Origin of the sequence: uncultured Butyricimonas sp., assembly GCF_959596855.1 — a bacterium.
Lineage (GTDB): Bacteria > Bacteroidota > Bacteroidia > Bacteroidales > Marinifilaceae > Butyricimonas > Butyricimonas muris.
Genome location: NZ_CAUFYA010000010.1, coordinates 1 through 57,671 on the forward strand (window position 1 = coordinate 1; position 57,671 = coordinate 57,671).

The following is a 57,671-nucleotide window of genomic DNA, read 5'->3' on the forward strand; positions in this document are numbered from 1 at the left end:
GTGTTTCATGAATCACGACTCTCGTCGTTCTTCGATTCACGCTCGCTACGTTGTTCATTCAATATCTTAAAGAACTCTTATTCTATCGTCTCACAATCGCCCCTTTTTTGAAGCGAAAGCGGGTGCAAAGATAAAACCTTTTTCTCTCCACTTCCAAATCTTTTTCAAAGTTTTTTTCAACTTTTTTTTTCGAAGTGTTCCAACCTCCCTTTTTTCAGCACCTTTTTGTCTGCCCTCTCTCTTGAAAGCGGGTGCAAAGATAAGCGAACGTGTCTCCATTATCCAAATTTTTTCACCATTATTTTTCAACTTTTTCACAAACAACTAGAAGGCAGCACGTTGAAAAGAATATACCCAAGGAACCCCCGGGGGATACTCGATGAGATAAGGGTGTAATAAGGGATCAAAGACGTTTCACCTTCGATACAAAGACGTTTCAAAGACGTTCACGGGCGTCTTTGAAACGACCATGTTAGGAACGTGACAGGTTAATGATCGAGATGATTAACGGAACTACACCGGATATCCCCCGTGAAAAAGTCATTTATTCACGACAAATCCCGTGAAATCATTATGCAGGAAGCTATTTAACTCCTGTGGAGTTATTCGGACTTTAAAATGCCCGTCTTTAACGAATGTAATATTTCCCGTTTCCTCGCTGACCACCACGATATGGGCATCCGTGGCGGCACTCATCCCGATAGCGGCACGATGACGCAGCCCCAAGCTACCCGGGATATTATTATTATCAGACACAGGAAGAATACATCTCGCGGCAAGTATTTTATTATCGGCAATGATTACAGCCCCGTCATGCAACGGGGAGTTTTTAAAGAAGATGTTTTCAAGCAATTCCTCCGTCACGATAGAACGAAGCAATACCCCTGTCTGGGCATAATTAAATAACTCCGAATTTTGGGATAACACGATCAATGCTCCGGTTTTGGTCTTCGCGAAATAGTCACAAGCCCGTACAATAGCCTCCGCCACCTCGTCCTTGATCGAAGGTTTGGAAAAGAGTCTTTCGAAATTAAATATATTCTGCAAATTATACTTACTACCTATCAAAAGCAGGAAACGCCGTACTTCTTGCTGAAACACGATAAGCAAGGCGATCACTCCCATCCCGATGAATTGTCCCAAAATATCGGACATTAATTCCATGTTCAAGGCCTTTACCAGTAACCAAGCCACGTAAAATGTAAAAATTCCGGCAAATATATTTATAGCGACAGTACCTTTCACCAGTTTATACACCTGATAAAATATAAAAGCGACCAGTAATATATCGGCTATGTCAGATAAACTCAGATGAAAAAACATATCTATATTCTTAAAAAGTCAATTTCATCGGCAAATTTAACCAAAATACGAAAGAAACCATCACTCGAGTTCATAAAGTTTCTCCTGTTCTCACTTTTTCATCCGACAGACAACAACAAGGACGGCAGCAATCACGATAAACAAGCCGATATAATTCACGTAAGTTAATTCTTCTTTGAAATAAATCACCCCCACGACTATCGCCGTAATCGGTTCCAAAGTCCCAAGCACTGAACTGGGAACAGAGCCGATCAGCTTCACAGCGGCAACAAGCAGACGGGCAGACACGATCGTGCTGAATATTGCCAACTGTGCCATGTCCAACAAAAAACGAGGGCGTGTCACGAACTCAAGCTTCCCCTGCGGAAGAGCCACCGCCACGTAAAAAATAGCCGTGAATAATAACACGTAGCAAGTCAACACGTCCGGATTAATTGCCTTGAGCACGGGACGGTTCAACGCCGTGATGTAACAACCGTATGTTACCGTGGACATAAGGACGAAAAATAATCCCCACCACTTCACCTCTCCCGGCGCCCACGATAAAAGATAGACTCCGCATATCGCCAACACGATACCCGCTCTCACCTCGAGAGAAAGTCGCTCCTTGTAAAAGATCATCATAAGGATAGCCACTACCACGGGATAAAAGAAATGTATCGCTGTCGCCACTCCCGTGGGCATATAATGATAAGACCACATCAGAAAAAATGCCGTTATCCCGTAACCTCCGACTCCCGCCAGAATAACCTCTTTTATCTCTGCGCGGGACAATCTCATGTTCACACGCCGGAGAAGTAAATAAATAGCATAGATTATACCCGCTATCCCGTAGCGATACACCAATATAGTTTCATTGTTCACCCCGTCGATTATCGCCTGATTGGCGTACAACGGAATTAAACCGAAAGTAGCCGCGGATAATGCCGCAAATATGATCCCTTTTATCTTATCCATCTCCTGTTTTTCAAAAAGCGGCACGAAGGTAGCATTTTTTTCTATATATTCGCGAGACAATTAATAACACACGAAAATATGAATAGTATGAAGTACATATTAACACTTATGCTCCTTGCCCTCTCCGGCATATACGCATCCGCGCAGACAGACGGAAAAGCGAAAACGATTCTCGACAAGACAGTAGAACACATCAAGTCATACCCCGCAGTGGAAGTCGTTTTCGACCTCTCGATGATCAATAAAGAGGAAGATATCAAAGAAACGCATCACGGGAAGGCGTACATGAAGGACAAAATGTACCGGATTGATGTCATGGACGTGATCAATTATTTTGACGGAGAAGTGATCTACACTTATATGCCGGAACAGGAAGAAGTAAACATCAAAAACCCCGATGATAACGAGGAAGAAATGTTGAATCCCTCTATCCTTTTCGACATTCACAACCAGAAATTCAACCAGAAACTCGTCGAAGAGAAAGACGGAACAGCCTATATCGAATTAACCCCGAAAAAGGAACACAAACAGATTACCAAAATAGGCGTATGGATCAACACCAAAACGAATATGGTGGAAAAGGTTACCTCCTTCGGGAAAGACGGCAACGATGTAATCATCACGATAAAGAGCTTGAAAAAGCCGGACATGGAGCTTGACGTGAAATTCTTCCGCTTTGACAAAGACGCTCACCCGGAAGTGGAAGTAATTGATTTACGATAAGGTTTCGCCCGCGGCGAAAGTTGCAGGCTACAAGTTGCATTTGCCTTCGGCAAGTTAAAGGTTTACAATATTCACAAAAGAAAGGGAGAGGCTGTTCGCACGGCTTCTCCCTTTTTCAACACACTATATAATACACGAAAAACTATTCCTCGGGTTCAGCGTACATGCTCAAATACTCAACCGTCTTCGATTCGGAGGGACGGCTCATGTTCGCTTCAAGAATCCTTCCTTCCGGGTCAATCAAGATGAAATGAGGAATCCCTTTCACGCGGAAAGCACTCGTGAACGCTTCATCACCTCCCGTGTGAAGTTGTATCCCACCTAATTTCTCGCCCTTCACGGTTTCTTCCCATTTCGCTTTGTCTTTATCTGTCGAGATACTCACGAAACGAACTTTCGTTCCCTTGAATGCCTCTTCCAGTTTTTGCAAATGAGGGATTTCTTCCCGGCATGGACCACACCAGGTAGCCCAAATATCGATATACACGAGATTGCCTTTCAAATCTGACAATTTAACTTCTTTCCCGTTAATATCCAAGTACTTGAAATCCGGGGCTTTATTTCCTTTCGTGATAGAGGTACCTTCCTCGTATATCTTGGCAAAGGTTTGCTTGATCAGCGGGTCGGTCACCGTTTCCTCGAATATCTTTTTCACGCCGTCGGCTTTGGAGATCCCTTCTCTGTCGATATAATCTATGGCAAATGAACCCACTAAATATTCTTTAATTTTCGGGTCCTTGATATTCTGCAAAACATAATTCAATTCATTCATCACGATCTCTTCATCCGGAGTGTTCACCAGATCAACGCCGCGATTGGAAAGAACTTCTATAACCCCTTGCATGTAATTTGTATAACCACTCAATTGCAGTAACCATTCCTGCTCCTCCATCATGGATTTCATCTTGTTATAAAACTCGTCCGAAGGATTACCACTCCGGGCATATTGCCACATGATTCCGTTCACGTCATAGCGGATGCGGTATTTCTCTTTCTCGACGAAAGTTTTATCAAATCCCTTGCTTTCCAACGCCTTGTAGTTGTCTTCCATGTATTGATCCAGTTTCGCGAGAAATTCATCCTCGGGCAAACCGAAATCTCCCATCTTGGGAATATCCAACTCGTTCCCGTTAATAAAATTATTCTTCACCCCCCCCTCGCCGTCAAAGGACACCATCAACCCGGACGGGGTCATGTCCCAAGTTACAGACAAGTTTTTCCCCGGTTCAAGGTAAACCGGTACATTTTTCCATTTATACTGGAAAACGGCATATTGCGGTTCGTCAACCGTTAAGATAACACTCCCTTTCCCTTCCGCATTCAACTGTAACACGGTATCCATTTTAGATAAATAAAATCCTGCTCCCTCGTAAGTCTTGTCTTTCACCACCACATCGACCGCAACTTCCTTCTTCGTCTGACAAGCACCAAACACGAATGCAATTAATAACGCGATAAATAATTTTCTCATAATTGAATTTTTAAATGAATACAATATAACTCATTCTACATATAAATATTCTGACTTTTCCTATCTCGAAAAAGTCCAAGTAATAATATCACTTCATCTCCAAAAAACTTTGAAGAGTTTTCTCCGTGTTCGGGTCAGAGGGCATCGTCATATGCGCATCCACGATTCGCCCTTCTTTATCGAGCAGGATAAAACGAGGGATACCGCTTACCACGTAAGCCTTCGCGAACGCCAGATCACCGTTCATGTGTAATTGGATACCCGATACGTTTTCTTCTTTCATGGCTTTGCGCCAAGCTTCCGCGTCATTATCACACGAGATGCTGACAAAAGTGATCGGCTTCCCCTCGAATTTCTTCTCCAATGCTTTCAAATAGGGAATTTCCCGCCGACAAGGACCACACCATGATGCCCAAAGATCAATATACACGAACTTGCCCCGCAACGATTCCAATGATACAAAATCTCCCTTCGCGTCCGCGAAATTAAATTCCGGTGAAGGATCTCCCGGTTTCAATCTACTCCAAGTTGCACATACCTGATCGAAATCCTCCAGTAACTTCTTGTCTTTCACGTATTGTTTGTAATACGTTACCAACTCTTCCTTCTCTCCCGCGCCGTGGTCAGACACGTAGTCAAAAATATAATGATGTATCAAATCACTCAACAATGTCGAATCCTTGTAATTATCAATAATATACTTCACTTCCCGCTCGAGCAGTTTATCCGGCGTCATATCGGATACGCCTTTACCCGCCATAATTTCCACGGCTTTCTGCACGAAACGGCGATAAGCCTTCAACCCGACCAAATTCGTATTTTCTTTAGCCAATTCCCGCATGGTCGCGTAATAAACTTCCGAAGGCTCGAAATTCTCGTCACCCGCCATCCACCGGTGATTCATGCGATACGTGTTCCACGAACCGTACACGTAATAACGTAAACGTTCTTTCTCCGTTTTCACGAAATCTTCCGGTAATGATTTACCCTCTAAGTTCTTGATATTCCTTGCCAACACCTTTTCCGATTCCTTCTTCAACTCCTCTTCATCTTTCGAGAAACTGGAAGATTCCAAAGGTACTATGGCAGAAGACAAATACTCGTTGATCTCCTTACAATTACCGGAAAAAGTTCTTTTCCAGTTGGTAGCATTCCCGGAAAACTCCATAATAACCGGTTCTCCCCCTGCCAGATAAAGCGGGTAATATTTACGCCCGTAAGTAATTCCTGAATATTGAGGGGCGATACGCGGAACTTTTATTTCGACAATCCCGTTTGCCGGCACATCGAAAGCCTGCTCCCGCTCGTTAATTGTAACGAGCAACTTCTCTCCTTCTTGAGGCTCGGAAATCGTACACTTGAAAACCAAGTCTTTCAACTCCACCTTTTTCGGGGTATCGCCACATCCCCAAACGGCCGCCGCAAACAACAGGAAAAACAAATATATTCTCATAACGATTCGTTTTGGTTTTTACTATAATCTACTGTTTCCATCGGGCTTGACGGATAGCGCGACCCGGCTTCTTTCAACAACGCATCTATCTTTTCCGCCTTGTGATACGGGGCTTCAAACGGATCCGTTCCGTTATATCTCACGTTCCCCTCCGCGTCAAGAATCACGATATGAGGAATACTTGTCACTCCATAATCCATATTCATCACGTTCTGTTCGGTAAAAGCCACCCGCCACGTGATCTCCATATCTTTCATTAACGCCTGCATCAACTCTATCTCGTAATCGGGTTTTCCTTCCGTCTTGATTGTCTTGCCGTGTTTCATATCCACGTGATAGCCCATGATAGAAGTCACCCCGATAATTTCCACCGGATATTTCGCGTACCTCTTTTCCAATTCCCGCATATTCGGGAATATACTCACGCAGGGAGCACATTTGGTAGCCCAGAAATCCAACACGACCACTTTTCCTTTCAAATCATCGAGGCTCTTTTCTTTTCCCCCGCTAATCCAGATAATATCCAGCCCCGGGGCTTTGTTACCCACTAAAGTACCCGTGGCATAAGGACCTTGCAGATACTGAATCGCTTCTTCCACCCGTGCACGCCTTCTCCCCTTGGCATAACGTTCATTATCTAACAGGGTTGTATGTTGCTTCAACACTTTTTGCCGAATCCCGTCTTTTTCCCCGGCAGAGAGTTTTTCCGCCGTGAAAGCAGTATTAAACACACCCATCGAAGCGAAAACAGACTCGTCCGACAGTGTCAAATCCAGTAAGGATTTTATATGATCAAATATCCCCAGTTCTACCCAAGTATCAGCTTTCAATCGGGTAGCACCGTTTATCACGTCTGTCATGGCTTCATTATTACTCAACAAGAAATCCGCCATCAAGGGATGTGTCACGACAGCCTTGTAAGCCGTTCTTTCCATTTCCTTACCTTCGCTATAATTATCAGCCGAAGGCAGATATCTCCAACGATAAAAAGTATATTCAGCACCTTCCCTGCCCTCCAATTTTGCTTTTTGTTCCAACAAAGGAGCCAACCAATCCCTTAAATATCTATTTAAAGGAATCCCTCCCTCTTGGAAGACAAAATGAATCTGTTTCGGTGCAATCTTATTTATATCAAATTCTTTTACACTCTTCTCGACAACCTCCTGAAAGGCTTTGCTTTTACCAGCTTCTTCCTGCCGATCTGCCACGGCAAACGCCGCATTCCTGCATAGATCTTTCAATTGCTCGTTTGTCGGCGCTTTCGGGCCGCAAGCCACGCAAAAGAGAAGAAGAGATAAATAGTATAAATTTTTCATATAGTAAATTATTATATATCACGAAAGCATACCAAAAGTCTATTCAACTCCCTCGGTCAGCAATGCAAAGCGAGGGAGTTGTTAAAGTAAAAAGACTTTTGACTCGCTTCCGTGAAAAAATCTAATCGTTAAAAATGTATTTCATCGTCATTTCCTGTCCGTCTTGAACCCATTCCACGACTTGACGACCATCCATAATCGATGTAACGTCATAATCAATAAGAACAGAACCTCCTTCACTTAACGTATCAAATAAATAGCGATTATAGAAATAATTGAAATCAATTCCGCCAATCGTTCCCGGCACTACAGCAGGCAAACCGGCTATAAACAGAGAATTAGGTTGTAAATCCTTTCCTGTGGCAAATCCGTAAGTCTTACCTGACAAATCAGCATCCTGATAATCAACTCGAACAAGAGTTCCGTTCTTCTCCAGATAGGTCGGGGTGTATTCCATCCCGTCGATCTTATAACTCTTTATATTTCCACTTTCGTAAATTACATCAGTAATATAATCTCTCGTATCATTATTTTCATCAGTATAAACTACTTTTACCAATTCTCCGTCTTCATTATAGCTATAATCATACACAGCATCAACACTCAGTTCATCGAATGACCCCATTCCTGAATCAACTCTACGAATTGTCATTTTCGTGATTTTGTTTCCGTCATATTCAAAATCGGCCGTCGTACCGTTATCCATTGCCGGATAGATCGATATCCGATACAATTTATCCGTACCGGGTAGATCGCCAGGCTTCGTGTCATTAAAGGATATCTCAGAAGCCATCATTCCCTGCCAAGCCGGATTTGGATCATATTGTGCGGCATACAGATCACCCCATGTCTTTGCCGCTATACGTTTCACAGTTATCTCTTTGGCAAATTCTTGCTCCTTTTCGTCAATTACCACAACTTTCACCGTGTTATCATCCATCTCCAAGCCTTCAACAAGCACGTTAAAGTCATATTTTGACTGTTCTGCTTCAAAAGTTAAGTCAAAAGAACTTGACAACTTAGTATCTACATACACTTGAATCTCTTTCAACGGTATCATTCCGCGTACCACAGTTACCTTCAAGTTACAATCCTCAAATTGAGTCGTAATCGTCCCTTCTGCCGCAAACCGCACATCCAGTTCCGAAAACTTCTTCACCGTCAACGTGATTTTCTTGTTCACGATCTGTCCGGCTTGATCCTCTATTTTCAAGGTCAACATCACTACCGTGTTGTCCGTGTACGGGGTAAGGTCGAAATCATAGGTATAAGTATGATTGTTCGGGTTAGAGAAAGAAGTTTGTTCATTGATCGTTTTGTTCGTCGCATTATCAATCAATGACACCTTAGCCAAACCTTCTTCAGAGGTGATCGGCAAGCTAATCCTGTAAACATCTGCCGTATCCCTTTTAATCTCGAGACTCACGTCGTTACCATCAATAACGGGAGGCATCCCGGGATCATCATCCGAACAAGCAACACAACCGGCTACAGCCAAGATTGACAACAAATAATTTTTCCACTTTTTCATAATTCATTCATTTTAAGTTGGTACTTCAATTAAGTTACACGATTCTATTCTTTATAAAAAATCCTCTGCCAGCGGGTTTATCTTGACAATGTCAACCCCCATAGCTTTTAAACTTCTAGCAACATACTGCATTTTAGTCCGCATGACGGATTGCTCCCATACCGTTTCTTTTGTTTCTTCATCCATCTTCACCAGATGTTCCACGAACGTGCTCAAATCCTCCATCTGGAGCGGGTAATAATACTGTTCTTTATCCGTGATCGGGAAGAAACCGCGGCTCATGTAATATTCATCCGGCAGTATCTCGTTCTTTTCCCGCTCGACTCTCGTCCCGTACAATTTAGCCGCGGGGTCAAAAAACAAGTCTTCCACGAAGATATTCCGTTGCACGTTCACGATATACCCGCCTAAAAACATATAATGTATCTGCCGCACGAACTCGTCCCGCCTTTCCGCGGACATGGCTGCCAGTGTAACTCGGCCGAGTCTGGCTACCGTGAAACTGTTCATGTTCACCACGGCGTCGTGCAAACCGGTTTTTCCCCCGTCCGGATTTGAAATTCCCAAAACGCCGCCGTATACCTTACTACAAATTAAAAACTTGCGAGGTAACATATTCAACTTCACCGTATCCCGGTAGCAATTAAAAAAATGTTCCTCCAGAAAAGCCACGGCACCCGGTACATCTTCTTTTTCCAGATAAGTCAATTTCGCTTCCCGCCAAGAACTCGCTTGCTCGAACTGGTAGGCAAAGTCCCGCAACTGGTCGAACTGGTACAATATATACGTTCCGTATTTTTCCTTGAAAGCCATTATATCGGTGTTCGACTTATCGATTAACGCTTCCAACCGATCCTCGTCCTTCAACGAAGGCGTAACATCCTCGTCATCGCTACATGACCAGAACGTACACAATATCCCGATCAATAAACACAAGCTATATCTTTTCATCATCTTTTTCAATTATCCGTTTAATAGTCCTCTTTTATCGGCAGTTTCTCCATGCGCCCGTTCTGCTCCATCGCCCCGTTACGATCCATCTCCGCTTGGGGAATCGGGTACACGTAATTGGGATCGTTGGGTGTCAGCATATAAATTTCCGTACCCGTGATTCCCCCGGTACTATTCACCAGCGTGAACTTGTGGTCAATCTGTTTGGCAAACAACTTCGTCCGTTTCAAGTCATACCAGCGATGTCCCTCGTAACACAGTTCCCGGCGGCGTTCGTTAAAGATAAACCGTTTCAGCTCCAGCCCCTTGGAAGGTATCGAGATCTCGCTCATGTCCTTCACCCGGTTCTCGACCAACTTCTTCACGTCCTCGTAAGCCTCGGCATCCATATCCTTCGCGGCATACGCCTCTGCACGGTTCAAGTACGCCTCGGACACTCGGAAATTAAAACCTCCCAAATCCGTGAATCCCCCCAGCCATTTCGCAGGAATCCCCATCCCCATGACCGTCTTGACGTATTGGTCGGCACGCAAATCGCCCTGCAAGAATGTAGCCATCATATCGGAAGACACGCCGTAAGTAACATTCGTGGAACCGTAAATATGCGGCGTTGCCAAATCGCCCGACCCGACTAGAGAACTCGGATCTCCGTAAACATGTAATATCTCGGGATTCGTCGTGTTCACGAAAGTACCTTGGTGTTCTTTTAGATTCCACAACATTCCACCCGTCGTGTTGATAACCTGTGTGGTATAGTCTATACAATTGTCCCAATCGCATTTATAGAGGTACACCCTTGACAATAACAACTTCGCGGTCATGGCGTTCGGGTGCCACAAGGACTTCTTCAACCCGCTTTTCTCGAACTCCTGTATAGCAGTTTTCAAATCCGATTCGATCAGATTATAAATCTCGGCAACAGAGGCACGCGTGTATGTTTCCTCGACTCCCGTGCCCAAGCGTTTCGGCACTCCAAGTTCAGATGCGGCAGTGGCAGCATCGTAATGCTTGGCATACAAGTTCACCAGCTCGAAATAAGAACGAGCCCGAACGAAATACGCCTCACCCCGAACGAAAGCTTTCTCGTTATCTTCCCCTATCGCCTTACCAATATTCTCCATCACATAATTAGTGAACAGCACCAGACGATACAATATTTCCCAAGATTGATTTACGGTCGATTTATCCCCGTTCCCATCCATCTCGACATCCCTCTGCCAGGTGTACAGGCTCTTGTACAAATTCTTTTCGTTCGTCGAGGTCTTCCGGTTCTCCTCGATATCGTCAGTCATGAACTCCGTCGTGTAATTCGTCATGTTCTGGATAAAAGCCTCCCGGTGCAAGGTCTGCAAGAAATGCTCTACGGTACGCGGGATAACCTGATCTTTATCTTCTTCCTTCAGGAAATCACTACAAGCGGAAGCCAAAAGAATACCCATCAATAAATATATATATACCCTTTTCATAAACTCTTTTTATCGGTTAGAAATTCACGTTCACACTTAGATTATACGTCGGTAAAGTCGGCATACCGATAGATTGCACTTGATCCGGGTCTTGTCCTTTCAGTTTCTTGTCGAACACGATCACCCCGATATTCTGTACTTGAAAATCCACGCGCAAACCATTGATACCCGCTTTTTTCATCCAATCACCCTTCAAACTGTACCCCAAGGAAATCGCCCGTACGCGGATATGGTCGCCTTTAGCTACCCGTAAATCCGAGTAATCATACATGTACCACCCTGCGTTCGTTTGCGGTCCCGCAGCACTCCGGAACGGAACATCTACCATCGTGTACATATAAGCCTCCGCCTCGCTCGGGTAAGTATCCGCTCCCGGGATACTCAAGGTCGCATTCGAGAGAGCCGGAATATTCGTGGTCGCTTCATCGCCGGAAGTTCTCCAACGCTTCGCCATCACTTTATTCATGTTATCCTCCGGGTAAGGCAGGATATTACCGTTGTCCTTGTAAAGCCTCAACATACGCACCTTGTAACCGAATTTATAAGAGAATTCAGCCCGCAAGGAAAGACGCTTATACATAAATTCCGTGGAGAAACTACCGAAAGCCGTCGGCGTACGCGTACCGGAATAAGTGAATATATGGCTCAAGAACTCTTCTTTCGTCATGTTAGACGAATTACCCGTCAAGTTCTTGAAACGCGGTAACCCATACTCGTCCAGACCGTCGAACTGGTACGAATAAAACCCGTCCACCGACACCCCTTTCTTCACCACCGAACCACTCACGTAATTACTATACGTGTTGACACTTCCCTCGATCACTTCCGCTCCCCGCATCACGGTATTCTTCGTGTGGGAGAAGGACAAAGTAGTCCGCCATTTAAAATTCTCCGTGTCAATATTTCTCGTGGAAATATTGAAATCAATTCCCTTGTTCGTCGCCGAGCCGTCATTGATCTTCAAGGAAGTCATCCCGTTCACGAGGGAAACCGGACGCTCCGTGATCAAGTCTACCGATTTGCTATAATAATATTCCAAAGCACCACTAATACGTCCGCGCAGGAACGACCAATCCAAGCCGATATTTACCGTCGACGTCTTCTCCCACTTCAAGTTGGCGTTCGGGAAAGATCGTACCAGTGCACCCAACTCTCCCGAAGCCGTTTGTTTCCTCGGAGTATGGATAACCAAGTAAGGACTTTCGTTCGGCACGTTACCGCGATAACCGTATGACCCGCGAAGAGCCAGCGTCTCGATCCACGAACAATTCATGAAAGATTCGTCATTGATGTTCCAACGACCGGAAACTGACCACACAGGATTGAACTTCTCGTTCTTGTATTGCCCGAAACGGTTGGAACCGTCGTTACGGATATTGAAGTTCAAGGAATACAAATTCTTAAACGTGTAAGTCATCGTCGCGTAAAAGGACAAGGCATTTTCCCTACGGTCGGTGATCGTAGGGAACACGCCGCCACTCTGCAAGAACCAGTATTTCAGAGCTTGCGTGTACTCGTAGTCCACCCCGTTCTGCACCACGGGAAAATGACTGAACGTTTTTCCCTGTTCGTTCATATATCCCGGGAACTGCCCGCTTGCCGTTCCCTTGTAGATCGTGGACTTCGCTTCCTGTCCGAAATCCACGTTAAAATGATGTATCTCCTTTATCGTGAAATTATAATTCAACTGGTTACGCACCGTCCAATCGTACTGGTTCATCGAACTATTGGAATACACGCCGCCATCCATGATATTCTTCGGTGGCACGTCACCCGCGGGTCTCTCGCCGTAATCCCACCCGCGCAAATCAGCCACGTAAAAACTCTTCTCTCCCATCCATTCCTCCGTGAGGTTTGTCGTCGTCGTCAATCCCACCGTTCCCATGTAGCGCAGATTAGGCAGAATCTCCCAATTCAAGGAAGCCGTCAGGTTCAAACTCTTGTTCACGATATTGTTACCGCCATTAGCGAACTCGTTCAGTATATTATACCCGGCGTACACATTCGTGTTTGCCGTACGATTCACGTTCACATTCCTGTCCACGTAATACAGAGACCCGTCAGCATTTCGCACCGGGATCGTCCGGTTCGTGTAGTATGCCTCGTCGAAAGCGGAATAATCACCGGGATTGTAATCCGCATCCTGCAACGAACCGCTCAAACGTATATCCAACAGAATATTATCCCGCAGACGAGTCGATAAATTCATGCGGGCGGTTAACCGCTGCAAGTCAGTCCCCCGTTCGGTACCTTTATTACTGGAATAGCCAAAAGAGAAATAATACCGGGTATTCTCGTTACCGCCGGAAAGACTGATATCATGCGACTGGCTGAAAGAGTTACGGAACAATGCCCCGAACCAATCCGTGTTGCGTCCTTCCATCTCGGAAACCCCTTGTTGGAACTCGGCGAAAGATATTTTCTTGTCCCAGTAGTCCATCATCAACCCCTCGTATCCCATGCGCTGGGGCGTGTACTCGAAATACAATCCCCTGTCCATGATCTCGCGGGAAACCTCCACGCGTTCCTTCGAGTTCATCAACTCGAAATCGTCATAGGTCGGGCGTCGCATGAAGCCTGCGTTAAAATTATAGCTCAAAGAAGTCTTACCGACCTTTCCCGTCTTCGTCGTCACCACGATCACGCCGTTCGCCGCACGGGTACCGTAAATAGCCGTGGCAGAAGCATCTTTCAACACGTCGATACGCTCGATATCCTGCGGGTTCAAACCCGTGATAGCGTTACCGATCAGATTAATATTATCCCAGCTATTAATCTCGTCGGCGGAGAGGGGCACCGGATTCTCGTAAATAATCCCGTCGATTACCCACAACGGCTCGCGTGTTCCCGTGAACGTGCTGCTTCCCCGCAAACGCATCTTGGTGGCGGCTCCCGGGGTGGTACTCAACGTCATCGCGAGTAACCCGGGAACCTTTCCTTCCAACATCTGGTCTACTGTCAACGCACCCCTGAAATCCAGATCTTTGTCCGTCAGGGAAGAAATCGAACTTGTCAACTTCCGTTTGTCGATTGTCTGGTAGCCGGTCACCACAACTTCGTCCATGCTAACACAATCGTCGTCCAGCACGACATCCAGTCTTTTCTGTCCGTTCCAAACCACTTCCTTGGTTCTCATCCCGATAAAGGAGAACAACAAGGATTGTTTCTTAGGATCCAACGCTATCGTGTACTCCCCGTTCACGTTCGTTGCCACGCCGATAGCCGTTCCCTTGATCAACACGGTAACACCCGGCAACAGTTCGCCTTTGCAATCCTTCACCACACCTTTCACCTCTACTTTCCGAACCACGGAATCCCGCGCGGTCGTCTTCACCGGGGCGGGTTTTATCACCACCATATCGTCGATAATCTCGTACGTGTAAGGCAATCCCAGTAACACTCTATCCAAGGCTTTCGCCAAGGTGGAATTGTTGATATCCACGCTTACCCGGACCGCTTTGTCCAATTCCTCCTCGTTGAACACGAACAGGTAACCTGTTTGCTGCTTCAACGATTTAAATACCTCTCTCAACAATACATTCTCGCATTTCAGACTCACGTTCTGGGAAGCCACTTCTCCAAAAGCACTAATAGACAGGAGAATTGTCAAAACAATTGTTAGTTTCATAATCAAAAAAGAGTTACCATCTCGAGTTTGTCGCAGGAGACAGCGAATAATTCGCCTTTTTTCCATAATTTTGCAAATCAATTTTACGTTATTCCAACTTGACTTTTATCAGTTAAGAGGAACGAGTTACACGTGAGCGGGGGATGCTGGTACCATTCTCCGCTTTTTATCACCCGTCCTCACTTTATTACTTCGATTGTACCTGTATCACGTTATCCTTTATCCTGAACATCACGTTCGTCGTCTTTTCCAGTATATCGAGGGATTGGTACAGGGGGATATATTTCTTTATTCCCCCCGTGAAACGCCGATCCCCGGTCCCCACGTCATCGAACTCGAAAATAACACCATACCAGCGGGATAATTGTTTCCCGATCTCCCGCAAGGACATATTTTCGAACTCGAACACACCTTTCAACCACGATGAATAAAGCGCAGCATCCACCTTACGCACCTCTATATTATTCACGCTCTTGTTGTATACCGCCTGTTCTCCCGGCTGAAGACAGACTTTACACGTTCCGTCGGCAACCTCCACCTTCCCTTTCGCCAGTGTCGTAACGACTCTCTCTTCCGGGTAAGCGCATAAATTAAATTCCGTACCCAATACCTTCACCCGGGCTCCACCCGTGTGCACGATAAAGGGATGCTCCGCGTCTTTACTCACGACAAAATAGGCTTCGCCCTCCACGTACACCTCTCGTGTTTCCCCCGAGAAATAGGTCGGAAAACGGAACTTCGTGTCGGAATTCAACCACACCCGCGTACCGTCAGCCAAGGTTAGATCAAATTCCCCGCCAACCGGTACTTCCACGGTATGCAACACGCTTTTGGCAACTTTCTCGTTTACATGATAAACGAGTGCGCTCGCGGTATCCTTGGTAATCTCCGTACCGTCCTTCTCCACCAATCCCAACGCCTCTTCGTTTTTCAGGTTTACACTCTTCCCGTCAGCCATGTGCAGTATCACGGAAGCATTCCCGGGAATAACTTCCGCGACCGGAATCACCATCGTTCTTTGTTTTACAGGCAGGAATAACCACGTCCCGATCATAACGGCAAGCAATACCGAAGCCGCCGCCATAACCCGAATCATTCTTACCCGGTCACGTCGTTTCAATTTACGTTCCAACACTTTCCATGAACGTTCCCGATCCATCCTATCCATAAAACCGATCCCGTGTGCTTCCCTGTACACCCGAAGGCTGTCCTCGAAAATAGCCTTATTTTCCGACGTCTGCCCAATCCACGCCTCCAGCCTCTTGAAATCTTCCCGGCTGATAGAACCTTCCGTGTAGTCAGCTATCCATTGATGTATGTTTTCCTGCATATCTATCCTTCGTTTCTTACATACTGCACTTTTAACGAATATGGGTGAAAGGAAAACAAAGTTTTTTCGTAAAAAAAATCTCAACGGCTATTAATCATTCTGAATCAAACATTTAACGGGATACAAAATTTATACTCCGAACACTTTTTCTTGTTAGAATATCTTCATCATGAACGAATATTCTATACTTAATATTATTTCTCGCCAAGAATGTGTTTCGCCCTATATGACAAGGTATTACGCCTTGGTTGCAAGCACTGTTATTCTATTGCCATTCTATTGTCATTCTATTAAAATAGAATAACAATAGGATTATAAAAGTTTTATTCATTAATTACAATTAACGAAGATAGAGAGAAGAATAGGTGTAATGAAGCAGAGGCATAGGGAAAAGCTCAGGACACCACCAATTTTCTCAGCCGCAGTAAAATCAACAGGATAATCGTATCGAGGTTATCGCGCAATTGTTTCAACGCTCTCGCGTAATGCGTTTTGACGGTATTGACAGAAACACCCAGTTTATCGGCAACCTCTTTGTAACTCAAGCCTTCCAACACGATAGCGATGAATACTTCCCGGCATTTCTCCGGCAATCGCTGTATTTCTTTTCGTAATTTCTCCCGACGGGCGTTAATATCTTCTTCACGTTCGACAGATACCTCGTCAAGCAATACATCCGAGTAATTCCCGATTTCCTCGAAAATCAGACGCCCCGATTGACGTATCATATATAACGCTTCTTTTTGTACTGCCCCGAACAAATACGACTTCAAGGAACCCTCGAACACGGTTCCTCTTTTCTTCTCCCAGAAGTTTACCAACACCTCCTGCACCACATCTTCCGCGTCCTCGAAAGAATGCACGAAACGCAAAGCGAACAAGCACAATACTTGATAATAATTATCAAATATCATCTTCACGCATTCCGCGTTTTTTTCTTTCAAGTAACGAATTATCTTTTCCTCCTGATGTATCATTAGCCGTATCCCCTAAATCCAGTACGCATGCCTTTTCACTACTTTGTCGTACACTTCGCTTTATAGGTTACTTTCGTTTCCATGGCGTCCATGATAACCGCTTTCACCGTTGAATTCAGTTCCCCGTCGGTGATCGTTCCCGTGGCAGTTACGCGCATCGGCATACTATTATAATTATAGGTAAAAGAAATGTTCAACTTGTACACCGTTTTGCCGTCTTTCACTTCCGGTTTCACGGACACTCCCGCGGAACGATAGCTGAACTTCTGTCCCGTGGGAAGCACGAAGTCCGTCACCTCGACGATCACGCTATCGCGGTGTATCCGTTTCAATTCCAATTTCAACGGCAATTCCCGCTGCATGATCTCGATGTATGCCTTCCCGTCGTACGTTCCGGCAACGGCTGCCCCGTGATCTTTTTTGTCCTTGGCTCCCGCTGATACAACACCTGCCATCCCGGCGGTAACAAACAAAACGAGAATAAGTTGTCCTATAAATTTCATAATCCTGATGGTTTTTCGTCTAAAAGTTTCTATTTTTAGCGCTCGAAAATACAAAAATAAATCCATAGTTCATGAACAAGAACATTTTCTTTACTATCTTGTTGGTTGTTTTCATGTCGGTGCCCGTTTTATTTACTTCCTGCAATAGCTGTTCCGACCGCCGTACCGGTGATATCGATAAGCTACCCGGGGTGTACCGCGGTGAAGCAACCATCGTGCTACCCGACCACGTGAAAGCGATGGTACCCCCTGAAGCCAAAGGCATGATACCGGAAGGCCCCATTCCCTGCGGTATCGAGATACAGGCGGACACGAACGAAACGCTCGCCCTCAAGCTGGTAGACTTCACTATGCCCGTGCGCGGCATCACGGTAGACGCGGCAACGGCAACCATTACCTCTACCAACGGCATCTTTAGCTTAAAGGGAAATGGCAACGTCAGCGTCGGTTCTCGCAAAATGTCCTACACGCATGAAGGAACTATCAAGAACGATAGTCTTGCCCTAGATATTACAGTTTCTATCATCCCCTTCGTCGTGGAGCCTAAAATAGTATTCAAGGGGAAAATAACCAGATTGCCGATCCCGTGATTCCCTACATATCCGGATAAGATTTATCCATAATTGACCACCGGATATGCAAGGAAATTATACAAGAAAGTGAATAAAAAGATTGACAAAAACTGACATAACCTTCTCTTTTTAGTTGTTATATGGCAAATATACATTTTTTATACTTATACAGGCACGAGACCTGTTATTTTCTCGTTCGGTGAAAACTTCACTTCAAAAGGAAACACGGAAAAAATAGTCTATGATGAAGCCTCCCGCGAGCCAAGGCTCTATTTTAGATTGAATGATTAAATATATATAATAATAAGGTCTTCAATCTAAACTCTAAACCTCTTTTTGGAGGTAGTTCTGGAAACATTGTAAATCATTTTCAATTCTCCATTTTCAATTTTCAATTATTTCGTAACTTCGTGCCCGAAATTCGAGTAATAACAAATATAATATAACATGAGAAAAACATTATCTATGGCTGCAATTATTTTACTTGTGGCATCTTGCGGAAAGACGAACGATAACCCGCTGTTGGCGGACTTCGCCACACCCCACCAGACGCCCCCTTTTGACAAGATCAAAGCGGAGCATTACGAACCCGCTTTTGACGCTGCCATCGAGGAAGCACAACGGGATATCGACCGCATCGCCAACTCGAAAGAAGCGCCGACATTCGAAAATACCATCGTGGCACTGGACGGTGCCGGCAAGCGGTTGGGTGACGTGGCAGGTATATTTTTCAACCTGAACGCCTGCCTGACGGACAGCGTGATGCAGGATATCGCACAGAACGTATCGCCCAAACTCACCGCTCACGGCAACGCCATATACATGAACCCCGCTCTTTTCGCCCGCGTGAAACAAGTACACGAACAGAAAGAGAAGTTAAATCTTAACACGGAACAAACGACCTTGCTGGAGAACACGTGGAAAGCGTTTATCGACGGTGGCGCAAATCTCGAAGGCGATGCCAAAGAACGGTTCAAGGAAATATCCGTGGAACTGTCGAAACTAAGCCTCACGTTCGATAAAAACGAACTGGCGGAAACCAATGATTTCGAGTTGCACGTGACCGACGCGAAAGACCTCGCGGGACTTCCCGACGGAGTGAAGGAAATGGCAGCCATGACCGCCAAACAGCGCGGCAAAGAAGGCTGGATATTTACCCTCCATTACCCGAGCATGGGACCTTTCATGAAATACGCCGACAATCGCAACCTGCGCGAGAAGATGTACCGTGCCAACGCCTCCCGTGCATACCGCAACAACGAGCATAACAACGAGGAAGTGGTAAAACGTATCGCGGCGCTACGACTGGAAAAAGCGAAATTACTGGGATACCCGACCTATGCCGACTATGCCCTCACCGACCGGATGGCAAATACCCCGTCTATCGTGAATAACTTTATCGATCAATTGCACGAGGCATCGCACCGCCACGCGCTGCAAGATAAAGCGGAAGTGGAAGCTTACGCCCGCGCCAAGGGGTTGAAAGGTGAATTGCAACGTTGGGATTGGGCATACTATTCCAATAAATTGATGCAAGATAAATACGCTCTCGATGACGAGATGTTGCGCCCCTATTTCAAACTGGAAAACGTGCAACGGGGTGTATTCGACCTCGCTACCCGTCTTTACGGTATTACGTTCAAGGAAGTGACTAATATTCCGCGCTACCACCCCGAGGTGAAGACTTACGAGGTTTACGATAATGACGGCTCGTTCCTCGCCGTGCTTTACACGGACTTTTTCCCGCGAGCAAGCAAGGGCGGCGGTGCATGGATGACCGCTTTCCGCGGGCAAAAGACGGTGGACGGCAAAGACCAGCGTCCCCTCGTGTCACTCGTGATGAACTTCACGCAACCCACTGACACGCTGCCGTCACTCTTGACCTTCAACGAGGTAACCACTTTCCTCCACGAGTTCGGACATGCCTTACACGGCATCTTCGGCAAATGTACTTACGGTTCGACTTCCATGGACGGGGTATCCCGTGACTTCGTGGAACTGCCCTCGCAATTCATGGAAAACTACGCGCTTGAAAAAGAGTGGCTGGACACGTGGGCAACCCACTACCAGACCGGGGAAACCATCCCGCAGGAATATATCGACAAGATCAAACGTTCGTCCAATTTCCAGTCGGGATACGCCAGCGAACGCCAGTTGAGTTTCGGTATGGTGGATATGGCATGGCACACGATCACCGCTCCTGTTACCGAGCCTCTCGTTGACTTCGAGCAACGTGCCATGGGACGCACGGAGATTATGCCTATCGTAAAAGGTACCGCATTCTGTCCCGCCTTCGGCCATATCTTTGCCGGTGGATACGCTGCCGGTTACTACGGTTACAAATGGGCAGAGGTACTTGATGCCGACGCGTTCGCGCATTTCAAACAACACGGTATTTTCGACCGTGCCACTGCCGAATCGTTCCGCCGTGAAGTACTGGAAAAAGGTGCTTCAGAGAACCCGATGACACTCTACAAGCGTTTCCGCGGTCAAGAACCGACGGTTGATGCTTTGCTGGAACGTAGCGGACTGAATTAAGTTAAAAAATAAAAACTAAAAGCTAAAAGTATATTCCTATTCTCAACTTTTAGCTTTTAGTTTTTACCTTTCCTCCTCTACCCGCAATAATAATATTTCTCTACCAATTCCTCCACGGAGATATCCTCGTTTTTGAGTTGTTCACGGAGCTCAGCATCGTTGAATTTTCGAAGCGAGGCGATCAGACCGTCAATCAGAGCGGGAGCGAACACTCCATATTCCTCGTAAACGGTGCGCTGTTGTTCAAGACAGAGTGCCGACTCGTGACAAGAAGTAGGTAAATGGCTCAACCTATCGGCTATCGCCTTGTTGGCATCGTCGAAAATATTCACGTCCACGTAACGCTCACGGGCATATTGCAAAGCATTTTTCATCTCGAAACCGTGGCGGGCGGCAACGGCGAGTCCGGCAATCAAAAGATAAACGTCTGCCGAACCGTCTGGACAACGAAATTCCACCGTTTGTTTGTTACTGTAATCATGTTCTTCCACGCGTTCCAGCGGGTTGGCATCACGCATCATGTGTGTCGCCCCGCTAGTCCAACCGAGCGGTACGCGCACGAGCACGGAACGATTGCGATCTCCCCAGCAGATATTCGTGGGCGCCTCTTGATGAGGCACTAGCCGAAGATACGATGTCGGGTTCGTGTTCCCGAAAGCGGTCAACGAAGGTGCGAGATCAAGATACCCGGCAATCGCCTTCAAGGCATTGTCCGTCAACTTACCGTTTTCTACCATGGCATTTTTGCCGTCCTTGCTCAAACGGGTGTGGATGTGCAAACCGCTACCGGCTTTACCCACGGTAATTTTCGGGGCAAATGTCAAGTCTACCCCGTACTCGTGTGCCAGCGTGCGGAGTATCCATTTGGCAATCATCAACTGATCGGCGGCGTCTTCCATACGGGTAGGCAGGAACTCGATCTCGTTCTGTTCGTACGACTGGCAGTCAAGCGTGAAATTACCCACCTCGGAATGCCCATACTTGATCAATCCCCCGGTAGAAGCGATGTACTTCATTGCCAACTCGCGCAACTCCTGACCTTTGCAGAAAGGCATCGACTCGTGATACCCGCGCTGGTCGGGTATATCGAAATAACTCTCTACCTCGGTTACCACGTAGTATTCCAACTCTCCCATCACCTCGTATTCCATACCCGTTACCTGCCGTAACGCCTCGTGAGCCTTGCGCATGGTGTACTCGGGCGACATTTCGAGAGGTTTGCCGTCCTTCGTGTAAAAACTGCAAAGAATATCTACCGCCGGGATCTGGCTGAAAGGGTTGAGGAACGCAGTGCGATAGCGGGGCAACACGTAAAGGTCGCTCGAACCCGCCTCTATATAAGGGAAAAGACTCGATCCGTCCACTCGTTCGCCACAAGTAAGGATATTATCAAGATGCTCGATACTGTTAATAATAAAGTTTAATGTCTTCAATCGTCCGTCCGCCCCGGGGTAGCGGAAGTTTATCATCTCTATATCATTCTCTCTCACGTAACGAATGATGTCCTCCTTGGTAAAATTCTTCGGTTCTTTTTGTAGATACCGCGCCAGAACGTGCGGGTTCAACGAGTAATCAGGGTTCATAAATATATAATTTAGAAATTAAAATTCAGAATAAAAAATGAAAAGAGCGGTCGCAGGATCACGACAACTTTACCCGGGAAGTAACGTCAGAAAAAGTAATCAGGGTTCATGTACTCTCTTCTAGTTTACAATTCTTGTTCGTTCCAAATATACGAAAAAGTTTATAAAGTTCATAAGATTTACAAGCTTATGTCATGTTATAAACTTTATTAACCTTATGAACTTTATAAACATTATAAACTCATTTATCCAGTTCATTCAACGCGAAGGCATACGCCCCGAAAGCGATTGCCTTGCTTGTACCCAATCTCGTTATCACCACGGCAGCACGTTTCACGGGATCGTAATCCACCGTTTCCGTCGTACCCGGAATGATAATCTGCCGGGTAGTCGGGGCAAGGAATGCCTCACGATCCGCCGGGTCATCCAAGAAGAAAGCCTTCATTTCCATGCGATCGACCGGGGAGCCATCATACATGCACAAGCTTCCGTTCAACTCCCGCATGACGGCAGGCATCAGATACTTATGAGCCGCAATAATACCGCCACCGATCACGACAATACCGTCAATCACGGCGTTCATCGAGGCGATAGCTTCCCCGAGCACTTCCCCGGAACGGGCGAAAGCCTCACGTGCCGCCTCCGCATCCCCGTCAAGCGTACCCTCGGCAATATCAAATATATCTTTCGGTGTCAAATCACGTGTGTCGCCCGACAAACGAGCGTATCCCCGCCGAATAGCCCGTATAGAGATACCCTCTTCCACACCGTAACGGGGTTCCCGCTTGTCACGCAGTACCCATACCTCGGCGGCAGCACCATTATCCCCGAGAAACAGTTCCCGATCCCGCACGACACCACCCCCGAACCCGGTTCCCAGCGTGATGCCGATCAGATTCTTGTACACCTTGTTTTTGCCCGCTTCCTGCAATATCCGGTTCACCTCCGGCAAGGCTCCCGCCAACGCCTCCCCGTAAGCGAAAAGATCACCGTCATTATTAATAAACACGGGTATACCGAACTCCCGTTCCAAAAAGGCTTTTAACGCCACTCCCCCTTGAAATGCCGGCAAATTTTTCAAATCACCGATAATCCCGTTCACGTAATCCGCCGGACCGGGAAAAGCAAAACTGATTGCCACGGGAGCTTCCGGCAACTTCTCCTTGATTGCGGAGAACCCCGTGACCATCGTCGCGAGGCATTTATCCAAATCCCCCCCGTTGGAAGGCAACGTGAGCGGCGTCACGATTTCCGCATTGGACTGTATGGCAGAGAACACGAAATTCGTACCCCCGGCATCCAACGTCATCACTATTCTTTTATCAAACTGGTACATAACTTTCTATATTTATGATTTAAGACTGACGATTTATGACTACAACATGAGAATCGAAAATCATAAATCATCAATCAAAAATTATTTAGTTTTTATCCCGAACGAGCAGTAAAGCAGGTAGCAGAGGCAACCGAGGATCACGAAAAGCGACCCAGCCTGACTACCGAGCAGGTCGGTAAGATATCCCATAAGCGGCGGCACCACGGCACCCCCGAAGATTCCGGTAACCATAAGACCCGATATTTCGTTCGCTTTCTCCGGACGTGCTTGAATAGCCATGGAGAACACGAGCGAGAATATACTGGAACAAGTGAAACCTATCAAGGCGATCAAAGCGAGGATAGCGTATTGTCCGCTGACAAAGAATAACACGAGCAATCCGGCAATAGCCACGAGGATATTCACCCGGAAATACTTGTTACCCGCCACGCGTGCCAACAAGAACGTACCGATAAACGCACCGATAGTACGGAATGCGAAATAAGTGCTCGGCCCCACCGCGGACTCGATCTCGGTAAAACCGCATCGTTCCATCAATAACTTGGGTGCAACCATATTCGTACCCACATCGACACCTACCACGAACACGATTCCGAGGAATAGCAGGAAAATCGTCCTGTCCTTCAACAACCCGAACGTCGCACCCCATGAAGACGCTTGTTCCGGAGCCTCTTCCCGGATATGCACCGCCATAAGCCAGAACGTCGACAAGAGTGTCAATCCCGCGAATATCGGGAACAGGTACTGCCAATTCCCCAGCACGGAAGCGGCAAAAGCCGCGATAAAAGGTCCGCAGAACGAGGAAACCGCTTTAAGAACTTGTCCTGCCGTGAGCGAACTGGCAAGCACGTTACCTTTCACGACATTTGTCAAAAGCGGGTTCAACGACACTTGCAGGATTGTGTTACCGATTCCCAAAAGGGCAAACGCCACGAAACAGGTAATCATGTTGTAATCGACGAAAGGAATCAACATTCCCACGATAGTAATAAACATACTCACCAGCACGGTTCGTTTCCGCCCGATACGGTTCATCAGTATTGCCGCGGGGACAGCCAGCAACAAAAACCACAGGAACACCATAGAGGGAAGAAAATTCGCCACCGTTTCACTCAATTGAAAATCTCTCTTTACAAAACCGACGGAAATTCCCACCACGTCACAAAATCCCATGATGAAGAACCCGAATAACACAGGCAATAAAGCCTTTACACTAACAGACTTTTCTTTCATAATATATAAATTAACACATACAAAATTCCACAAAAGAGGCGTCTAATGTACGGAATTCAATTGAAAGTTGAAACAAGAGAACCTCGAAAAGAGATAACGTTTTCTCGTTTTCAATTTTCAATTAATTTCGTCATGATATAAGCGGGGCCGAAATACTCGGACTCCTCCCTTTCCCGGGCGACATATCCCATCTTCTCGTAAAAACCGACCGCCGTAAGACTTGCCGACAAATGCAGCACGTGAATATTCCGCTCCAAGGCGACCTCTTCCGCATGTCGCATCAACCGTTCGCCAATCCCCTGCCCGTGAGCATCCGGCGTCACGTAAAGGGCACATACCTCATCCCCCTCCAACCCAACAGTACCCGACACGACACCATTCACCTCCGCCACGAACATGACACGTCCGGCGGTCAACTCCCGCAGGTACGCCGGAGAAAACAAACGACACATGTAATCAATCACCGCTCCGTCATAATCCCGGCTATTCACCTCCACGAGATTTTTCCTAATCAAACGGGACACCGCTTCCGCGTCCTTTACATCAAAAGTGCGTATATTTATCTGCATCATTTCCGGTTCATCACGTTCATAATCTGTGTACCCAATCCAACGCGATACCCTCTTGACATGAAAGCCACCTCCCCCTTGTCATTCACGAGAACTACCAACGGAAGATTGCCCGTGTCAGGGAGTTGCAATCCTTCTGCCAGACGCTGGAGCAACTTCCCGTCGCAGTCATACCCCCAGCGTATCACCGCGGGGAACGGACGGAAATCGGAAGGACGGAATTTTTGCAAGTTATCCTTATCTTTAAACACGACATAGAGCGGGACACCCAACCGTTCCAACTCGTCCTTTATACTGCCCATGTCACGCAACAGATGATTGGTCGGTTCCTTATCGGCTTCCACCACCGCGATAGCCGTGTAGCCTTGCCGAGGCAAAGATATGTCCCCCGGTGACATTGCCCCCTCCGGCGTGAACGCCAAGGGCAACGCAACGTGTCCCGCCAATTCCACCCGTTCCATCACGGGAAGAATCCGCAACTCGACATCAGTCTGTTCACCCGCTTCCACGCGAAAGGTTGTCAATCCCGCCATCACCGCCCCGTCATTCCGTCTATTACCGGTAGAGAGCGTGTAATAACCCGCTTCCAGTTCCACGGGAGCGGCGAATATCTTACTGTAAGAAGCACCTGCCCCCATATCGACATCGGCATTACTTCCCAAGTCAATCACGCGTACCCCGCCGTTCTCGAGCTTCCCGATCGTGAAGTTCAAGAAATATTTCGGGTCCCCGACCGGGGCTCCGGAGTAATGGAGCATAAATTTCCCTTTCGGCATGGCTTGGTCCGAGGCAAAATTCACCGTGTACCACATATCGTCCAAACAACATTCCGCCTTACCGGAAACTGCTCCCAATCTAGCCGGAATCCCCACCGTACGGCAAAGCGCCACGAAGAAAATATCCCGGGAAAGCCCATCAGTCACTCCCGCCCTCAAAACCCCGACAGGCGGGGTAGCCACCTTGGCGGGATAGTTCACGATTCGCGTTCGCTCGATATATCGCAACAACCGTTCCGCCATAGCACGCCGCCCGAGAGTATCCTCGCCCGAGAGTACCCCTTCACGTGCCAACACCGCCCGAATCGGTTGCCGGAAAGCCGTTATCAATTCATTCTGAACCTGCGGATTCAACACGTAGTCCCGGAAAAGGGCATCCTCCTCGAAATCCCTCGTCCCTTCCAAATGGTCGAGCCACACGTCAGCGGGGGTATCCTGCAAATCTTTCTCCGCCACGACATCCAGCAGCGCCATCGCCCGTTCCTTATCCCCCGACAAGCGGAACAAGCGTTCTATCTCCCGGTAATTGCCTCGCGCAACATTTATATACCGGGCAAAACGAGCGGTGTCGACGCCCAATTCCGTCGCCACGCAATGCGCCTCTCCGGGTGTCATAAAAGTGGCAACATAGGCATCCCGAATAGAATCCTCGCGCACGAAACGACAATCATTTTCGGCTCTCTCCCCCGCCGAAGTCAATGCCTCGATATCCCGCTGCACGGGCGGAACCAACTCAAATTCAGTGGAGAAGAGTTCTCCCTCCCGCTTATCCAACGTCACCACGAGCGTGTCCCGTTCGTTCACGGGGAACCGCACCACCCCGAAGCGAGCGTCCCGACTTGCCCAAACCACGACATTCCCCTCTCCCAACGTCAGGTGCGTTTCTCCCCGCGCATCGGAATGGAGCGTCACCACTGGATAGAACTCCCCGTAATTAAATATCTTGTATTCCACTTTAGCGTTTTCCACGGGATTCCCCGCCGTGTCTTTCACCTGCACCACGGTTCTCACCGCACGGGTGTAACGGGAAGTCACGTTTACAGCCGAACTGTTCTCGTTCGTTGACACGATCTCCTCGTCCCCCTCGTATTTCCCGAACACTTCCGCCTCCACGTACATCGCTCGCTGCACGGGCAAGGTAAACCACGCGATATTCAGCCTCGGTTCCGGCTCGCATGCCCCCAAGTACTTCCATTCCCCGTCTATCCAAACCTCTATCCACGCGTGATTATCATCGCAATGCGCCCAACGGGGCGTGTATATCTGCCGCGCGGGAATCCCCACTGCACGCAATGCCGCCAGAGCGAACACGGACTCTTCCCCGCACCGCCCGTAAGCCCGCTGCCTCGTGGCAAGAGGCGAAGACGTGCGCGCATTCGTCGGTCGATAAATCACGTTCTCGTGACACCAGTGATTCACCTCCAACGCCGCCCGCTCCATGTTCCCGCAAGCGGCAACCCGTTCTTTTAATTCATTGAAAAACACCGCTCTCGCCGTGTCAAGATTCTCTTTGCCTCCCCGCACCGGAAGCACGAAATGCCGGAAAATATGTTCCGGTATCTTTTCTCCCCACGGCATCTCTTCACGTGCCCGGAATGCCAGACGCACGTTGTCAAGCAAGAACTCCCCGCCCGACAAGGAAATATCAACGAGCGGCGAATAAGCGTAGAGGAAAGTCAACGCCTCCCGCTCCGCGAGAGTCATTTCGGTATTAAACACGTCGAACAATACCGTGTCAGCCTCCCCGAACACGGCTTTTTTCTGTTGAAAATCAACCTCTACCATTTCACGGTAGACGGCATCGGTTATAAAATGTTCTTCCCTCTCACAAGCGCACACCAGCAACGTGAACAGACAAACGACAACAAATTGTTTCATGGTATCTTAGTTTTATTCCCCCAAAGATAAAAAAAGTTTAGAGAGTTTAAAATTTAGAGTTTCATTTCCTTTTGATAATAACATAAAGAGGTGTGTCAAAACACACCTCCATTCAAGTCATACCCTATTCAAGCTGACAAGGTAAAGACCTTTATTTATCTATATCCAGTACCACCTCGTAAGTAGAATTCGGTTTGAAATCCGGGTTATAAATAATCAGGAAATTCTCGTCCACGACAGCCTTCCAGTCCTGTCCGGCAGCCAGACGAGGATTGTTCAAACGCACGGGGAAGAAATAGTTGAAGGGTAAATCCAACACGTGTTCCTGTTTGAACTTATCCCCCTTCATGCGTTCCAGACTGAAATTCTCGTTTGTCTTGATCGTGATAATACATTTCTTTCCTTTCACTTTGGAAGTTACCGTGAAATCCGTTTCTCCCGGAACTTCCTGCAGGCGTACCTCCCACTTCGGATCGCCGTAATATGCCAACACGTCGCGGTCATGCCAGAAACCGATCTGATCTTTCGTGGGTTGTCCTTTTATTGCCTCCGCAATCTTCTGTCCCGCAATCTGAAATTCATTTCCGTCAAAGTTATAGTTTTCCTTAATTAAAGAAGGATACCACTCGTTTTGCTGGTACAGGAAATCCTGCTGGTTCATGTATATTGCCTCAGCCAAAGTATAGCGTCCCGGATTGGTAACCCAATATTTCAGACCACCCCAACCGTTACGACCGTGCCAAGTAGTTACCACGTAGCCGATCATGGTAGCGGCGTTACCGCTATTCATCCAAGCGATAGCCATACTCTCCTTCGTGTTATTCACGTTTCCTATCAAACAGTTACCCACGGCAAAATACACTTTACGCTTCCCGCTCTCCTTTAAATCCCAAGTTGTACGGGTATAATGATCGCTGGCGTAAAGCTTTCCGTTCTTCGCCAGAATATTGCCTAAAGAGAAAGGCATCTCCAAATTCCTTTCGGTGGCATGAGCCGCAGTCACAACCAAATCCGGGTTGTACTCGCCATACAAGTCCGTGAATTTCTTCAAAACAGTCTTCGGGTCTATCTGGGCGGTCTGCACTTTCGCGTCTCTACCTTTCTTCTCGCCCCAAAGCCCGCGGCTATGATCGTCAACCCAAGCGTAATTATCAAACCATTTCGCGCTATTCAACTCCATGATCGTGGCAACGGCATCTTTCACCAACAAAGGTTCCGTGCTGTTGTTCACCATTTTCATCGCCGCATCTGCGTCATAGCCCGTGATAACACCCCACAAGAAATCGGCAAAAATATCATTGTCGACTTCCCGGCTCACGTGGTGCATATCTATCACGTAATCACGTCCCAAGTTCTCCGGTTTCTCCACGATAGCCACGTAACGGGGACGCACCCGTTGAAGATCGGCCAGATTCTCACGGGGAGCTTTCTCGTAAAAAAAGACCTCCGCTTTATGCTTGTTTTTCAAAGCATCCACTACCTGCATCCAAGCTGCATCATTCTGCACGTCTTTGGATGCCAACACAACATACTCGTTTCGGGTATTACCGCCGCCCTTTTTCTTCTGGGCAAATGACGGCATCACCGAAATCATCAAACACAACAAAATTGATAATCGGTAAATTTGTTTCATCTCGCAATAAATAATATATAAAACACAAAATAATTAATTTCCAAATATAAACATCTATCCCCCTCCTTGCTCCGCGGGATAGGTTAAATTTACGTTAAAATCGATACACGATTCCTATTTTACTCTCTCCCATGTAATCTTAGACGTGCGCTTTCCGTCGGGTGCCACTGCCCGTACTCCCAGCCAAAGTCCTTTGCCACCGGGCAAAACAGGCACGCCACACACGTACGCCGCCCACGAAGTAGTCGTCGCCACCAAACGAGCCTTGCCACGCAGCGATTCCCTCACGTACACCTCATAATACCATGTGTCCACCGCCTCGTTCATCACGGGCATATCCTTCTCACGGTTCACAAGGGGCATTACATCCCATACCAGTTTAAAATCCAGAGAATCATTGTATTCCCGAATAACCTTCGTTGCCAAAATATCCGGACGTACAGGATTATACTTGACCCGCGGGTCGGTTAAAGACAATTCTCCGATAAAAGCCTCGTAGTCTTCCGGCGTATTCTCGACCACCAACCCGATACAAGCGATTCTTTCCCCCGCCTGTATCCCGAAATCTCCTAACTTACATCTTATAGTCTGCCATTGCCCCGGCTTCACTTCTTGCCTTACCGGAATTTCAATAAACTCCGCCTCCGTCCCTACCCTCGAAAGAATCACCTTCAAGTAACTATCGTCACTTCCCTCCACTTTACAAGTAAAAGCCAATTCTACATGCCCGTCAACCGATATATCCGTCTTGAACAAACGAACTTTGGAATACCCCGTCGCCCCGTGCAATTTCAAGCACGAGCCCCCGAACCAAGCATCCTCGAACACGAAATCACATCGCACGGCATCCCCCGGGACACGCTCGTCCCGTCCCGTTACCCACCAACGCCAAGAAGGCATCCAATCCTGCATCCCGATGTTGTACCAAGCCAATGTATTGACCGTCTTCCCTTCCTTGTTAAAGAAAAACCCGTTCCCCAAGTTAAAACGAGTCACGAAAGGGAGTTCCCGTATCGCACTTCGTGCCGGAAAGAAAGTCGATATCCCGTGGAAACGTTGCATATCCTTCTCGTTCACCGTCGTAATCGTATTGGTCACGACAGGCGCATTCACCGGATTTCTTGTCCCACCCGTGAAAAAGTATTCCAGTTTACGCAAATAAGTCTGTTGCACGGTAAGCGAATCTTCCCCGTACTCGCGGGAAGCGTTATGAATATTATTCCGCTCATGTTCTCCCCACAGGCAGACGGACACGGGTTTGTCTTTCAACACTTCCCATCCCTTTCCTTCACGAGATTCAAAATCATAACTGGAAAGCCCCCGTCCTCTCAGGTAGAACCCGGCGTACACGTCATACGAACTTCTCCCGTAGGCAACGGCATTGCGGGCTGATTCACCCATTGGGTCCTTGTTACCTCCCCAATTATCAATATTATAATTCAGCATAAACATATTCGACACCACACGATTCCCTTTCTGGAACCAATCCCGGTTACGGTTCTGCAAAGCGTTTTGCCCGAAACTCAAACGTCCGTTATTATCATTGCTATCATACCAATCTATATGAAAACCCTTCAATCCCTGCACTTTCGCCTGCACGTGCAATTCTGCGAAGAAATCCTGAACCTCCGAAGCGATATCGGCACTCCACGCTCCTTCCGGGTTGATACCGATACCGTCAATCCCGTAATACTTCAAAAACAGAATCAACCTCTCCGCGTATCTGAAACGCCCGTATTCATCTTTCTCCGTCAATTTAACGAAAAGATCGTACACCCGGTCACCCGGCTTCCGAACCGATTCCCCCCAGTTGATAAACAACACGCATCCCGTGCGCACCCCGTTTTTATGTGCCGCATCATTGAATACCCCCGGAACCCGGAACCAACCGTCCCCCCAATTCCCGTGTATATCCACGTATTGCCACATACTGAAATTATCCGCCTCAAATTGATTGCGGGGAAAAGACTTCCATTGCTTTTTCCCGTCACCCATGGGTGTCCACCAGCACAACTGCCGTTCTGTGTTCAATTCCTGATGCACCTGCGTCTTCACGTTCTCGAAACGCTCCTTCAGTTTCACACGTGAAATGAAAAAATTATCATCCTCACTAACAGGCATTCCCGGTTTCCACACTTCCAGAAACTCCACGAAGTTCATCCCGTTCGACGGATTCCACCGGATATCCTCCGAACGCTGACCATAAGTACTCACGAATAGCCAGATAAACAAAATACTACAAACTACTTTCCTCATACAAATAATAATACACGTTACACAAGATTTCAAAAGTAGCGAAATAATTTAATGATTGAATAAAATTTGCAACAAAATCAAAACGTCTATTAGTTTTGAGTTCCCGTTAAAATATTATTACTCCCTAATTCAGTTATTTCAAGGTTATTAATCATGTATATTACAGGAATCATCTATGATGTAAATATTATTCAATTTTAATTTAAATCCTATTTTTTACCCTTTAAAATAGGAGTTGAATGGGAGTTGAATAGGAGTTGAATAGGAGATGATACCAATAAACTACAATTAATATACATCATTAATTACAATTATTTAACTTATCTCTACTGAAAGTCATGAGAAAAAAGGTTCAAATAGTGCAAAAAAAAGAGACCGCATTAAAAATCATTCATGCGGCCCCTTAAAAATATATCTACTATTTACTTCTTTTCAATAGTGACATCCACTTCCGTTCCATCTTGTCGTAAAACCGTGATAACAGCTTTCTCGTTCTTAATTTTCACTATCGAAGATTGCAAGGCATCGGCGACATTTACCTCCCCGACGGGTTCCCCGTCTATCTTCAAAACACGTTCTCCCGGAGAAATCTTTTCCACCAGCTCTCCCCAAACGCAAGCAATCACGACGTGACCATTCGCCACGGTGAAATCCACGTTCCATCTTTTCTTGTACAAATCTTGAGGTGCCGATTCAAAAGGCTCAAAATAAAAAGCGCTCGAGGCGTAATCAATCGTCACCGTACCGTAGTCCAATAATTGTGAACCCAAACGGGAACACGGTGCATCCATCGATTCCGTGACAATATTCCGGAAACGTCCCGTGCTGACACGCAACTCAAATAAACGAATCAAATTATGTTCACCGGCAGAGGCAGCCCCCGCCATACCGATACCACTACTACCGTATCCCTTGGATTGCAAAGCGGCGGCATTTTCCCGAAGAGCTTCCGACGCCGTGGCGGAGATCATTTCATAAAAAGCTCCCGAACCGCTATCGAACATAACCGTTTCCATCACCCCCGCTCCCACGTTCAATTCTATAAATGGTATCTGCCCTTGCACGTGGAGCAACGGCAAACGATTCCTCAAATTAATACGGAAAGGGGAAATGTTATCGGTTATAATTATCTTTTTCTGACGAGAATCTATACGCACGACAGCCCCCGGGAATAACTCGCAACCGATCATTCCATCCACGCCGAATTGTTCGATAAGATGACCTTCGGGCATAATCGTGACCGGAATTTCTTCTATATTAATTCCCGGCTTCATCCCCATGGACAAACTTTTCAATTGTGTCTTCTCCAAAGTCATCGACTGATTGTGAGCATCCAGAATATTTTGCGTGCTCGTGGATTCTAAAGAAAGACGACGAGCCAGAGAATAGGTGATATAAGTAGGTGCACCCGTGTCAAAAATAAATTTTCCCGGGACGCCTTCTGCTCGCGCTTCAATGATAATCTTCCCGTTAATGGTCGTGTAAGGCACTTCTACATAAAAGGCAGGAGTTTCTGCCTTGGTCGTGAAACACGAAAAAACAAGACTCACAACCAACAGACTAATATATAATTGTTTGAATTTCATACTGAATATTTTTAATTACTTTCCCTTACAAATCTCACGCGCCAGTTGAACAGCGGCAACGGCATCAACAATACCTCCCGATACACATAACCGGTCATATCCCCCGGTCGGCGCACCTTCACTATTGGTCGGATCATGCGGGAAGGGGACAGTGGCAGAGGGCGTCTGCCGGGCAGTGCATACTAAAATATCCTTTATTCGTGAGGCTTTGAGCGAGGGGTAATAAGATTTCAACATGGCTGCGATACCGGTGACTACCGGAGCCGCTATTTTCGTACCCGTCACTTTACGATAGTTATCCCCGCGAACCGTTGTGTACAATTGCACGCCGGGAGCGAAGACATCGACACTGCTTGCCCCGTAATTACTGTTGATATAAGGATTTCCCTCCATATCGGAGGCTCCGACCGTGATTATATTGGAGAATGCGTGTTTACGCCCCTGACCTTGTGCCACCGGGAAATACGGGTCTTTCTCCGTGTCACGATAGTTATCGCCGGCGGAATGCACAATCAATACATCGTGTTTCTCGGCGTAGGCGATAGCGTCATCTATCCATTTCGGGTTGTCCAACATGTATTTCCCGAAACTGATGTTGATAATATCCGCTCCTTGTTCTACCGCATAACGGATGGCCAAGGCTATATCTTTATCGTACGCGTCACCGGAGGAGGGGACGGCACGGATAAGCATCAATTCCACTTGATCGGAAATTCCCTTTATCCCCTTGGCAACACCGGGAGTGGCGGCAATGATACCCGCCACGGCTGTTCCCTCGTCGGCTGCAACAGAAAGGAACTCGTGGTTCCCGTAATATTTGTTTGACAAGGTATTGAAATCATCGTTCGCCAAACTCCTCTCGTCGACCAATGCCGCCCACGCTTTTTCACACTCCTGACGCTGTGCCTCACTGCTTCTGTAGCGATTTCGATACAAGGTATCCCATTTCTTATTTTGATTCCCGAAGCTCCATATTATACTATAAGTATAGTAGGCGATCTTCTGAAGCGTATCACCGGATTGTTGCACTATCGGGTTCAAGGCTGCAAAATCTTCCAATGTAGGTTCACGATCGGGACATTTTTCCCGTAACAGCCGATCTAATTCTTCGACGCCTTTAGCTATATTGTAATTAAAACTTGCTCCCGTGTACAGGGATACTAACCGACTGTTCTTTGCAAATTTAAGATACCCGATGTATTCGTTGCTTTCTTCATCACTTCTTTCCTTCCCGTGAAGTTCATCGAAACGCTCCTTCACTTTCAAAAACTGCCGGAAAGCTTCATCGGAAGTCCTCTCGATTAACTTACCGTCAGGAGAAGCAAGAAAATTCCAACCATGCAGGTCATCACGATACCCGTTTTTATCGTCGTCTTTTCCATTCCCAGCAACTTCTTTCTTGTTTTGCCACAAGACGTTAGCCAAAGCCTCGTGTTGCACGTCAAAGCCCGCATCAATTAACGCCACTACCACTTTTCGCTTGGGAGTAGTGTTCTCCAACTCACGGTAAGCTTCTAAAATACCTGCCCCGTAAACTTTGTCTTTGGCAGGCGACAATAAGTGCCAATCGACAGGAGTTTGTGCTTCTGCCACTAACACGGCACACATGAACAACACGCTCCCGAATAATTTCTTTATTTTCATCACTCTATTTATTTAATACATTAATTACTTCATTTTATTCCCCTGTTGCTGTTTCAACATAGAAAGGAAATAGAGGAAATACTCATTCCCCGGTGATACACTCCACGGGATTAGGAATTTCCCTTTCGCGTCAAACAATATACACCGGGGGATGGACTTAATACGATATGCCTCGCGGAAAGTAGCGTTCTCGTCGGCAAAGAGATGAATGCCTTTGCCCTCGTGACCGTTGTCCCTCAAAAATTGTTTCCAAGCTTCTTTCTTGCCCAGAGGTTCAACGACTACTGTCACGAACTGAACATTTTTATGTTCCGACTTCAATTCTTCCAAACGTGCCAAATCTTTCCGGCAATTCGCGGAATCAAGTTTCCACACTTCTATATATAACGGTTTCCCTTGCAAATCGTGCAAACGAACGGTTTTCCCGTCGCTCGACTCGAGTTCAAAGTCCGGGGCATCCTTTCCGGGTTGCAAAGGTTCGTACAAGGCTACCAATTCCCGGGCTCTATTTATCAATTTTTCAGACACGGAACACAAATCCATATCCGTGAAAATATGCTCGATAAACGTGTTATCCCCTCGATCCAATTTTTCAGCTAATGCCCACATGACGTAACATTCTCTCACTCGCTCGCTCCGGATGTTATATAATACCCACGTGGCACGCCCCATCACGTCCAACTTGGGTTCCTTGAGAGCCAAGACTCTATTCACGAGGCGAATGATTTCGGGTTCCCGCAACGATTCCAAATCCGGGGTGTCGAGATTCATTTTCAAGACTGTACACGTGTCAGAAGTTTGTTGTTCCCGCGCATAAGCGGACACACAAACTCCCCATACAATCATAAATTGTATCAATAATTTTTTTCTCATTTGGAGTACCATTTACTTGTTCAACAACTCGATGATTTTATCTCGCAAAAGATTGCGACGCAAGTTTTTACCCACGATTTTCCCGTCTTTGCCAACCAGTATGATGTGAGGGATGGATTGTATGCCGAACAGTTTTCGCACCTCGGAATCATCCCATCCGCCATCTGCCAAAGTACTGAGCCAAGGAATGTTCTCTTCCTTGCACGCTTCTTTCCATTTTTCCGAAGAGGCATCCAGAGAGATGCTCACGAAACGTACGCCTTTATCCTTGAACTCCTTGTATTGTTCTCGCAAACTTTTCATCTCCTGACGGCACGGACCACACCAAGATGCCCAAAAGTCGAGAACAAGAATATCTCCCTTCAAGGAACTCATTGTAACCGGATTACCATCCTCATCCGACACGGTAAATTCCGGACACACGAGTCCTTCGGCGGACGCTGCCAAACCGTCAAGGTGCTGTTTCAACAGACGTCCCCATGAACATTGTTGTGCCCGGGGAGTCAGCAACTCGTACAACTCTTTTGCCTTCGTGTAATTCTCTCTCCCCGCTTTCTCCGAAATGTAAGCCGAAAAGATATTGTCGGGATGCTCACGCACGAACTCTTTCGTGAGGACAAATTCCGATTCTCCAACTAACAGCACTTGAGTCATCGCCTCGTCTGCCGCTTTTTGCTCCCCGGTATCCATCGCTTTTTTATATTCTTTTAAAAAACGCTCTTGCTTTGCCGTATAGTCTTCTTGGAGTTTGCCGTACTCTATGGACAAATCGTTTGCCGGAGCTCCTTTCAAGTACTTGGACGAGAAGGAACGATAGGGGCACTCTATTCGCATTTTCTTTCCATCCATGAAGAACATGAATTGTTGCCGGTTCACTCTCAATACATATTGCCCGGGTTCTTCCAAAGTTCCCCGCAATTCAAAATCACCTCCATCGATTTTCGTGGAACAAATGACTTCTTCCTTGGGTGTCAACAAAAATGCTTTGCCGTATTTGGCTCCTTCCACGTTTCCTCGAATCGAGAAGGAGTATTGTTGTGTACCGGAACACCCGATACACAACAGCAAGATAAAAACAATCTCTATTTTCATTACTCTTCTCCTAGTAAGATTTTACCGGTAAAATCATCATTCCATCCCTTCAGTGAAGCGGCTTTAGCCCTTTCTAATGAATCGTCCTTCAAAAGGTTTTCCAAGGCTGATTGTATTTCCTGTGCCTGTGACACGTTTGTTTCCTCCAGCAGATAATTTACGAAATAACCTGCCACACCCATGTCTACTATCCCGCTTACATTCAACCCGGCTTGTAGCATACCGACGAATAATTTCACCATTTTATCGATATCTTTCCGCTTGTATAATTGCCACATTTCCAACAAGGTTTTACACGTGGGGAAGACAGTAGCCACGTTACCGTTATCCAATAATGACACGATTTCTTCACAATCGGGTTGTGCCGGCTTTTTCTCGGCGGGAGAAGTCATCCAATGAAATATCGGCCATAAAATCATTACTTCCATTTTGGGACTCATCTGTTTCACCTGTTCTTCACTCAAACTGAGTTTATCCCAATTCTTGATATAATCCAGACAAACCTGACTTTCCTGATAATCGATGTAACTGATAAAATCCTGTACACTTTGTTCCGCATACCGTTGTTCCTCGGGCAAGAGCACGATATAACAATCCAATGCTCGACTCAGTGCCTGACGCTCTTTACTCTCTTTTAAATTAGCGATATAATACGCTAAAAAATCGATATCACGTTTTCCTTGTTCGAATTCTTTCTTTTGCTGTTCCAACACGTTCGCTTGTCCCCAACCATTCATGAATGCAAAAACAGCAACGACGAGCAAAACGACTTTCTTTACACAATTATTCATATCTCGTACGCTTAAATTGAACTACCTAATAATTTATCCACAAATTCTTCGAAACCATTGCCCGGACCGGGAACATCGGTATCAATTATTTTCCCGTCTTTATCTATTATGATATACCGGGGAATACCATGCACATCATAATCGTCCTGGAAGGGAGTCGATTTCGGGAAGGCAATCAAATTCTTAACTCCTAACAATTTGTATCTTGGCAAAGAGTACTTCCAATGATTGAATTTGCTCTCCTCGTCAATAGATATGGTGATAAATTCCACGTCCGCACGGTCTTTATACTTCTCCGCAACTTTCATTAAATAAGGTAATTTACGGATACATCCTCCACACCAAGTCGCCCAGACGTCGATTATCAATATTTTACCCCTGAAATCTTGAAGAGAGTGCTCTTGTCTTTTATAATCTATTAAAGTAAAGAGAGGAGCATCCTTTCCCGAACTCAAACGTTCCTTTGCGGCATACAGTTCCATCACCAATTGCCTTAATTCTCCCTCCGGCATATATTGCTCGAATAGAGGACGGGCTTTTTTCAATGCTTCCGTGTAGTTGAGAATAAAATCACTCCTAATCCCTGCAAAATAAGACAATATCAAATCGGAATTTCGGGATTCCAGTATTTGTTTGTATTTTTCGTACTCCACTTCATCCCGTTTATCGCCTAAAATCCGGGATGCCTCGTAACCGTCCGCCAAGGCTTTGACGTTGAAATAAGTATCTATATTTCTTTGAAGATTGGAAAGTGCCAAGAACTCCCGCGAATCAAAACGTACGCCTTTCAATACTTTCCGTAACGCACTTTTATTCACACTGGCGTCCCGGTGTTGTCTATAATAATCGGCAACCAGATTTATTGCCTTCACTTGATTGGCAAGACGTGCCATTTCATCTTTCTTGTCACGGGCAAGAATCATTTTCTCCACAGCCGCTCTCTGCTTTAAAATCGATTCTACGGTGGCTCCCTCAAGACTGTAGTTGTTCCATTCTTTGATTACCTCATCTTGCAATGAAGTTCGGGATTGAGCATTTCCGCTGCACGGGAAAATAAAAAAGAGTAGTCCCAGTAAATTTACATACCAATAATTCATACAATACATTTTTTAATCAATACTAGAGTGGGAACTGTCTAACAAGAGAAACGTTAGACAGTTCTATTATTTGAAATATTTTTTTGATAATTAATTCACAGCCGGAATTTTAGCTATCGCCTCCAAATCCAAATCGTATTTAGTTTTCATGTAATTAAGAACGTATTGACGTTTCTCCCACAACAAGGGATTATTTGCTTTCGGATGCTTTGCTTCCAGTTCTTCCGAAGTGTACCTCATACCCAAATGTATGTAAGCGAAAAAGTTCTTACTCGGGTTGGTGTTTCCTATCCCACTCAACGCATCCAGCCTTAAGAAACCATATGATGCTCCCGGGAATCCTCGTTTAGTGTAATAATTGGGATTTCCCTCTGTTCCCGGATCGGATTCAACCTCTGTTTTATAGTCAATCCCTGCTTGAAATTCTTCCGGAATAATTATATTTCCCTTTTCATACGCTTTCTCTAAAATTTCATACAAAATAACTCCTCTCCACTCCCAAAAATCTTCCGGGGTTTCCGGAGTTTCAAGTCTGCCATAGAATATATCCGACGTGGGGTCCGATTCCCCGTAAAACATACAAAGCGACCAGTAATCCATCCCGTCAAAAATATTTTTCATGGGTGCTTTCAAATTGTAAGGTCCAAACACGAATGGAGCATGACAATCATAAACCATGTAATAATACATCGGAAACACCTTTTGAGTAATCGCCGGGTTCAGATAGGCAAAAACATGGTTTTTCATGAAACTAATCATGAACTCCGCCTGTTCATCACTCTTTAATCCCTCGCCAAAATAGGTCTGACTTCCAATAGTTCCCGTCCATGTCCGATTCAAATCAGAGGCTTGAAAATCCTTGTAAATAATACATACATTGAATTTCTCTTTGATAGCTACCACGTCATCATCCCATGAATTCGTGCCTTGAGGAAATTCAAACCGAACTAAATCTTCGCCACTCGCGTCGTCTGTCAATGTATCTTCATTATAGCAGGAAAAAAACAAGACGCAGCCTAACAAACTATATAAATAATATCTCCATTTCATAGTATATTCTCTTTAATTTCTTACTTCCGGTAACGGATTTTGTACCAACTTTCTGTTCTCTTCCATCACATCCTGCGGGATAGGCCACGTGTAGAACGGGTCTTTTTCTTTCAGCGTGTAACGCTTGATAACCTGTCCATTACTCTTCCACTCGTGGGTGATGGACGGCATCCCGTAGCGACGCAGGTCAAACCAACGATGTCCCTCGAAACATAATTCCAACCGTCTTTCCAGACGGACACGTTCAATCAATGCATTTCCCGTTTCCGTCACCGAAACTGTGCCCGGCACAAAACGCTTCTCCAACAATGTTTCCAATGCTTGTTTAGCTGTTTTCTCATCCTTATCCAACGCGGCAGCCTCTGCCAAATTCAAATAGGCTTCCGCCAACCGAAACGCATGAGCGAAGTTCGTGTTGCTAATAGGTTCATGGGCATAGTTCACCGCGAATTTCCCGTAAGGGGCGTATCCGCCAAGATGCTGGTTATCTTTGGAATCGGTGTAAGGAGAACGCACGATATAATTCTCTTTGCGAAGGTCCCCGGCTTTGAAAGCGTCAAGCAACCCGGAAGAAGCATTAAAGAAATTAGTTTCTAAGTTTTGTCCCGGTTTATAAGGGTCGGGAAATATCATTTCCTGCTTCACTAAATTCACAAATTTATCTATCTTCCCGAACACCCAAATCACTTCCGAACAATCTTGCGAAATAAAATTATAATACGGTTGTGCCGTTGTTTTCTGAGGCAAAGAGTTTAGGTCTATCAACATGAAATCCCAATCATCAATCACTTTCTGCGCATAAATAGCCGCATTTTTCCAATCCTCCATATACAGGTAAACTCTGGATTTCAATAATTGCACCATGGGTAAACTGGTTCTGTAATCTTTCCGGTATTGTTGTTCCTTGGGCAATTTCTCGTATGATTTCTCGGCTTCATTCAAATCCGCCAAAATCTGAGTGTACACTTCTTCAACCGTGTTTCGGGGAAGTTCTTTCGCTTCCAACGCACTGGTTACTTTCAAGGGTACCCCCAATGCTTTCTTGTCATAGTTATAGGGAGCTCCCCACATATTTACCAGCTGAAAATAATAGTAACCGCGCAAAGCGAAAGCCTGAGCTTTCACGATATTTTTTTCATCATCGGTTCCCGAAACACCATCAATGTAATCCAACGCCGCATTCGCCCCTAAGATATAAGAATAGAACCAGTCCCAAGGGGATTGATACATCAAAGAACCTTCCTGTATAAAAATGTCCGGCTGCCACGCGTAAAGTTTCTCCAATAACAGAAAATTATCTCCCGTCATCACCATCGTGTTTATCGCACCTGCCGAATCCGAACACATGATATCATCGTCGAACATCAACAACAGATTCATGACCTCATCCCCTCCTGCCGCTTGTATATAAGCATTCCCCAATAACATTTCATTCAAGGCTGCAGCTTCTCTCGGGATATATTCACTTTGCGATTTGGGTTCCAAGAAATCCGAACAAGCGGCTAATAAACCCGCGCATAATATTATCAATAACTTTTTCATCATCCTACATTTTTAAAATCCAATATTAATTCCCACGGAATAATTCTTCGGATGCACACTATCCCCCAATTCCGGGTCAAAACCGTTAAAGCGCTTGCTCGCTATAACAAATAAATTTGAAACCGTGGCGTTCAAGGAAAGCGTCTTCAACCCCATCCGTTTGCACCAATCTTCGCCAATCCGCCAAGACAATGACAATTGCCTGCAACGCAAGAATGAAGCGTCCGCCACCAAAGCATCAGATTGTTCCCACACTCTCATCCACTGTTCCTCCGAACCATTCGGTAAAACAACATTACTACTCAGCGTCGTCACCAATCCGGGGATTTTCGTGTAGTTTTCATCTCCCGGTTTCTTCCAACGTTTGGTTAAATCCTTACTCAAATTCACATCCGAATCCGGGATTTTCGCTCCATTAGGTATATTGGCGTATGGAGAAGGCAAACGTTTTTTGCATCCTAACAACAGGGAGAAACCGGATGAAAGTGTCAACGTCTTCCAACGTAAACTGAAATTCAATCCCCCGGTAAAATTCGGTTCTTTCGTACCGGAATACACCAAGTAAGTAGTCGGGTCTACCCCGGAATTTCTTTCAGCTTCCGGCACATCAAGATAATTAAACAAGGGGCGCCCATCTTCACTGCTTAACCCGGCAAAAGAATAAGACCAAAAACCTCCCACCGGATAGCCTTTTTTCAAGATTTTCTCGCTATTACCGGCAAGTAACTCATCTCTTGTGGCTTCGTATTCTTCTTTTCCTGTTTTATTCCAGTTTTTAGAAGAGTTCAACGCGATACTTAAAGCCCAATCTTTAGTCCTTACCGGGGTAAAGCTAACCGTGAACTCAACTCCTTCGTTCGTTATTTTTCCCCCGTTCATTTTCATATCCGACATTCCGTATTCGGAAGGCAAATCTTGGGTGACAATAACGTTCGAATTTCTTCTATAATAATCAACCACAACATCAAATATATTAAGCAAGGTCATATCCACACCCCAATCCCAAGACTTTGTTTTTTCCCAAGAAAGATTCGGGTTCGGCAAACCGGAGATTTTCGAGTAATGCTGATTATAAACCGAAAGAATGCCATATTGTCTTAATGTCAAATCCGGTCCCAATTTAGTCATCGCGTTTCCCTGTATTCCATAGGTGGCACGAACGTTAAAGTTGTTTAACCACTTCTTTATTCCCGCTAACCACGGCTCATCCATCACTCTCCAAGACAAGCCGAAAGAATATGTCGGGTCAAACCGATTGTTCACGTCCTGCCCGAAACGATTGGACTCATCATTTCGCATCGAGAAATTAAACACGTAACGATTTTTCAACGAGTAAGCCACTGTCGCAAAGAAAGAAAGGTAATTATCCGTATTCTTGGTGCGCGTCCATCCTGTCCCACTCCCGAAAATCTCATCCAATATTCCCCAACCGGAAACGGCACTACTCAAGGGACGCAATTCATCCGGCGGCGTGGGTTTTACCAGAGTTTCTCCCCGGTCGGGCATATATCCCCATACTTTATTAGCATTGTTGGTAACAGCAGAGGAACGAAGTTCCATTGCCAGCATGGCATTCAGACGATGGTCCTCGTTAAAGGATTTGGATATTAACACTTTGTTCTGGATATTATAAGCACGTTGCGTGGCATCCGTGGTAAACAACACACCCCCGAAAGGTAAAAGTGCCGCTTTAAATAATGAACTGTTCGGTTCCGCCGCTCCATAATCATACCCGCGATACCTCCAAGCCACACGGAACGTTCTCTCCGTGTTATAAGTTTCCCCGTTCGTGTTCGAGGCCGTATATCCCCCGGTAAATTCATAACTCAACCAATCCAATATATTCCACCTGAAGTTAAGGGCGGCAGATACATGCAAATTTTTGTTGATAGAGCCGCTATTATCCCGTTCATTGATAAAATTGTAACTCAAACTCTGTACACTTCTATTGTATAGATAAGTTGCCCGTTTTTGATAATATACCGGATTCCCCTCTTCGTCATAAGCCGGGATGGAACGACTCGTTGTCGTGGCATACGACATCGGATTCACTTCCTCGCCAAAAGCCTTTGTTGTACTGGAAGTTGCATTCAAACTGGCATCCAAACGCACTTTCTCGTGTAAACGTATATTCACCGCTACCCGACCGGTCATTCTCTCGTTGGAGTTTCCGATTTCCTGTCCCAACGTGTTGTTATACCCTAAAGAAACATTGTAAGTTACCGCCTCAGTACCTCCTGCCAAACTCACGTTATGACTATGACTGACAGCCGAACGGGTTAACAAATCGAACCAATCCGTATTCACCGTTGACAAAAAAGTCTTTCTTTTCATGAATTCATCATAACTTAAATCGCCCGCCAAATACATTTTCATGGCTCCCTCGTAAGTATATGGCTGAGTTATCGGTTCTTCCTTGTAATACACCCCGGCATTATACACGTCTTGCGAGAACTGTACCCGCTCCTTGGAGTTCATGTAATTGAACATCCCGTAATTAGGGCGGGTGTTAATAGTCATGTTGCCCGTGTAGTTCACGGTCAACCTGCCTGCTTTTCCCTTCTTCGTGGTAATCACGATTACCCCGTTAGAAGCCTTTGAACCGTAAACAGCCGTGGCTGAAGCATCTTTCAGCACGGTAATTGTTTCTATATCCATCGGGTTCAACCAAGAAATCTGACTGCCCACAATGTCTTTCAGGTCTTGAGTCATAACGTCCGCGGTTTCCAACTCCAAAGGGTCATTCTGTACAATACCGTCTACCACCCATAACGGGGCTTGGTTTCCAAAAATAGTCGTTGTTCCTCTCAATTTGATTTTCGGGGTTGTTCCCACCCGGGAACTCGTGTTCATCACCACCATACCGGCGACCTGCCCCTGCAACATCTGGTCTATCGAGTTATACGCCGGCATCATGACATCAGCGGCTTTCACGCTCGTGTAGGAACCGACCATATCCCTGCGGTTGACAGTATTGTACCCCGTCGATACCACCACCTCATCCATAACATGGGAATCTTCCTCCAACACCACATTCAATGTTTCCTGTCCGTTCCACTTGACTTCTTTGGTCTTCAGCCCGATAAACGAGAACACAAAGACAAGGCTATCCTGTTTCGCGACACTTATAGCGTATTGTCCGTCCCCATTCGTGGAAACACCCACGATAGTACCCTTGATTAAAATAGTCACCCCGGGTAGAGGCGCACCGTCCTTATCCACGACCTTTCCTCGAACCGTAACTTTTTCAATCTTGGCATCCTTCGTTTCCTTTTGCTTAATCACGATGATGTTTTCTTGCACGACATAAGACAGTCCCGTACCTTTCAAACAAATATCCAATGCTTCCGGTACAGTTTTTTCTTTAATGTCCACACTCACTTTGCCCACTTTTGCCAAATCATTGGCATTGTAAGCGAACACGAAGCCGGATTGCTTCTCGATATTCCAGATGACCTCTTTCAAAGTCGCATCCTTCATGGAGAGATTAATAACACTTTTCTGCTCTTGTGCCATTATCAATCCGGGACAAAACAAACATAGAAATAAGGTTACTCGACAAAATAGTAACACATACTTCATTTTTATTCCCCAAGGATAGGGAAACCAATGATTTTTTTTCATAGCTTTGAACGTTTATTATTTAAATTACAGTACTTCAACATGAAGTGCCGTGAGCGGAAGGTGTGCCACCACCTTCCGTTTTATTTTTGTTTCTTTATAAATATCTTTCGTCCCTCGACACGGGTTTCCACCGTTCCCGTGGCTTCAAACACTTTCAGCAAAGGCTCTATGGTAGAATGACGATTAAAATTACACCCGAAAGGATACCATTTTACCTCTTCATCCAAATACACGACCTCCACATCATACCAACGAGCCACGCTCTTCATCACCTCGCACAAAGGTTTTTCTTCAAAACGAAGCCGCCCGTCTTTCCATGCAATCACGCTACTCACGTCGACATCTCTCACTTGTAAACCATTTCCCTGACGACGACATTCAACTTGTTCTCCCGGTTTCAGCACGACTGTTTTATCACTATCATTCGAGGAAACCCGCACAGAACCATTCACTAGAGTAGTTTGAATTACAGTATCTTCAGTATAAGCGGAAACATTAAATTCCGTTCCTAATACCTGTACATTCATCCCGGCAGTTTTCACGACAAACGGGGCATTCTCGTCATGAACTACTTGAAAGTACCCTTCTCCCTCGAGTTCCACGATTCGATTATTACCATCAAATTGCACGGGGAAACGAAGTTTTGACTCCGCGTTTAAATAAACGACGGTACCATCAGACAGTGTCAATGAAAACTCCCCTCCCCGCGGGATAACCAATTCATTATAGATTAGAGCACTCTTTTTATTAGCAATCGCGTTTTCATACGTGATATGCTCTTTCTGCACATTAATTTTAGTTCCGTCTTTCTCTTCCAACAGGCGCTGTTGCTGATTCTCCACGGACACGGAAGTACCATCGCCCATTATCAAATAAGCTTTGCGAGTTCCGGACGCAATTGTTTCCACGCTCCCCATTCCAGAACCACTCTCGTGCAGCTGCAAGTACATCACCCCAATCACAAGTAGAGGGAGCAACAATACAGCGGCATATTTCCCAAAGCGAATCCATCGCATCCTACGCCGCCCGGAAAAACGTTTCGCTTGTAAACCTTTCCATCCGGCATCTATGTCTATAGCACGGGAAACTTTTCCTTTCTCCCGCTTGTAAGCCTCTGAAGTCACTTTCCTGAACCATTTCCTATGCCGCTCGGAAGCAACCAGCCAATCATTCAAACGCACGTGTTCCTCCTCTGTTAAATTTCCTGCCAGATACTTCCCAACTAAAATCGCAATATCAAAATAAATTTTATCCATTTCTCGTGTAAAGATTTTTATCTCACTCTTTTCTTTACAACACAAGAAACAAGATATAGGGTATGTCGGTCTTTGAAATTTTATTATTTATTAACTATTCAGGAGAATAAAGAAAATGGTTTCCAACAAGTAGTAATGCCCTTTCATGCTCTCCTTCAGTTTTTTATACGCTTCCTTTTTATACGCGTGAACGGCATGACCGGATACGCCCATTTTTTCAGCAATCTCAGAATTCTTCAATCCTTCCAGAGCATAATGAATGACACTCCGCATTTGCGGGGGCAATTCCTCTATAGAACGATAAAATACTCTATACGCCTCTTCCTCCATCATTTGCTCTTGAAAAAACTCATCCGATTCAATAGCCATCCCCTCTTCTATCTCAACTCTTTCGAGCCTATCTCGAAGTTGATTTAAACATGCATGACGAACGACCACGTAAAGGAACGACTTTATTTTATAGTAATTGTCAAAATCAGCATGACGGTCCCAGTATTTTACAAAAGCTTCCTGTACCACATCAGCCGCCGCCTCCCGTTCTCCAAGATAACGTTCGGCAAACAAACAAAGTGCAGTATAGAATTCATCGAATAGCAATCGAAAGGCTTTCTCGTCACCATTCTGCAATGCTCTCAAGGATTTCTCCATAATATTCCTTTTATAAAATACTAATATGCTTACAAAGATAGAAAAAATCATCAAGTGATAATAAGCAAAAAAAGAATCGCATAAATAATTTATATTTATACGATTCTTATCAAGAAGCAAGTCTATACGCAACACTAGACTTAATAACACACTACAATAATATTTCGCTTCTGTTTACTCTAGCGTCCCCGTCTTCTCACCCAGATAAAAATAGCCCAGATCGCCAAGGCTACCGGTAAACATCCCATGAAACCAATCTTAGAAATATACATTCCCGTATCCCCGATATTCACAGCATTATCGGGAGCCGTCGGGCGCCGGACATCAATAGGCACTTCTTCGTCGGACATCCAGAAGAATGACCCGCTGACCAACGAGTAATTTGCCGCCCTGACGTTTTTACGACTGATACTGATCTCCCCGTTACTGATACAATCCGCATCGCCTAGAATGACAATCTTTTGCTCTTTATCTCCCACTTTCCGGGAAAGAGCCAAAGCAGTGACGTACGTCCGTTCCACTTCTCCAACAGCAGGATTAAGCCGTACCGTGTCATCAACAAAATCCGTTGTTTCCACTTCATTCCAACACCCCACGGTATCGCTAGCAAAAAGCGGTGTTACATGAAACCCTTTGTCCTCCGTGTATTCCAAGCCCGTGCAACCGGGCATTGTCAACACTCTTTCCCGATCGATCATATCTTTAAAAATATAAGACAACTCTCCCGCCTCGTAAGTCGGTCTGGCGATAATAAAATCAGCTTGGAAATTTTCACTCGGGTGAACCAATCGTCCCGGCATAAATTGCACCCCTAGTGACCGGATAATCGGATTCATGATTTCCTGCCTGCGGGGTTCCCCTGCAATCAAAATATTACCACCTTTCTCGATATACCGGTTCAGTCGCTGCATTTCTTCCCCGGAGAAAGGAGTCCTTACATCGGCAAGCACCAATATCGCCAAATGTTCCGGAATATCTTTATCAAGAGTTATTTCCTCAAAATCAAAGCCTTGATTAATCAGTGAATACCGGAACGGTTTATCTTGGGCAAAACGATTATAATCCCTGTCACCTTCCCGAACACAATCCCGTTCCCCGTGTCCCTTAATGAACCCGACAACCGGAAGCTGCATCACTAGCCGCTTGAAAGCTGCCGTGATTTCACTCTCGAAAGGATGGCGATACATATCATCAAATATCCGCAAGAAAGTTTGCTGCCCGTTATCCCGCTTCAACTGACGCACGAACCGATTCCCCTCGGGACTCAAATCTATTTGTTCCCGAATCTGCTCCGGCGTTAAAAACATATTCGTATCCAGATCCCATGAATTAGCCGTCTTTACCATCCGTTCCCGATCGTTCAGTTCCGGGAAACGCCTGTCCAATTGCGGGTTATTCGCCTTATCGTAATAATACACGTATTTCATTCTAATTTCAGGCTTAAATCTCCGGTATTGCTTGAAACGATCCAGATCTTGATTCACATAACGAGGTAAAGCAACAGTGTAATACTCATCCAACAAATTGGTATAAGTCGTGATCGTCAACCCACCTTCCATTTTATTCACGATCTCCTGACTGTTAGGCGTCAATGTTCTCACTTTAGTACGGGTCGTATCATAAAATCCCATCAAGTTCGGACGAGAACTCAAATATCCAAAAAACATGGCAAGACAAATTACCCCCATATATTTCCCGAAAGAAATAACTGCAGAACTTTTTTGACGAATGGATTTCAATCTCAATACAGCCAACGAGAGAAAAAGAGCGATTACAATTAAAAAGTAAAGAACATCTTCACTACAAATCAACCCATTGATAAATTCTGCCGCACGACCGTTAATAGACAGCCAATAAGTAATATCACGCACGAACTCCATCTCCTGCCACATTCCCCCGACAAAATTCAACACAGCTAATACCGCTAACGTCCCCATTGCCGCAACGACTTGATAAGAAGTTAAACTCGACATAAAAAGCCCGATAGCAGCATAAGCACACGTCAACAAATATAATCCCAGTAAACCGGATAGAACTACTGGAAAATCTATCATCTTAATCGTGAAAACGCCATAAATACCAAAAATAAACAGGACGAACATCAATATCAAACCATAAAACATCATGGACAAAAACTTACCCAAAATGATTTGTATATTCGTCACCGGAGAAGAATACAGTAATTTAATGGAACCACTCCCCAACTCCCGGCTCATCAACCCCATGGTCAACAAAGGAATATAGAAATAGAGATATTGCTGCACTTCCGTGAACAGCCCGAACCGACCGGAGAACACGTTCAACGTTACACTCCGCAATGTATATCCTAATTCCTGATTCCGAACCATTCCCCCGAATATATCGGAAAAATACATTCCCACTTGAAACGTGAAAATCACAATAATCAACCACGCCACGGGCGAATAAAACAAAGTTTGCATCTCCGTCCGGGCAATCCTATATATCATCTTCATATTTTTTTCTTATAAGTTCTACTTTTTGGATAACTCGGCAAATATGGCATTCAAGGAACTACGTTCGATATTGATCTCCGTCAATCGCCATCCTCTTGCCATACTGGTTTCTACGACTCGTTCAGTAATATCCTGCGCATCAATAAACTGAAGCCGGAAACGATGTCCTCCTAACTCTTCCGCCCCACAAATACCCGGAATATTCTTCAATTCATCCAAAACCGGAGGAGCAACCAAAGACACAATCAAAGAATTCGGAGTAATATAGTTATCAAAATCGTCAACCGTTCCGCTAAATACCATCTGCCCCTCCTCGATCATCTGAATATAATCGCAGGTCGCCTGCACTTCCGGCAAGATATGTGTCGACAGTACCACAGTTCGATCTTGCGCAATCTCCTTCACCAAGTGACGGATCTCCACAATCTGGTTCGGGTCCAACCCATTCGTAGGCTCATCCAACACGACAAAATCCGGATTATGAATGATTGCCTGAGCTATTCCAAGACGTTGCTGATATCCCCCGGAAAGGTTACGCACCAAACGACGTCTAAAGTGGGAGATACCACATTTCCCCATGACCTCCCGCACGGCATGATCAACCTCTTTTCCTGACAGACGACGCAAGAAAGCACAATGCACCAGATATTCTTCCACGGTTAGATCGGTGTGCAAAGGCGGTTGCTGCGGAAGGAATCCCACGTGCATTTTAGCTTTCACGGGATCTTTCCGCAAATCGATACCTTTGATGAAAACATTTCCGCTAGTCTGTTTCAACACACCACACATGATATTCATGGTGGTTGATTTACCCGCCCCGTTTGACCCAAGCAAACCATATACCCCGTGGTGATTTATCTCAAAATTTATATCTCGTATAGCCCACTGAATACTGTAGCGATGAGATAGATTCTCGACTTTCACGATTGGTTCTTTCATAAATTTACATGATTTATATGATACATCCCTTATACTTCTTTATTTTTCCCGACGTCTGAGCCAAACGACAATCCCCGCCGCTACCAGCAACAAAGGCAATACTCCCATAAAACCGACCTTTACCCAGATCAAATCCTTGTATTCCATGCGAAGATCATTGTCCGCTCCGTAAGAGCGGTTCGTATTAACAGGGTACTCCCCGTTCGTGAACCACCGGAACGTTTCAAGGATCAAATTAAAATTAGCGGACTTCACGTCTTTTCTTGATCTTACCAGTTCCCCATTACTCAAACAATCCGCATTCCCCAATATCATGATTTTCTGTTCCTTTCCTCCGATATGGCGCCCCATGGCTAACACAATGGGTTGTCCATTCCATTCCTCATCTCCCTTTTCCGGACTGAATTCAAGAACCTCATTCACGAAATCGGTTGTTTCTTTTTCATTCCAACTCCCGACACTATCGGTCGATACCAAAGGAAGCATTCCGAAACCTTCTGGCAGACGACAAACAATCCCCGCCGTCCCCGGAGCGGTAATTTTATAATTATTCCGGCTCAAATAAGCTAAATTACCGGAAAAACTCTCTGCATCAAGAGTAAAACGTCCCTGTATTAAATCCGGTGCAAAATCTTCACTGGGATGAACCAAAATGCCGTCCGTAAAATGAACACCAAGCGATTCCGTTATTTCATTCAGTATCGCTTGTCTACCCGGTTTAGCCGCAATTAACAAATGCCGTCCAGAAGCAATATAACGGTTAATTTCGCTCTTTTCCCATTCGGTCAATTTTTCCCGTGGATCAGCTATAACCAATATACTGATCTCCTCGGGTATCGTTCTGCCATCTGCTAAAGAAAGAGATTCCGTGTCAAACCCTTGATTGATCAACGCGTGACGGAATGCCGGATTTTTCGTGAAAGTAGAATAATCGGCATCTCCCCCCCGGTAAATATCCCGTTCGCCATGACCAATCAAAAAAGCAACCTTGGGAGAAACTTCAACTAACCTTTTTAAGGCGGCAGTAATCTCGCTTTCGGAAGGATGTTTTGACATATCATTAAAAATCCGCAAGAAGGTCTTTTGCCCGTTCTCTCTTTCTATCAACCTCACGAAACGGTTTCCTTCTGAAGACAAATCCACCTGTTTCCGTACCTCTTCCGGTGATAATAATCTATCAAACTTCATTCTAATTCCTTTGGCAATCTCCTGTGCCCGTTCCTTATCGCTTAATCCCGGAAAACGTTTATCTAAAGTCGGATTATCTGTTTTATCGTAATAATAAACGTATTTCATCTTTATCTCCGGCTTAAACCGCACGTATTGCTTAAATCGTTTGAAATCGTCATTCACGGAACGGGGCAAAGCATTCCAATAATTATCATCTAACAAATTCACGTAAGTCGTGATCGTTAATCCCCCTTTCATTTTCTCCATAACCGCCTGACTATTCGGGGTCAAAGTCTGCGACTTCATCGCCGTTGTATCATAGTATGTCATACAAGCCGGACGAGAACTCACGTATCCCAGTAACATAGCACCACCGACCACCAATGTATACCATCCGACACGCATGGCGTGAGAACCTTTTTTCCGGTCAAAACGCAATCGTAGAATTGTCAACATGATAAACAACACGATCACGATCAGAAAATATAAAACATCCTCACTACATATCAAACCGTTAATCATTTCCCTTGAACGTCCGGAAATAGACAACCAATAGGTAATATCCCGCACCAATGCAATATCCTGTCCTACCCCACCTATAAAATTCAACACAGCGAGCACAGCAAGCGTTCCCATCGCCGCAACAACCTGATAAGATGTCAAGCTCGACATGAAAAGCCCAATGGCAATATAGGCACAAGTCAACAAATACAATCCTAACAACCCGGATAATACCAACGGAAAATCAATCGATTTTATAATAATACAACTGAAAAGTACCGTTAATATCAATCCCCCGATCAAAAATAAAGCATAAACCATCAAGGCATAAAACTTTCCCAATACAATCTGTTTATTCGTGATAGGCGAAGAAAACAACAATTTTATTGACCCCGTGCTAAATTCACGGCTCATAATACCCATCGTCAGTAAAGGAATATACAAGTAAAGATAGCCTTGTACCCTAGAATACAACCCCCATATACCAGAAAATACACTGGCTGTTTCATCCATCAAACTATACCCGGTAGCCTTAGCCCGCAAGTCCGAGGTCAACACATCCGCATACTCCATGCCGACTTGAAAAATAAAGATCACAAGTATCAACCAAGCTATCGGCGAACAGAACAGCATACTCAGCTCGTTCTTCGCTATTTTATAGATTGTTTTCATATTATTTTCTCCTTCTTTTTGCCCATATTACAATACCACAAACTGCCAACGCAAGCGGGAACAATCCCATGAGTCCGATATTCATCCAAGTGATTCCCTCCAATCCCATATAAATTTTCGTATCCGGAGAATTGGGACGAGTTGTATCTATCGGATATTCTCCACCGGATAACCAAAAGAACACATAATTCGGTAAAATTTGATTCTCCGTGTTCACACCTCTCCGCTTCATGAAAAATTCTCCGTTACTAAAGCAATCTGCATCTCCCATAACGAATATCCGTTGTTCCTTTTCTCCTACTTTCCGGCTCAACGCAAGAGCCAAAGCATACGTTTGCTCCTTCTCTCCCGCTTCTGTATGGAGAACCGCTTTACCTTCCGAGAAATCAGTCGTTTCCAACTCATTCCAACACCCGGTTGAATCCGTTTCCAATATCGGCATCACGTCAAAACCAGCATCCGTAGAGTATTCCAAACCTACGACATCAGGCATCGGCACCCGGTAATTCCAGCGCAACATCCAACGGAATCGGGAATATATATCCGCTGCCTCCCGGGTAATTTTCCCGAAAACCAGATTCTGGGTGAAATCCTCACTCTCCTGTACCAACCGTCCCGGCATAAACCGTACTCCCAGAGAAGATAGCAAAGGATTCATGATTTCCTGTTTATCAGGCTCCCCGGCTATAATCAAATTCCCCCCCCTATCGATATAACGCTGGATCTCATCCAATTCCCCTTGCTCAAAGGGTTGCCTCACGTCTGCAATAATCAGAATACCCGTGTTCTCCGGAATCTTCTGCCCGTCATTCAAAAACAATTTATAACTATCGAAACCATTATTAATCAACGCTTCCCGATAAGTAATATCCTGTGAAATCACATAATATCCCCGGTCACCTTTCCGGTCAATATCCCTTTCCCCGTGACCGCTGAGAAATGCCACCTGCATCGCCGGAACCACCATACGTTTCATGGCGGCAGTAATCTCCTTCTCTCTCGGTTGGCGTGACATATCGTCAAATATCCGTAAAAAAGATTTCTGTCCGTTTTCATGTTCTATAAGACGGACAAAACGATTCCGTTCTTCGGACAAATCAACCTGTTTTTTTATTTCCTCCGGGGATAAAAACATCTTAAAATTCAACTCCAACCCATTCGCAATCTCTTGCGCTCTTTCCCGGTCACTCAATAAAGGATAACGTTGATCCAAAGACTCATTTTTCGTTTTATCGTAATAATAAACATACTTCATCTTCATTTCGGGTTTAAAACGAAAATATTGTCGGAAAAGCCGTTTATCGTTGTTTATATTTTGCGGCAACCCTGTCGCATAATTTGGTTCCAGCAAATTGACATAAGTCGTTATTTTCAATCCTCCTTTCAATTGTCTCATCACATCCTGGCTATTAGGAGTCAACGTTCTCTGTTTTGTAACCGTCGCATCATAAAAGCCCATAAATGCCGGAAGCGAAGATAAATATCCTAAAAACACGGCAAGCATAACCACCCCGAAATAACGACTGATAGCAACCTTCCGGGAAGTCTTTTTCCGCTCCCCTCTCAATTTTAATATAGAAAGCATCAAGAAAAGAACCACGACAATGATAAAGTACAGCACGTCTTCACTACAGATCAGACCGCCGATCAATTCATTGGAACGTCCCCGAATAGACAACCAATACGTTACATCCCGCAAGAAAGGAATATCTTGTCCAACCCCTCCGATAAAATTCAAAACGGCTAATAACCCCAACGTACACATTGCCGCCACAACCTGGTAAGAAGTCAGGTTCGACATAAACAGCCCAATAGCGGCATAAGCGCAAGTCAACAAATAAAGCCCAAATAAACCGGATAAAACGTAGGGCACATCCATATCCTTTATCGTACACATCCCGAAAATGGCATACACGAACAAAATTGCAATCAATACCAAGGCATAAATCATTATGGCAAAATACTTCCCGAGAATTATCTGGGTATTCGTGATCGGGGAAGAAAACAAAAGTTTAATAGACCCGTTATTACGTTCCTTACTCATCAACCCCATCGTCAACAAAGGAATATAAAGATACAAGTATTGTTGCACTTGGGACAAAAGCCCACGATAACTGGAAAACACTTTTTCCGTCACATCCCAAAGGCGATTCCCGATAGCCTGATCTACCACCAGATCACTAAACAAATTGGAAAAAGCCATACTGGCCTGAAAAGTAAAAATCACCAGAATCAACCAAGCCACTGGAGAATAAAACAACATACTCAATTCCGACTTGGCTATTTTAAATATTACTTTCATACGCTTCCTTTCTAAATTATTTATTTTCTCTTTTCCCGGAAAGCTGGGCAAAAATCTCGTCTAAAGAAATCTTCTCCAAGGTAATCTCACTCAATCCCCATCCATTAGCCACGCTTGTTTCAATTACCCGCTGCATCACATCACGTCCCCCTTCAAAACGGAACCGGAATCTGCTCTCTGTCAATGGAATTACCCGAATTATTCCCCGCACTCGAGCTAATTCTTCCACGATAGGCTTGTTTTCAAACTCTGCCACAAACGTATCGGGTTCGATATAATTATCAAATTCATCTATTGTTCCGCTGAACACGACTTGCCCGTTCTCAATCATGCGGATATAATCACAAGTCGCCTGTACTTCAGAAAGAATATGCGTGGACAATAAAACAGAACGGTCTTTCGCTATCTCTTTAACCAACTCACGGATCTCGACAATCTGATTCGGGTCCAACCCATTCGTGGGTTCATCCAACACAACAAAGGCAGGATTATGCACGATAGCCTGTGCTATTCCCACGCGTTGCTGATACCCTCCGGATAAATTACGTATCAAACGATGACTAAAATGAGCGATCCCGCATCTTCGTTTCGCTTCTTCCACGGCTGTCTTTACCTGCTTTTCGTCCATTAACCTCAAATTAGCACAATACGTCAAATATTCATCAACATTCAGATCCCCGTACAAAGGCGGCTTTTGCGGCAAGAAACCAATATTTTGTTTCGCCTCTACCGGATGTTCACTCAAGCTGATTCCGTTAATATACACCTCTCCTTCCGTCTGATTCAACACGCCACAAATAATATTCATCGTGGTCGATTTTCCTGCACCGTTAGAGCCTAACAGCCCGACTACACCCTTTTGATTAATTTCGAAATTAATGTCCCGAATTGCCCACTGCGCACTATAGCGATGGGATAAATGTTCTACTTTTACAATTGCTTTTTCCATAATTTTTAGTAATTCACAAACACAATACATCCCTATCATACCGGTCATACCCGGTACGAGTATAAAATAAAGAATCCCGCCGGTCTTTCGGAAAATTCCAAAAACCCCTTCCGTCAACCGACGGGAATTCAATCTAAACCAAACACACTACAAATTCTACTGTTGAGAAACAACCGTTAAAATCTTTCCAAATCCAGTATAAGGTTTGAGACCATTCACATCTATCGTTCCGCCACTGGTACTCACGATTGGAATCGTGTAAAGCGTCCCTTCGTTACCGTCCCACACTCCCGTCAACAACAAATGCTCATGCGTATCTATCGGCGTTTTATACCCAACCCCGGAAACATATAACCGAGGATTCATCAAGTACCATGCCTGCCGGAACATCGAGAAATGAGTAATTTCCCCGGAAGTTATCGTGTAAAGCAGATTTACTTTGGGTGACACACCTCCCAACACAATAGCGTAAACCTGTGTCGATGTGGCAAAATACACCACGTTTCCATTTTCACTCACCACATAACCAACGGCATTATCTATCTCCTTTCCCGGAACATCATAAAGATATTTTGCCTTGGAAGTAGTTCGCTCGATCACGTAAATTTGATAAGCACCCGTGGTCGTATTTCTCATCACCATAACGAAATTGTCATCTATTCCGGTGGCAGCATACATGGTTTCCAATCCCGGTACATTGTTTGGGTCAAAAGGTTTTTCCGTATCGGATACTAAAGTCCTTATATTACTTTTTACATAAGGAGCACTATTCTGGCACAAGAAACGACCATTCTCCTTATCATACCACACCCCCCAAGCCGTAGTGGAACTAGTAGACTGGTGCGTAAATGCCACACATTTATCCACTTTGGAAATTTTCATTACTTGTGTTTCTCCCTCTTGCACCGCATACTTCATCGGGATCTGAATATTCGGATAATCCCGCGCTAAACCAGCCGAAAAAGGATAAATATTTCCATCATTTACCAAAACCACATTAGAGTTACAATAAAATATCTGATTCGGTTTTATAGAGAGCGTATTATCATAAATCACCTCAAAATTCCGTCCTACAAGCTCATATTCCAAACCATCCACTAATGTATAAAAATCATCCCCGATACAATAAAACCGTTTTGATTTTACCTGGGCATTTGAATTATACGAATGACACACTTGTTTAACCAAACCTTCCATGGTACTACCGTTTACGGAACTGTATAAACCATGACTGATTCTATCCGCAACAGTCCACCCCTCAGTAAATTGTTTTCCCTCGATCAAAGAGAAATCCGTATTTCTCCCGTCTTTCGTTTCCACGATTAATATTCCCTCGTTATAAGCTGATTGCACGAGTACGTTCCACAAGATATCCCGCCGATACTGCGTTTTATTATCCGTAACCTGGTACCACAAAAAATAAGACGTTTCGTTAGGTGTTAAAAATATGGTTGTATC

The 57,671-nt window shown here is 45.3% G+C and carries 40 protein-coding genes (1 of these 40 running past the window's edge); 3 read left to right on the top strand and 37 right to left on the bottom strand.

Translation table 11 applies throughout. The annotated features are described in order from the left end of the window. Positions 1-90: 90 nt before the first annotated feature. From Q5866_RS06345 to Q5866_RS06355, 3 genes are all read right to left on the bottom strand, one after another. Positions 91-318, bottom strand: a complete 228-nt coding sequence (locus Q5866_RS06345) for a hypothetical protein (RefSeq protein WP_303179540.1) — start codon at positions 316-318, stop codon at positions 91-93. 222 nt (positions 319-540) lie between these two features. Beyond that, positions 541-1,323: a diadenylate cyclase CdaA gene (gene cdaA, locus Q5866_RS06350; protein WP_099290384.1), complete on the bottom strand. Its 783-nt coding sequence runs from the start codon at positions 1,321-1,323 to the stop codon at positions 541-543. 90 nt (positions 1,324-1,413) lie between these two features. Then, a complete protein-coding gene (locus Q5866_RS06355; RefSeq protein WP_099290383.1) occupies positions 1,414-2,280 on the bottom strand; it encodes a DMT family transporter in 867 nt (288 codons plus the stop codon). Between the two features lie 87 nt (positions 2,281-2,367). Here Q5866_RS06355 and Q5866_RS06360 point away from each other — a divergent pair, with 87 nt between their 5' ends. Further along, positions 2,368-3,003 carry an outer membrane lipoprotein carrier protein LolA gene (locus Q5866_RS06360; RefSeq protein ID WP_099290382.1) on the top strand — a complete coding sequence of 212 codons (636 nt, stop codon included), beginning with the start codon at positions 2,368-2,370 and terminating at the stop codon, positions 3,001-3,003. Positions 3,004-3,145: 142 nt separating this feature from the next. On the opposite strand, the gene Q5866_RS06365 is transcribed toward Q5866_RS06360, so the two are convergent. The 10 genes from Q5866_RS06365 to Q5866_RS06410 form a co-directional block, all read right to left on the bottom strand. Next, the gene (locus tag Q5866_RS06365) at positions 3,146-4,474 is read right to left on the bottom strand and encodes a TlpA disulfide reductase family protein (protein WP_303179544.1); all 1,329 of its coding nucleotides are present in this window, start codon (positions 4,472-4,474) and stop codon (positions 3,146-3,148) included. An 88-nt stretch (positions 4,475-4,562) separates the two neighbouring features. Further along, complete coding sequence (locus tag Q5866_RS06370) at positions 4,563-5,927, bottom strand: TlpA disulfide reductase family protein (protein ID WP_303179546.1); 1,365 nt, start codon at positions 5,925-5,927, stop codon at positions 4,563-4,565. Further along, positions 5,924-7,243, bottom strand: coding sequence for a TlpA disulfide reductase family protein (locus tag Q5866_RS06375; protein WP_303179548.1), 1,320 nt, complete (start codon positions 7,241-7,243; stop codon positions 5,924-5,926). The genes Q5866_RS06370 and Q5866_RS06375 overlap by 4 nt, the downstream gene beginning before the upstream one ends. Before the next feature lie 121 nt (positions 7,244-7,364). Continuing rightward, positions 7,365-8,774, bottom strand: a complete 1,410-nt coding sequence (locus Q5866_RS06380; protein ID WP_186977620.1) for a hypothetical protein — start codon at positions 8,772-8,774, stop codon at positions 7,365-7,367. A 51-nt stretch (positions 8,775-8,825) separates the two neighbouring features. Then, positions 8,826-9,728 (bottom strand): hypothetical protein, encoded by a 903-nt coding sequence (locus Q5866_RS06385; protein WP_186977621.1) that lies wholly within the window; start codon positions 9,726-9,728, stop codon positions 8,826-8,828. 17 nt (positions 9,729-9,745) lie between these two features. After that, complete coding sequence (locus Q5866_RS06390) at positions 9,746-11,191, bottom strand: RagB/SusD family nutrient uptake outer membrane protein (RefSeq protein ID WP_186977624.1); 1,446 nt, start codon at positions 11,189-11,191, stop codon at positions 9,746-9,748. Positions 11,192-11,207: 16 nt separating this feature from the next. Further along, positions 11,208-14,819 carry a SusC/RagA family TonB-linked outer membrane protein gene (locus tag Q5866_RS06395; RefSeq protein WP_186977626.1) on the bottom strand — a complete coding sequence of 1,204 codons (3,612 nt, stop codon included), beginning with the start codon at positions 14,817-14,819 and terminating at the stop codon, positions 11,208-11,210. 187 nt (positions 14,820-15,006) lie between these two features. Next, a complete protein-coding gene (locus Q5866_RS06400) occupies positions 15,007-16,149 on the bottom strand; it encodes a FecR family protein (protein WP_186977628.1) in 1,143 nt (380 codons plus the stop codon). 395 nt (positions 16,150-16,544) lie between these two features. Further along, a complete protein-coding gene (locus tag Q5866_RS06405; RefSeq protein ID WP_186977630.1) occupies positions 16,545-17,126 on the bottom strand; it encodes an RNA polymerase sigma factor in 582 nt (193 codons plus the stop codon). Positions 17,127-17,164: 38 nt separating this feature from the next. Next, complete coding sequence (locus Q5866_RS06410) at positions 17,165-17,629, bottom strand: hypothetical protein (RefSeq protein WP_099290372.1); 465 nt, start codon at positions 17,627-17,629, stop codon at positions 17,165-17,167. A gap of 71 nt (positions 17,630-17,700) precedes the next feature. On the opposite strand from Q5866_RS06410, the gene Q5866_RS06415 reads away from it, so the two are divergent. Together Q5866_RS06415 and Q5866_RS06420 are read left to right on the top strand one after the other, a co-directional pair. Then, complete coding sequence (locus Q5866_RS06415) at positions 17,701-18,219, top strand: calycin-like domain-containing protein (protein ID WP_303179552.1); 519 nt, start codon at positions 17,701-17,703, stop codon at positions 18,217-18,219. Between the two features lie 429 nt (positions 18,220-18,648). Beyond that, positions 18,649-20,739: a M3 family metallopeptidase gene (locus Q5866_RS06420; protein WP_303179554.1), complete on the top strand. Its 2,091-nt coding sequence runs from the start codon at positions 18,649-18,651 to the stop codon at positions 20,737-20,739. 77 nt (positions 20,740-20,816) lie between these two features. On the opposite strand, the gene Q5866_RS06425 is transcribed toward Q5866_RS06420, so the two are convergent. The 24 genes from Q5866_RS06425 to Q5866_RS06540 all read right to left on the bottom strand — a co-directional run. Continuing rightward, entirely contained in the window at positions 20,817-22,322 is a 1,506-nt protein-coding gene (locus Q5866_RS06425; RefSeq protein WP_303179555.1) for a glutamine synthetase family protein, read from the bottom strand. Between the two features lie 241 nt (positions 22,323-22,563). After that, positions 22,564-23,658: an ROK family protein gene (locus Q5866_RS06430; protein WP_303179557.1), complete on the bottom strand. Its 1,095-nt coding sequence runs from the start codon at positions 23,656-23,658 to the stop codon at positions 22,564-22,566. Between the two features lie 81 nt (positions 23,659-23,739). Continuing rightward, on the bottom strand, positions 23,740-24,891 hold the full coding sequence (locus Q5866_RS06435) for a sugar MFS transporter (protein WP_303179558.1): 1,152 nt from the start codon (positions 24,889-24,891) through the stop codon (positions 23,740-23,742). A gap of 110 nt (positions 24,892-25,001) precedes the next feature. After that, the gene (locus tag Q5866_RS06440; RefSeq protein WP_303179560.1) at positions 25,002-25,463 is read right to left on the bottom strand and encodes a GNAT family N-acetyltransferase; all 462 of its coding nucleotides are present in this window, start codon (positions 25,461-25,463) and stop codon (positions 25,002-25,004) included. Next, positions 25,460-28,114, bottom strand: coding sequence for a transglutaminase domain-containing protein (locus tag Q5866_RS06445; protein WP_303179562.1), 2,655 nt, complete (start codon positions 28,112-28,114; stop codon positions 25,460-25,462). Before Q5866_RS06445 ends, Q5866_RS06440 begins: the two co-directional genes overlap by 4 nt. Positions 28,115-28,265: 151 nt before the next feature. Further along, positions 28,266-29,747, bottom strand: a complete 1,482-nt coding sequence (locus Q5866_RS06450) for a hypothetical protein (protein WP_303179563.1) — start codon at positions 29,745-29,747, stop codon at positions 28,266-28,268. Positions 29,748-29,861: 114 nt separating this feature from the next. Continuing rightward, positions 29,862-32,003, bottom strand: a complete 2,142-nt coding sequence (locus Q5866_RS06455; RefSeq protein WP_303179565.1) for a hypothetical protein — start codon at positions 32,001-32,003, stop codon at positions 29,862-29,864. A gap of 422 nt (positions 32,004-32,425) precedes the next feature. Further along, positions 32,426-33,589 carry a retropepsin-like aspartic protease gene (locus Q5866_RS06460; protein WP_303179567.1) on the bottom strand — a complete coding sequence of 388 codons (1,164 nt, stop codon included), beginning with the start codon at positions 33,587-33,589 and terminating at the stop codon, positions 32,426-32,428. A gap of 15 nt (positions 33,590-33,604) precedes the next feature. Continuing rightward, the gene (locus Q5866_RS06465; RefSeq protein WP_303179568.1) at positions 33,605-35,233 is read right to left on the bottom strand and encodes a S8 family serine peptidase; all 1,629 of its coding nucleotides are present in this window, start codon (positions 35,231-35,233) and stop codon (positions 33,605-33,607) included. Positions 35,234-35,257: 24 nt separating this feature from the next. Further along, positions 35,258-36,106 (bottom strand): TlpA disulfide reductase family protein, encoded by an 849-nt coding sequence (locus Q5866_RS06470; RefSeq protein ID WP_303179570.1) that lies wholly within the window; start codon positions 36,104-36,106, stop codon positions 35,258-35,260. 12 nt (positions 36,107-36,118) lie between these two features. Further along, positions 36,119-37,198 (bottom strand): TlpA disulfide reductase family protein, encoded by a 1,080-nt coding sequence (locus Q5866_RS06475; protein ID WP_303179571.1) that lies wholly within the window; start codon positions 37,196-37,198, stop codon positions 36,119-36,121. After that, the gene (locus tag Q5866_RS06480; RefSeq protein WP_303179572.1) at positions 37,198-37,989 is read right to left on the bottom strand and encodes a hypothetical protein; all 792 of its coding nucleotides are present in this window, start codon (positions 37,987-37,989) and stop codon (positions 37,198-37,200) included. Before Q5866_RS06480 ends, Q5866_RS06475 begins: the two co-directional genes overlap by 1 nt. 11 nt (positions 37,990-38,000) lie before the next feature. After that, positions 38,001-39,086 (bottom strand): TlpA disulfide reductase family protein, encoded by a 1,086-nt coding sequence (locus Q5866_RS06485; protein WP_303179574.1) that lies wholly within the window; start codon positions 39,084-39,086, stop codon positions 38,001-38,003. A 90-nt stretch (positions 39,087-39,176) separates the two neighbouring features. Next, positions 39,177-40,136, bottom strand: a complete 960-nt coding sequence (locus tag Q5866_RS06490; protein ID WP_303179575.1) for a hypothetical protein — start codon at positions 40,134-40,136, stop codon at positions 39,177-39,179. Positions 40,137-40,148: 12 nt separating this feature from the next. Continuing rightward, complete coding sequence (locus tag Q5866_RS06495; RefSeq protein ID WP_303179643.1) at positions 40,149-41,678, bottom strand: RagB/SusD family nutrient uptake outer membrane protein; 1,530 nt, start codon at positions 41,676-41,678, stop codon at positions 40,149-40,151. A gap of 12 nt (positions 41,679-41,690) precedes the next feature. Then, a complete protein-coding gene (locus Q5866_RS06500) occupies positions 41,691-45,302 on the bottom strand; it encodes a SusC/RagA family TonB-linked outer membrane protein (RefSeq protein WP_368502018.1) in 3,612 nt (1,203 codons plus the stop codon). An 80-nt stretch (positions 45,303-45,382) separates the two neighbouring features. Further along, the gene (locus Q5866_RS06505) at positions 45,383-46,558 is read right to left on the bottom strand and encodes a FecR family protein (RefSeq protein ID WP_303179577.1); all 1,176 of its coding nucleotides are present in this window, start codon (positions 46,556-46,558) and stop codon (positions 45,383-45,385) included. A 90-nt stretch (positions 46,559-46,648) separates the two neighbouring features. After that, on the bottom strand, positions 46,649-47,206 hold the full coding sequence (locus Q5866_RS06510) for an RNA polymerase sigma factor (protein ID WP_099290345.1): 558 nt from the start codon (positions 47,204-47,206) through the stop codon (positions 46,649-46,651). Between the two features lie 179 nt (positions 47,207-47,385). Continuing rightward, a complete protein-coding gene (locus Q5866_RS06515) occupies positions 47,386-49,680 on the bottom strand; it encodes a Gldg family protein (RefSeq protein ID WP_303179580.1) in 2,295 nt (764 codons plus the stop codon). Positions 49,681-49,698: 18 nt separating this feature from the next. Continuing rightward, positions 49,699-50,619 (bottom strand): ABC transporter ATP-binding protein, encoded by a 921-nt coding sequence (locus Q5866_RS06520; RefSeq protein ID WP_099290343.1) that lies wholly within the window; start codon positions 50,617-50,619, stop codon positions 49,699-49,701. Between the two features lie 39 nt (positions 50,620-50,658). Then, positions 50,659-52,962: a Gldg family protein gene (locus Q5866_RS06525; RefSeq protein WP_303179584.1), complete on the bottom strand. Its 2,304-nt coding sequence runs from the start codon at positions 52,960-52,962 to the stop codon at positions 50,659-50,661. Position 52,963: 1 nt separating this feature from the next. After that, complete coding sequence (locus Q5866_RS06530) at positions 52,964-55,264, bottom strand: Gldg family protein (RefSeq protein WP_303179586.1); 2,301 nt, start codon at positions 55,262-55,264, stop codon at positions 52,964-52,966. 16 nt (positions 55,265-55,280) lie between these two features. Beyond that, positions 55,281-56,213 (bottom strand): ABC transporter ATP-binding protein, encoded by a 933-nt coding sequence (locus Q5866_RS06535; protein ID WP_303179588.1) that lies wholly within the window; start codon positions 56,211-56,213, stop codon positions 55,281-55,283. Positions 56,214-56,369: 156 nt separating this feature from the next. After that, positions 56,370-57,671, bottom strand: partial view of a PKD-like family lipoprotein gene (locus tag Q5866_RS06540; protein ID WP_303179590.1) — the 3' portion only. Its footprint extends 306 nt past the window's final position; only the last 1,302 of its 1,608 coding nucleotides appear in the window; its start codon lies beyond the right edge, outside the window — the gene reads right to left on this strand; its stop codon occupies positions 56,370-56,372.

What these genes read in the sequence shown, in the direction of transcription:
- cdaA (WP_099290384.1), bottom strand. Translation starts at nt 1,323, where the DNA reads ATGTTTTTTCATCTGAGTTTATCTGACATAGCCGATATATTACTGGTC.
- Q5866_RS06355 (WP_099290383.1), bottom strand. Translation starts at nt 2,280, where the DNA reads ATGGATAAGATAAAAGGGATCATATTTGCGGCATTATCCGCGGCTACT.
- Q5866_RS06360 (WP_099290382.1), top strand. Translation starts at nt 2,368, where the DNA reads ATGAAGTACATATTAACACTTATGCTCCTTGCCCTCTCCGGCATATAC.
- Q5866_RS06365 (WP_303179544.1), bottom strand. Translation starts at nt 4,474, where the DNA reads ATGAGAAAATTATTTATCGCGTTATTAATTGCATTCGTGTTTGGTGCT.
- Q5866_RS06370 (WP_303179546.1), bottom strand. Translation starts at nt 5,927, where the DNA reads ATGAGAATATATTTGTTTTTCCTGTTGTTTGCGGCGGCCGTTTGGGGA.
- Q5866_RS06375 (WP_303179548.1), bottom strand. Translation starts at nt 7,243, where the DNA reads ATGAAAAATTTATACTATTTATCTCTTCTTCTCTTTTGCGTGGCTTGC.
- Q5866_RS06380 (WP_186977620.1), bottom strand. Translation starts at nt 8,774, where the DNA reads ATGAAAAAGTGGAAAAATTATTTGTTGTCAATCTTGGCTGTAGCCGGT.
- Q5866_RS06385 (WP_186977621.1), bottom strand. Translation starts at nt 9,728, where the DNA reads ATGATGAAAAGATATAGCTTGTGTTTATTGATCGGGATATTGTGTACG.
- Q5866_RS06390 (WP_186977624.1), bottom strand. Translation starts at nt 11,191, where the DNA reads ATGAAAAGGGTATATATATATTTATTGATGGGTATTCTTTTGGCTTCC.
- Q5866_RS06395 (WP_186977626.1), bottom strand. Translation starts at nt 14,819, where the DNA reads ATGAAACTAACAATTGTTTTGACAATTCTCCTGTCTATTAGTGCTTTT.
- Q5866_RS06400 (WP_186977628.1), bottom strand. Translation starts at nt 16,149, where the DNA reads ATGCAGGAAAACATACATCAATGGATAGCTGACTACACGGAAGGTTCT.
- Q5866_RS06405 (WP_186977630.1), bottom strand. Translation starts at nt 17,126, where the DNA reads ATGATACATCAGGAGGAAAAGATAATTCGTTACTTGAAAGAAAAAAAC.
- Q5866_RS06410 (WP_099290372.1), bottom strand. Translation starts at nt 17,629, where the DNA reads ATGAAATTTATAGGACAACTTATTCTCGTTTTGTTTGTTACCGCCGGG.
- Q5866_RS06415 (WP_303179552.1), top strand. Translation starts at nt 17,701, where the DNA reads ATGAACAAGAACATTTTCTTTACTATCTTGTTGGTTGTTTTCATGTCG.
- Q5866_RS06420 (WP_303179554.1), top strand. Translation starts at nt 18,649, where the DNA reads ATGAGAAAAACATTATCTATGGCTGCAATTATTTTACTTGTGGCATCT.
- Q5866_RS06425 (WP_303179555.1), bottom strand. Translation starts at nt 22,322, where the DNA reads ATGAACCCTGATTACTCGTTGAACCCGCACGTTCTGGCGCGGTATCTA.
- Q5866_RS06430 (WP_303179557.1), bottom strand. Translation starts at nt 23,658, where the DNA reads ATGTACCAGTTTGATAAAAGAATAGTGATGACGTTGGATGCCGGGGGT.
- Q5866_RS06435 (WP_303179558.1), bottom strand. Translation starts at nt 24,891, where the DNA reads ATGAAAGAAAAGTCTGTTAGTGTAAAGGCTTTATTGCCTGTGTTATTC.
- Q5866_RS06440 (WP_303179560.1), bottom strand. Translation starts at nt 25,463, where the DNA reads ATGATGCAGATAAATATACGCACTTTTGATGTAAAGGACGCGGAAGCG.
- Q5866_RS06445 (WP_303179562.1), bottom strand. Translation starts at nt 28,114, where the DNA reads ATGAAACAATTTGTTGTCGTTTGTCTGTTCACGTTGCTGGTGTGCGCT.
- Q5866_RS06450 (WP_303179563.1), bottom strand. Translation starts at nt 29,747, where the DNA reads ATGAAACAAATTTACCGATTATCAATTTTGTTGTGTTTGATGATTTCG.
- Q5866_RS06455 (WP_303179565.1), bottom strand. Translation starts at nt 32,003, where the DNA reads ATGAGGAAAGTAGTTTGTAGTATTTTGTTTATCTGGCTATTCGTGAGT.
- Q5866_RS06460 (WP_303179567.1), bottom strand. Translation starts at nt 33,589, where the DNA reads ATGAAATTCAAACAATTATATATTAGTCTGTTGGTTGTGAGTCTTGTT.
- Q5866_RS06465 (WP_303179568.1), bottom strand. Translation starts at nt 35,233, where the DNA reads ATGAAAATAAAGAAATTATTCGGGAGCGTGTTGTTCATGTGTGCCGTG.
- Q5866_RS06470 (WP_303179570.1), bottom strand. Translation starts at nt 36,106, where the DNA reads ATGAGAAAAAAATTATTGATACAATTTATGATTGTATGGGGAGTTTGT.
- Q5866_RS06475 (WP_303179571.1), bottom strand. Translation starts at nt 37,198, where the DNA reads ATGAAAATAGAGATTGTTTTTATCTTGCTGTTGTGTATCGGGTGTTCC.
- Q5866_RS06480 (WP_303179572.1), bottom strand. Translation starts at nt 37,989, where the DNA reads ATGAATAATTGTGTAAAGAAAGTCGTTTTGCTCGTCGTTGCTGTTTTT.
- Q5866_RS06485 (WP_303179574.1), bottom strand. Translation starts at nt 39,086, where the DNA reads ATGAATTATTGGTATGTAAATTTACTGGGACTACTCTTTTTTATTTTC.
- Q5866_RS06490 (WP_303179575.1), bottom strand. Translation starts at nt 40,136, where the DNA reads ATGAAATGGAGATATTATTTATATAGTTTGTTAGGCTGCGTCTTGTTT.
- Q5866_RS06495 (WP_303179643.1), bottom strand. Translation starts at nt 41,678, where the DNA reads ATGAAAAAGTTATTGATAATATTATGCGCGGGTTTATTAGCCGCTTGT.
- Q5866_RS06500 (WP_368502018.1), bottom strand. Translation starts at nt 45,302, where the DNA reads ATGAAAAAAAATCATTGGTTTCCCTATCCTTGGGGAATAAAAATGAAG.
- Q5866_RS06505 (WP_303179577.1), bottom strand. Translation starts at nt 46,558, where the DNA reads ATGGATAAAATTTATTTTGATATTGCGATTTTAGTTGGGAAGTATCTG.
- Q5866_RS06510 (WP_099290345.1), bottom strand. Translation starts at nt 47,206, where the DNA reads ATGGAGAAATCCTTGAGAGCATTGCAGAATGGTGACGAGAAAGCCTTT.
- Q5866_RS06515 (WP_303179580.1), bottom strand. Translation starts at nt 49,680, where the DNA reads ATGAAGATGATATATAGGATTGCCCGGACGGAGATGCAAACTTTGTTT.
- Q5866_RS06520 (WP_099290343.1), bottom strand. Translation starts at nt 50,619, where the DNA reads ATGAAAGAACCAATCGTGAAAGTCGAGAATCTATCTCATCGCTACAGT.
- Q5866_RS06525 (WP_303179584.1), bottom strand. Translation starts at nt 52,962, where the DNA reads ATGAAAACAATCTATAAAATAGCGAAGAACGAGCTGAGTATGCTGTTC.
- Q5866_RS06530 (WP_303179586.1), bottom strand. Translation starts at nt 55,264, where the DNA reads ATGAAAGTAATATTTAAAATAGCCAAGTCGGAATTGAGTATGTTGTTT.
- Q5866_RS06535 (WP_303179588.1), bottom strand. Translation starts at nt 56,213, where the DNA reads ATGGAAAAAGCAATTGTAAAAGTAGAACATTTATCCCATCGCTATAGT.